Genomic DNA, 53,898 nt, shown 5'->3' on the forward strand with positions numbered 1-53,898 from the left:
GCGAATGGTTTCTCTGAGCTTAACGATGCACAAGACCAAGACGAGCGTTTCAAAGCGCAAGTTAACGCGAAAGACGCGGGTGACGACGAAGCAATGTACTACGATGCAGACTACATTACTGCACTAGAGCACGGCCTACCGCCAACAGCAGGTCAAGGTATCGGTATCGACCGTCTAGCAATGCTATTTACAAACACGCACACAATCCGTGACGTGATCTTGTTCCCGGCAATGCGTCCACAAGCGTAATTCTCGCTTATAGGGCGTAACAGCCTATGTAATTAAAAAGCCACCTTCGGGTGGCTTTTTCTGTTTTTGGGCTTCAAAACCTAGTCTGTACCGCACTCTTGATTCGAAAAATCGTTATTTCTGACATAGTCTTACTATTGAGACATAAAATCTAAGATAGTCTCACTACTATACGCCTCTGCGCTGAATACGATCTCGCGGCATTTTGTCGAACGATGAAGCAGTGATTCGTATTAGCCTGATTTAAATAAAAATAGAATAAGGAAGAAGGATGGGAACTCAATTTAAGATGGATTCCTTACCAGGTTCTCTTATCGTCGTTGGTGGTGCGTACGAACCCTGGTTATCAGTGTTAGAACAAGTGGGTTGGCAGTGTACCCAGTGTGCAGATTTACGAAAAGCCGATGCCTTGATTGCTGATATTGGCCCATGTATTGGTATTGTCGATCTTAGTCATGATGAGTTCAGTCTCAACGGTATTGCTAACCTTGTGAGCAATAACAAGCAGGTGAGATGGCTCGCCTTTATCCGTGAATCGCAATTAAGCTCTGATACTATCTGCCAGTTTATCGTTAACTTCTGTATCGACTTTTTCACGGCGCCAATCCCAGATGCTCAGTTGCTGAGTACCATTGGTCACCAACTGGGTATGCTGAAGCTTGAGCAGAAAGTATGGCCAAACTACGGCATTAACAACAATATGGGCCTGCTGGGCGACTCTGTGGCTGTGAAGCGCTTGAGAGACCAAGTGAAGCGTATTGGGCCGACTGATGTCAGTATCTTGATTTATGGCGAGAGCGGAGCTGGTAAAGAGACGATTGCACGCTCGATTCACCAAAACTCGTCGCGAGCACAGAAGCCATTTTTAACGGTTAACTGTCGTGCCTTGTCTGAAATGAGAATAGAGGCCGAGGTCTTTGGTATTTCAGCACAGCCAGCGACAGCGCCTTGTATGTTGGAAGAAGCCGATGGCGGAACCATCTTGCTTAATGATGTTTTAGCGATGCCACGCAATCAACAACTGAATCTGTTGCGCTTTTTACAAGAGGGTAAGATTGAAACCGCTAATGGACCTAAATCCGTTGATGTGCGTATTCTGGCCGCGAACTCCTCTGATATCGAGAAGGCGTTGATTGAGGGCGATTTTAATGAAGAGCTCTATCACTACATTAATGTTCTGCGTATTCATGTTCCGAGCTTAAAAGAACGTGTGAGTGATATTTCAGTACTGGCTAATCACTTTCTGCGTGAGTACTCGAAAGAGTTTAATGCTCAAGCGAAGAGCTTTTCAGACGATGCTATCCGTTCGATGAATCGCTACCATTGGCCTGGAAATGTGCGTGAGCTGATGAATCAGATTAAGCGTGTTGTGTTGATGTCTGATGCGGTGATCATTGAGGATCACCAACTCGATTTACCAAAACAGAATGATGAACGCCGAAGTTTGAAGAGTATTCGTGAGCGTTCAGAGCGCGATGCACTGCTGATTGTGTTGGAGTCTTACGGCGGTCAGGTTTCGTTGGCAGCTAAAGAACTTGGCGTATCACGAGCAACTATGTACCGATTGCTCAATAAACACAGCCTAATCTCTGAAGGGGTTGTTTAGACTCTTTTCTACATGACTTTATTCAGTCACTGTAAATGAAAGGCCACGTATCTACGTGGCTTTTTTGTTTCTGAAGGATAGCCAGTTCTTTTCTAGCTCAGCCGAAGATAGATATGCTGTGATTTTATATAATCATAGTGAATATGTTATATTTAAATGAATATGCAACTGATATTTTGGGTAAATGCATTGTTTTGAAAATGTTAACCAATTATCGGTTGAATAATATACTCACTTGGTTAGACTTTACCCGTGAAAGCAGAGATTTAACAAATACTTGTCTGCTTTTACTACCTCATTTCTTTTTGGATTTTTTAGTTAGCTTGGAGGCGCAAATGAAACATTTCGATTTTATACAGCATATTTGCGCGTCGTTTGATCCGTGTACTGACATGGTGACTGATATGTCACAAACACCAGCCATGGCCGATCGAAACACCCAAGATAAACCTAACTAATAGATCCGTATCCTTATTTGGCTGCGGAAAAATAGCAGCTAAATGAGAAGCCCTCACACTATCTAACACGCTATTTTTCCTCAGTTTATTCAACAACTGGAGAGTTATTATGCGTCACTCAGTATATTTAAAATTAGCAACAGTCCTTATCCGTGCCGATCTTCGTCGTGAAGAGCGTGAATGGCAACGAAAAGTTCGTCGTAGTTCATATGATCTACCATGGAACAATACTCACTTATTAAGAGATATTGGTCTTGAGGCTGACGGTCGACCTATTGGTTTTTCTGAACCAGAAGTTGTCACTATTGAACGTCGAGTACGTCACCTTCGTCGTGTCCTAAGTGCGCGAATACCGACGTAATCTGCGGGGTTGATAGCACCGTTCAACCCCTAAGATAAGTCACAGTGATAGTTATGGCGTCGAAAGTGCAAACTTTTGAACTAGAACTGGTCAAATAAGAGAAGCTCTTGCTTCTCTTTTTTGCTTTTTTAAGCCGTTATCTATGCTTTTTTAAGTTGTTATCTAGTAAAGGAAAAGAGTTCTACTAAGCTTTATAGAGCAAGGGAGGCTGGCTATGCAGAAGCATCAATTAGACATGTGGTTACATGGAGAGCATAAAGACTCTTATCAAACTCCAAAAGTGTACGTTATAGGCTGTTCTGATATCTCAGAATATCTACTGGCGGTGGAGTACAAACACAAGCTAGAACCGGTAAAGCAAGACGGCGAGCCGCTTCACTTTGGATCCTTGGATCAAGTGAAAGAGGAGTTACTCCGGCTCGGCTTTGAAAAGGCGTATCTTCGCCTACATAACGCGTATGATGAGTTTGGTAATGAGCCAAGCCAAAGCTACTGTGACATTGAACTGGCGCTTAAACCTCATTAAGAGAGCGTTTGTTGCTAGAGATTGATTCTAATTGCAGGCTCTTTTGTAACGCATTGAGAGTTTTCGCTACCGAGGCTCGATTAAACGATCTATGCGTAATGTGTTGTCAGCAATTTGTGGGTGAATTGAGTTCGTAGATAGAAACCACGTGGTTTAGTTTTGATAGGTTTTCCACTTGCACCGTAAGCTTCGGTTAACACTCGACTGTTGGCAGCTTTTGGACGTAAATGCAGTGCTTCACCGTGTCTTGCAGTTATTTGCTCCACATTGCCTAACACGATCAATTCCATTAGTTCTTCCCAATCTCTTTTCAAGAGTTCGTCTTCAGCTTGGCTAGGTGTCCATAATAAAGGGGATCCTACATGCCTCTCTGCTAACGGGATCTCTCTTTCTCCCTCGACAGGGATCCACAACACCTTAGACAGCTTGTTTCGAACGTGGCTGGTTTCCCAAGTTATGCCTTGCACACCCATCAAAGGCGCGACACACACAAAGGTGGTTTCGAGTGGCTTGCCAGAATAGCCAATCGGAATACTTTTTAGCTCGATCCCTAGCTTGGCAAAATCTTGTTCTGGCTTGCTGCCTGCAGGTGCACCCAAGTGCCATTCCAATAACTGCCCAACCCAGCCTTTATCACGCTTAAGGTCGTTTGGCATCCGCATCTCGGCTTCGTCGGCGAGTTCTTTAAAGGTCATTCCGGCGATGGCATACGCGCGCTCTAACAGCTCTTGTTGTGTTTGTGGTTCTGGTTTCATAATAAAAGGTATGATCAAAAAAACGATTTTATCAGAAGTTATCACCAAATGACGACTGGTTAAGAAATGATCTCCTTGCGAGAAAAGGGATCAAACTCAGGGTTATCCACAGGACATAAAGGTAATTAATTGAAATATTAATTTAGTGGATAAATAAACAGGGGTTTATGGTGGATAAAATGCTTGCCAAATGGGGTTCAAAATGAATCTTTCACTTGGTAGTGTGGATAAACATCGGAGTGGTTGATCTTTAACCATGTCGAATTTCTGAAAGATCTTTTACATTTCCAATGTTTTTTAAAACTAAGATATTATTTTAATTGGTTGATTTGTATGAATATAAATTAAGTTTTATTGATTTGTCGTTTTTTGTGTTGATGAATCTATGGATTAAAAAAAACGATTGCGGGTAATTCTTCACATAGTTATTCACAGAAAAGGTGAATAAATGTGGTCTATGTCTCACTATTGTGTGGGTAACTAGAATTTGAGCAAAACTTATCCATATCTTTAGTTATTATTCATAAATATAGCGCTTATCACGTCACTAAGTTTGCTCCGATTGGGGATATGTGGAAAAATCAGAGTAATTAAAAATTTAGATAGAGGTTGGCCAGTGATAGATGGCGATGGTTACCGATTAAATGTTGGTATTGTAATCTGTAACAACCATGGTCAGGTCTTCTGGGCTAAACGATACGGGCAACATTCATGGCAATTTCCTCAAGGGGGAATAGATGAAGGTGAGACTCCGGAACAGGCAATGTACCGCGAGTTGTATGAAGAGGTTGGCCTTACTAAAAAGGATGTAAAGATCGTCGCGACAAGTCGTCATTGGTTACGCTATAAGCTACCCAAACGACTGGTTCGGTGGGATTCTAAACCTGTCTGTATTGGACAAAAACAGAAGTGGTTTCTTTTGCGCTTAGATTGCGATGAATCGCATATCAATATGCAGCGTGGAAGTACACCTGAGTTTGATGGTTGGCGTTGGGTGAGTTACTGGTACCCAGTTCGACAAGTTGTTTCTTTCAAGCGAGATGTTTACCGTCGAGCGATGAAAGAGTTCGCATCTTTAGCAATGCCGTTTAAAGAGCGAAAAATAAAAGGAAAGCGCAAATTGCGTAGAGGTTAAGCATGCTCAGTCAACTAAGGGAAATAGTTGAACACGTATCAAGAGTTGAAGATGTGTCGACGGCTCTTGATATTTTGGTGAAAGAGACATGCAGTGCGATGCAGACGGAATGTTGCACCGTGTATTTGGCAAATAATGATATGCAGCGCCTTGAGTTGATGGCAACTCAAGGCCTGATCTTCAAAGGCAATAGCATTCACATTGGTTTTGACGAAGGTCTGGTTGGCCTTGTTAAAAGAAGTGCTGAACCTATCAACCTTGCACAAGCATCTGCTCACCCTGCTTATAAGTTTTTTCCAGAGCTTGGAGAAAACGTCTATCACTCTTTTCTCGGTACTCCGATTATCCACCGCAAGCAAGTACTCGGTGTATTGGTCATTCAACAGAAGACTCCGCGTTTATTCAGTGAGATGGAAGAATCTTTCCTTGTCACGCTCTCAGCACAACTTGCCGTTATTGTGGCGCACGCCCAAACTCAAGGTCATTGGCTGTTAGAGCAACAGAAGCTACCTGCGACTAAAGGTATTGCAGCTTCATCGGGCGTGGCGATTGGTGATTTATGGTGGGACAACACCCAGCCTGAACTTACCGATGTTTATCCTGCTTCGACGCTCAATGTAGAGAGAGAGCATGAGTTGTTGGCGGTAGCGGTTGAAAATGCCCTCAATGACTTTAAGCGCATGCGAAAGCGCTTAGATAGCGAAATCAATAAAGACGCATTAGCGATCTTTGACCTGTTTACTCACTTACTCAACGATCCTATGTTGCGTAAGGATCTAAAGAGTCAAATTCAGAAAGGCGATAAAGCCGATTGGGCATTAAGACAAGTGGTTGAGAGCTATTCGAACCGCTTTGCTCGTATGTCTGATGTGTACCTTCGTGAGAGAGCACAAGACATCCGAGAGCTCGGACAAAGGTTGCTCTATTTCCTCCATAACTCTGAACATGAACTCCGCACATTAGATAAGCCGATTATTCTAGTGGTTCGTGAGTTAACCGCTTCGGTATTAGCGTCTATTCCAAAAGAAAAGCTATTAGCTGTTATTTCCTTGGAAGGGGCGGCGAACTCGCATGCAGCGATTTTGTCTCGAGCGCTTGGCATACCTTCAGTCATGGGGGTAAATCTCAATCTAGCTCAAGCTAATGGCAAGCGAGCGATTGTGGATGGGTATAGCGGTGAGATCTTTATTGAGCCGACTAAAAACCTGCTTAAAGAGTATCGAGGGCTGATTCTAGAAGAGAGTGAGCTCTCCTCTATGGTCAATCGCGAGCTGTACCTACCGGCAAAAACGCAAGACGACAAGCAAGTAGAGATTCTACTTAATGCGGGTTTGAGTGCAGACACTAACATCGCCATCAACCAAGGTGTTGATGGAGTAGGGCTGTATCGAACTGAAATCTCTTTCTTGTTACAGCAAAGATTCCCGTCAGAGGATGAACAATTCAAGCAGTATCGTTCTGTGCTGGCAAGTTACCCTGAGAAACAAGTGGTGATGCGTACACTCGATATCGGTGGTGATAAGGCCTTACCTTATTTTCCTATCGAAGAGGACAATCCATTCCTTGGTTGGCGTGGTATTCGTTTTACGCTCGATCATCCAGATATCTTCATTATTCAACTGCGTGCCATGCTACGTGCGAGTTGTGAAAGCCATAACTTGAGCATTTTGCTGCCGATGATCTCTGGTGCTCAGGAATTGGATGACGCGCTACAACTGATTGAACAAGCGTATGACGAAGTGCATGAGCTTGATAACCGAGTGCGTATGCCTCGCGTTGGTATCATGATTGAAGTGCCATCCATGCTGTACATACTGCCGCTGATTGCGGATAAGGTCGACTTCGTTTCAGTCGGTACCAACGACTTAACCCAATATTTATTAGCGGTTGATCGGAACAATTCACGAGTATCCGATGTCTATGAATCAATGCACCCTGCGGTGATCATGGCATTAAAACAAATTCATGATACTTGTAAGCAATATCAATTACCTGTGTGTATTTGTGGCGAGTTAGCCGGTGACCCGATGGGCGCGCTGCTATTGATTGGATTGGGGTATGAGACGCTAAGTATGAATACCTCGAATGTCGCAAGAACCAAATATTTGATTCGTCAATCGAACTTGGCTGAATTACAGGATTTGGCAAATAAGGCACTTTCAAAACCGTATGGTAGTGACATCTATAGTATGATGCTGAACTATTTCGAAGAGCGTGAATTTACAGGCTTCATTCGAGCAGGTAAAAAATAGGATTTAACGTGTCATATGAACTAATAGGCTTGTTAGCAGGCCTTGGTGCTATTGTTGGTGTTTTAGCAGGCTTGCTAGGCATTGGTGGTGGTTTGCTGGTGGTTCCTGCCTTACTGTTTTTGCTTCCTAAAGCGGGTATCCCCCAAGAGTTTGCGATGCAAATGGCATTGGCTACTTCGCTATCAACCATCATTGTTACGTCGGGATCGTCTGCGATTAACCATTTAAAATTAGGTAACGTAGAGATATTTGTCGTTAAGTGGTTGATGCCGGGTGTCGTTATAGGCGGCTTCCTCGGTTCTTTCGTGGCCGATGTCATTCCAGCTCAATACTTACCAAAAGTCTTTGGTGTGATTGTTTTGGTATTGGCGTTGCAAATGCTGTTGTCGATTCGCTCTAAGAGCCAAAAGTCGATGCCGGGTTCAGCTAAAACCGTATTGTGTGGTGGCGGTATTGGTTTGGTATCAAGCTTGGCGGGCATTGGCGGTGGGTCTTTATCGGTGCCTTTCCTTAACCATCATGGTGTGGAAATGCGCAAAGCTGTGGGCTCATCTTCGGTATGCGGTTGTGTTATCGCGATTTCGGGAATGCTCGGTTTCATTTGGCATGGATCTTCTGTTGATGATCTTCCTGCGTATAGCTTAGGTTACGTTTATCTGCCGGCTTTGATCGCGATATCTTGTACCTCAGTTTTGACCACTCGAGTGGAGGCGAAACTGGCCACTCAATTGCCAACCTCTGTGCTGAAGAAATTCTTTGCGGTATTTTTAATGTTTATAGCAGCCACAATGCTGCTGTAGTGTCTTTTCTGTTAGCCATTGAGCTAACCGTTAATCAATTTAGATAGAGAGCCAAGTATGTCTCAGGGTTTTATCGAATTCCCAAATATCGATCCTGTTCTTATTGAACTAGGACCAATCTCAGTTCGTTGGTACGGCTTAATGTACCTTGTTGGTTTTATGTTTGCTCTTTGGTTAGCAAATCGTCGAGCTGATCAACCGGGCAGCGGTTGGACTCGAGAGCAAGTATCAGACTTACTGTTTGCTGGCTTTCTAGGTGTGGTGCTGGGTGGTCGTATTGGCTACGTACTTTTCTACAACTTTGACCTTTTCCTAGCAGATCCTCTTTATCTATTTAAGGTATGGACTGGCGGTATGTCTTTCCACGGTGGTTTGCTTGGTGTTATTACTGCCATGTTTTGGTATGCCAAAAAGAACGGTCGAACCTTCTTTGGTGTGGCAGACATGATTGCACCATTGGTGCCATTTGGTTTAGGCATGGGACGCTTAGGTAACTTCATGAACAGCGAGCTTTGGGGCCGTGTGACTGATGTGCCATGGGCTATTGTGTTCCCTAACGGTGGCCCACTTCCTCGTCACCCATCTCAACTTTACGAGATGGCGCTTGAAGGTATTGTGCTGTTCTTCATCTTGAACTGGTTTATCAAAAAGCCGCGTCCTCTTGGTTCTGTATCAGGGTTATTCCTAGCAGGATATGGTACATTCCGCTTCTTAGTAGAATACGTACGTGAACCTGACGCTCACCTAGGTTTGTTCGGTGGATTTATCTCTATGGGACAAATTTTGTCACTGCCAATGGTTATCATCGGTGTGCTGATGATGGTGTGGGCATACAAGCGTGGTCACTACAAAGACGAATTACCACAACAAACGAAGTAAGGAATTGGTGTGAAACAGTATTTAGATCTCTGTCAGCGTATCGTTGATGACGGTACTTGGATTGAAAATGAACGCACGGGCAAGCGCTGCCTAACCGTGATCAATGCTGACCTGGAATATGATGTTGGTAATAACCAGTTCCCTCTAGTAACAACGCGTAAGAGCTTTTGGAAGGCCGCGGTTGCTGAACTGCTTGGCTACATCCGTGGTTACGATAATGCTGAAGACTTCCGCAAACTAGGTACTAAGACTTGGGATGCGAATTCGAACTTGAACGAGGCATGGCTAAATAACCCTTACCGCAAGGGCGAAGACGATATGGGCCGTGTTTACGGCGTTCAAGGACGTGCATGGGCAAAACCTGATGGCGGTCATATCGACCAACTGAAGAAGATTGTTGATGATCTAACGAACGGTATTGATGACCGTGGTGAGATCTTAAACTTCTATAACCCAGGTGAGTTCCACATGGGATGTTTGCGTCCGTGTATGTACAGCCATCACTTCTCTCTACTTGGTGACACTCTGTACCTAAACAGTACTCAACGTTCTTGTGACGTGCCTTTAGGCCTGAACTTCAACATGGTTCAAGTGTATGTCTTCCTAGCTATTATGGCGCAAATCACGGGTAAGAAAGCTGGCGTGGCTTACCACAAGCTTGTGAATGCTCATATCTACGAAGATCAGCTGGCGCCAATGCGTGACATTCAGCTAAAGCGTGAGCCGTTAGCTGGCCCAACATTCCATATCAATCCTGAGATTAAGTCTCTAGAAGATTTGGAAACATGGGTAACGATGGATGACTTCTGGGTTGAAGGTTACGAATGCCACGAAGCGATTAAGTACCCGTTCTCGGTTTAATCTAATCTGCTTTGTTTGATTGAAAGGCTGCCATTGTGCAGCCTTTTTTATTTGTGATACTTGGCTTGCTTACTATTTATAAAACCAATAATCTTGTGGGGTCTTTTCTAACCACAGAACTGCTATGACTCGTTCGCATTGCTTCGTGTTGCAACATGACTTTCCTATTGCTTTCTACCCTGATAAAAATCAGTTGGTGATTGATGATGAGGCGATTCATCTAGAGCCATTACAAGCAAAGCTACTCAGCTATTTCATCGAAAATCGCGGGCAAGTGGTTAGCACTCAGCAGATAGCCTCTGATGTGTGGCAAAGAACTCAAGTGTCTGACAATCTGGTTAGGCAAGTCATCAGTTTATTGCGCAGTCAACTTCAGGATAAGTCACGTCCGTATCGCATTATTCAGACGATCCCTAAACAAGGTTACCAGTTCGATGTTGAGGTGACTCAGTCGAGCGTTAAACCAACTCCCGTTGAGGACGCCTCTCAACTTGAGCCTATTGTTGCTAAGTCGAAAAAGAAAACCATCGCCCTGATTACAACCGCAGTATTCTCTATTGGCTTAATAGCAGCTTGGGCATGGCAAACCGATGTCCCAGCTAATGACACTGCTGTTATTTCTGCTCATCAAAGTGATGTAATTCCTGTTTATATTCATGACATAACACTCGATTCTGCGAACGATTATGAGATGTCAGAAAGCGTTTATAACTATCTTTTCTACGGGCTGAATTCGGCAAAAAACTTATCGGGTTACCACTTTTCTCAGCTATCGCATCAGGGCAAGCAATCACTGACCAACAATGGTGTTGAACTCAAAGGTTGGCTCAAACAAAAGGACAGTGATTATGTGTTGAGCGTGCTTGTACAAAACAATCGCCAACCGAATCAAAGTCAGAAAGTGGAAAAACGCTTTAGCCAAGATAATTTCTTTGATGCAATTGGGGATGTGATTCTCGAGGTCAAAGCCATTATTGCTCCAATGAGCTCCGAATACGGCGTGGCAAGTCATCGAGTGACCTCTATTGATAACTACGATGATTGGAGTGTTATCTCCGAGGGGATATCGTTGTTCTACCAAGGAAAAGGTGGTCAGCCAATTGAGGAAATAGCACTTCAGTTGGATACGATTCAACAACAAGGGCGAGATAATTATCTGGTCAATGCCTTGCTGTCGTATTCGGAATCTTTGGCTTATTTACAAAATCATGAACAAGAAGACCGCGAACATGCACTGCAACTGGCAAAGCAAGCCTTCGAGATGAACCCACGTTGTGACATCGCTAATCTTACCTTGGGGCTAGCCTTGTTAATCAATCAACATGCTAATCAAGCGTTCCCTTATCTATCCTATGCTGCCGAAAGTACGCCGAGCCCAATCAGCTTTTATCTACTGAGTGTGGCTGACAAGCTGTCGGACAACCCAAAAGGTTCGCAATACAACTATCAACGTTATACCGAAGTAAAAAAAGAGAATGACGGTCAACTGTTTGATCTTATTGAATCTTTATAAAAAACAAACCTTTCCTAAACCACGAAATACGTTTTTAAGCGAAGGTGTTTCGTGAGAGACAATAGCAACGGTATATCCGCAAGACTTTCTTGTCTCAATATGTTTGATTATTGTTTGGACTCAGGCTCGATTGCCTTGCATCAAGCGTAAAAACATCGACTTCCAGATACTGGTACCAAATCATTCATTATTGGGGCTACACACATGTTGAAGAAGTTTGCTTTTCAGATCATTCCAATTCAGATCTTCTTATTCGTCTTTTGGTTTAAAAATGGCTTTATCGATAAAGTGATGGGCGTGCTACTTGGCTACATTACACCCGATACCGCTTATGCGGGAGACACTTGGGTGGGTTGGAAAGGCTATATTGTCGGCACTTGGGATAAGAGCCAAATCGGTCATGCTTTATTGAGTCCAACGTTCGATTTTATGTTCCCAATTTTGATTGCTTTGCAATGTGTGCCGTTTTTATTGGTTCTTCGTTCGGTACTTGCTGGTGAGTTCATGGTTGGCAAAGAACGTCCGTGGTTGCTCTATGCCGCCTTTGCTTCTCTGTTTGTGACTGCTTGTATGGCTTTCACTCAAACCATCACAGGTGCAAGCGACGGGCAGTATCTATGGCAATTTATCGGCTTTGGTATGGTTGCCATTATGTACCTGCGTAATGAGCAAGGTAAGTAAGCGTTTTTTAGATGCGAGTAAACGGGATTCGAGATGCGAAGAGCGTGTTTAGATTTGAGTCAGTTAGATATGAAATATTAAAACGCAGATAATTAGAGATAGTCGCTTTTCGTTACTCGTTTACACGAATCTCGTATCTGGTTTTGGTCTTCGTTACTCGCTTACTCAAATCCCGCATCTTCTTTTTGTTTCCTGCATCCGTTCCTAAAAAGAAAAAGCCCGCAACCTAGGAGGTTGCGGGCTTTGCTATAAGCGATGTTTGTTTTGCTATTAAGCAGTCAAAGCTAACACGGTACCAGGCAGTACAAGGAATACCGCAACAAGGTAACCAGCGACTACTGATTTGTTCTTCACAGCCATGTCTGAAATCATGTCTGCCGCTTTAACTGGTAGCTCACGTAGGAACGGAATACCGAAGATGAATACCGTTGCCATGATGTTGAACACCAAGTGTACTAGAGCAATTTGTAGTGCGAATACTGCGAACTCACCAGATACTGCTGTAGCTGCAAGTAGAGCCGTAATACATGTACCGATGTTTGCACCAAGAGTGAATGGGTAAACGTCACGTACTTTAAGAACACCTGAGCCTACTAGTGGAACCATCAAGCTTGTTGTCGTAGAAGAAGACTGAACAAGGATAGTAACGATAGAGCCAGAAGCGATACCGTGGATAGGACCACGACCAATTGCATTCTTTAGAATCTCACGAGCACGGCCAACCATCAGGCTCTTCATTAGCTTACCCATTACCGTGATAGCTACGAAAATAGTCGCAATACCTAGAACGATAAGCATGATGCCACCAACAGTGTCGCCAAATGTTGATAGAGGCTCTTTAATAGCACTAACTACTGGCTTAGTGATTGGCTTGATGAAGTTAAGACCACCCATGCTCATATCACCTGTTGCTAGCATTGGTGATACCAACCAGTGAGAAATCTTTTCTAGAATACCAAACGCCATCTCTAGTGGTAGGAAGATAGCAACGGCTAATAGGTTAAAGAAGTCGTGAATAGTCGCACTTGCGAATGCACGTTTGAACTCTTCTTTACAACGAACGTGACCAAGGCTAACTAGCGTATTGGTTACCGTAGTACCAATGTTAGCACCCATGATCATTGGGATTGCTAGCTCAACAGGTAAACCACCTGCCACAAGGCCAACGATAATTGAAGTAACTGTGCTTGATGATTGAATAAGTGCTGTTGCCACTAAACCAATCATTAAGCCTGCAACTGGGTGTGAAGCAAATTCGAAAAGAACCTTTGCTTGCTCGCCTGTTGCCCATTTGAAGCCTGTACCAACCATTGAAACTGAAAGTAATAGTAGGTAAAGCATGAATGCCAAGTTAGCCCAGCGTAGCCAACGAGTAGTGCTCGAGATAGGCGCTGCTGCAGTAGTAGCTTGGTTCATAATGTTTTCTCCATTGGACCGTTTAAGTCTGTGTTTGGTCTGTTTGTTTAATCTGAGCGTGATGTTAGAGAACAAATATTTCAGTAATATTACATTTTGGTTTAGGTTGGTTTTTTTTGTGATGATTTGCTGTTTAAATATTTTGACAGTAAATGTTGTTAATTTAACCTTTTGTTTTAATTGGTGTTTTTGTGATTTTCAACTTGGGTGATATAGATCTTAAAAGTTAGAGAAAAATTGAAAATAATCGCTGAAATATTACATTATGAAATCAGACACTTCGTAAAAACAGGTGATAATGGTTAGTTAGGTTTGGTTTTTCCGAGTTTGTTGAGTGGGAGTGTCATATTTGATATAAAAGGGTATCTACTCTTTTATTACGGCACATCTATGTCGCACCTCAACTATAACCACCTTTATTACTTTTGGATGGTTTGCAAACAAGGCTCTGTTACTAAAGCGGCAGAAGCTCTATTCCTAACACCACAAACAGTAACTGGTCAGATAAAAGCGTTAGAAGAGCGTATGGATGGCAAGTTAACTAAGCGTAATGGTCGCAGTGTTGAGCCGACAGAGCTTGGGCAGCTAGTCTTTAAGTACGCTGACCGTATGTTTGGCCTGAGTTATGAGATGCTGGATATCGTAAATTATAGCCAGCACTCTAATATTCTGTTTGATGTTGGTGTTGCGGATGCACTGTCTAAAAGACTCGTAAGCAAGATACTGATGTCGACGATTCCCCCAGATAACAGCATTCATTTACGTTGCTTTGAATCGACCCATGAAATGCTACTTGAGCAACTTTCTCAGCATAAGCTCGATATGATCTTGTCTGATTGCCCGGTGGATTCGAGTCAAAGCCCTGGCCTGTTTAGTAAAAAGCTTGGCGAAAGTGGAATGAGCTTTTTCAGTTCCGGCAAGGTTGAAGGTGTGAACTTCCCCGCGGTATTAGAACAAAGAAAGCTTTTGATACCTGGTAGTCGAACCTCAATGGGGCGCAAAGTGCTGCAGTGGTTTGATAGACAAGGACTTAAACCTGATGTTTTGGGTGAGTTTGATGATGCGGCATTGATGAAGGCTTTTGCTCGCTACCACGATGACGCAATATTCTTAGCGCCAACCCTTTATATGTCTGAGGTTGAGGAAGATACATCACTGCAATTATTAGGTGGCATTGAAGAGTTAAAAGAGGAGTACTACGTCATATTTGCTGAGAGGATGATCCAACATCCAGCAGTAAAAAACGTATGCGACGCAGATTTTAGCAAATTGTTCGAGTGAGGCGGTTTGTTAATGAATTGATATCGATTATCATAACTCCACCATATGCCGGAAATACTGATAGCCCGTAGTTGGCGTAAAGGTTGTAGGGAGCCAAACTATGAACTTAAAAGAGATGGAGAAGAACTCAGCACAAGCTGTGATTCTACTCAAAGCCATGGCCAACGAGCGTCGCTTACAGATCTTGTGCCTATTACATGGTACTGAGCTGTCGGTTGGGGAGTTGTGTGGCAAGTTGGAACTGAGTCAGTCTGCTTTATCTCAACATCTTGCTTGGTTGAGAAGAGATGGTTTGGTCGAAACTCGCAAAGAAGCTCAAACTGTGTATTACACATTGAGTAGTGAAGAAGTAAAAGCGATGATTAACCTACTGCATGGTATTTACTGCAAGTAGCTTATTGCTGGTGGGAGGTGGATTTCTTATCAGGAATAAGACCGACACAAGGAAGTGTCAGTATTTCACGTCAAACGTGAGTGCCTATCTATATTACCGACCTATCTATCTGCTTGTCTGTTTTTTTCTCGTTGTTTTTTAGCTGCTTAGCTATTTATCGGTAAGCAAATTAGCGGTTTTTCAGTTAAATAATCACCGGAAAATAATAGCATTTCTCAAATTTTAGATATAAAAAAACCGGCCAAGGCCGGTTTTTTTCGTTTTGCGTTGTAATCAAATTTCTATTAAAGAGCTTTGATTGCAGCAGCGAAACGAGACTTATGACGTGCAGCTTTATTCTTATGAATAAGGCCTTTAGTCGCCATACGGTCTAGAAGAGGTGTAACTTCTACAAGAGCAGCAGTTGCAGCTTCTTTATTGCCAGCTTCAATAGCTGCAATAGTTTTTTTCATGTAAGTGCGCATCATAGAACGACGGCTAGCATTGTGCTGGCGACGTTTCTCAGCTTGGATAGCGCGCTTCTTAGCAGATTTACTGTTTGCCAAGGGTCTAACTCCCAAAAACTTAGTTCGGTGACAATTTAAGGGCGAGGACTATCCCTCATTAGCGCTTAATTGTCAAATGATTTGTGCAAAAACCAATCGTAGCCAAACAAACTTTGGTATGGAAAGGTCATCGCGGTTAAGATGGCGGGGATTCTAACAGCATTTTTAGACCAATGCTAATAAATATGCTTCTTAGGATAGGATAGTATTTATCCTCGCTTGAAAGTAATCAACCAGTGTCAGAGGTTTCTGTGAGTAAACGACTATTAAAGTCAGGGCTGATTGTCAGTGTAATGACTTTTGTTTCCCGTGTCTTGGGGCTAGTACGTGATGTCGTAGTAGCAAACTTAATGGGGGCAGGAGCAAGTGCAGACGTATTTTTCTTCGCCAATAAAATTCCTAATTTTTTACGTCGGCTGTTTGCCGAAGGTGCTTTTTCTCAAGCCTTTGTACCAGTATTAACGGAATATCACGCCGCAGGTGATAAAGATAAAACTCGAGACTTGATAGCAAAGGTGTCCGGTACTCTTGGGGTGTTGGTTTCTATTGTTACGGTGCTTGGGGTATTAGGCTCTGGGGTTATCACCGCAATGTTCGGTGCGGGTTGGTTTATTGATTGGCTTAATGACGGCCCCTCGGCGCCTAAGTTTGAACTCGCCAGCCTAATGCTGAAAATTACTTTTCCTTATTTATGGTTCATTACGTTTGTCGCTTTATCAGGTGCAATCCTTAATACCATGGGCAAATTTGCGGTTTCGTCATTTACGCCTGTGTTCTTGAACGTAATGATCATTGCTTGTGCTTGGTTTCTTGCTCCTAATTTAGAACAACCTGAAATTGGTTTATCCATCGGCGTTTTTCTTGGAGGCTTAGTTCAATTCCTGTTCCAAATGCCTTTCTTGATTAAAGCGGGAGTACTGGTTAAGCCTAAGTGGGGTTGGAGAGATCCGGGCGTGGTTAAGATCCGCACGTTAATGATCCCTGCTTTGTTTGGTGTGTCAGTAAGTCAAATCAACTTGTTGTTCGATACTTTCATTGCCAGTTTTCTAGCGACGGGCTCGATCAGTTGGCTGTATTACTCGGATCGACTATTAGAATTTCCACTCGGTTTGTTTGGTATTGCCATTGCGACGGTTATTCTTCCTGCTTTATCTCGTAAGCACGTTGATGCTGAAGGAGAAGGGTTTGCTCACACCATGGATTGGGGTGTGCGCATGGTACTGCTGCTCGGTATTCCTGCGATGTTCGGTCTTATTGTGTTAGCAAAACCGATGTTGATGGTGCTGTTTATGCGTGGTGAGTTTTCTCCTCATGATGTTAATCAGGCTTCAATGTCTTTAGTGGCGTACGCTTCAGGCTTGCTGAATTTCATGCTTATTAAAGTATTGGCTCCCGGCTATTACTCTCGTCAAGACACCAAAACACCGGTTAAGTACGGCATCATTGCGATGGTGACTAACATGGTGTTCAACGCAATCTTCGCTTATTTCTATGGTTATGTTGGTTTGGCAATCGCAACGGCGTTGTCTGCGTTCGTGAACATGACTCTGCTTTATCGTGGTTTGCATCTAGCGGGTGTTTATCGTTTAACCAAGACTACATTGTTGTTTAGCCTTAAATTATTGATCTCAGGTACGGTAATGATTGGCGTGATTTTATGGCAGCTAGACAATATGCAATTGTGGCTTGATTGGGGCTTTAACCAAAGAGCGTTGACACTAACAGGGTTGATCGCACTTGGCGCCTTTGCTTATATTGTGTCGATACTGGTTTTAGGTATCCGAGTAAAACATTTAAAAGCAGCGACAGATTAATACTGATTAGTATATAATCCGTCGGTTTCACACAATAAATGATGTTAATAACAGGTTTTAGCTGATCACAATGGAACTGATCCGAGGTATACACAATATTAAAGCGCAGCATCATGGCTGTGTATTAACCATAGGTAACTTCGATGGTGTTCATTTAGGGCATCAAGAGGTTCTGAGTCAGGTTTCTAAACAAGCTGCAGCATTAGGGCTCCCTTCTGTTGTCATGACGTTTGAGCCGCAACCTATGGAGTTGTTTGCCAAAGGTAAAGCACCAGCACGTTTAACTCGCTTACGAGATAAATACGTGCAACTGAGTAAGCTAGATATCAGTCGTTTATTGTGTGTGAATTTTAATCAGTATTTTGCAAGCTTGTCGGCTGAAGCGTTCATTAAAGACCTTTTGGTTGATAAGCTTGGCGTGAAATTCTTGGTTGTCGGTGACGATTTTTGCTTCGGTAAGGGTCGTACTGGTAATTTCGCTATGCTCAAAGCGGCAGGCGAGAAGTATGGTTTTGAGGTGGTGAGCACCCAGAGCTATTGCTTAAACCAATTACGAGTAAGCAGTACTGAGATACGAAATGCGTTAGCGGCCAATGACTTGGCTTCTAGTGCTACCATGCTAGGGCGTGACTACAGTATCAGTGGTCGTGTTTCTCATGGTCGAAAACTAGGGAGAACTATCGGTTTCCCTACCGCTAATATTCCATTAAAGCGTTGTGTTTCTCCTGTATCGGGAGTGTATGTTGTTGAAGCTTTGGATATCGACGGTGTTCCTGTCGGTGGCGTTGCTAATATTGGACAACGACCAACAGTTAATGGGGTAAGGCAGCAATTAGAAGTGCACTTTTTTGACTTTAAAGCCAATTTATATGGTAAACAGTTAGAAGTACGACTTTTGCACAAACTGCGCGACGAGATAAAATTTGAATCGTTCGACGCACTAAAGAATCAAATAGAATTGGATGCTGAAGCCGCAAGGGTGTGGCTGCTTCAGCTAAAGAATTAATCGGATGATTCCACCGATTAACATAATGTCTAACTTCGCCCAATATAACGGAATTAAGAATCGATGAGTGATTATAAAGATACCCTGAACTTACCAGAAACAGGGTTCCCAATGCGCGGTAATCTGGCAAATCGTGAGCCAGAAATGCTGAAGCGTTGGTACAAAGAAGATCTTTACGGCGAAATCCGTAAGGCAAAGAAAGGTAAAAAATCTTTCGTACTGCATGATGGCCCTCCATACGCGAACGGCGACATTCACATTGGCCACGCGCTGAATAAGATTCTTAAAGACATTATTATCAAATCTAAGACCCTTTCTGGTTTTGATGCACCGTACATCCCAGGTTGGGACTGTCACGGTCTTCCAATCGAGCTAATGGTTGAGAAGAAGAAAGGTAAGCCTGGTCAGAAGATTTCGGCTGCTGAATTCCGCGAAGAGTGTCGTAAGTACGCTGCGGGCCAAGTTGAAGGTCAGAAAGAGAGCTTCAAACGTCTTGGTATCATGGGCGAGTGGGACAAACCTTACCGTACTATGGATTTCGGCACTGAAGCGAACATCATTCGTTCTCTAGGCAAAATCGCAGACAAAGGTCACCTTCTTAAAGGTTTCAAACCAGTTCACTGGTGTACTGACTGTGGTTCTGCTCTGGCTGAAGCTGAAGTTGAATATAAAGATAAAGTTTCTCCATCTATCGATGTGAAATTTACAGCAGCTGACGAAGCGGCGCTGCTAGAGAAATTTACTCTAGCTGAAGGTCATGCGGGTCAAGGCGAAATTTCTATCGTTATCTGGACGACAACACCATGGACTCTGCCGGCGAACCGCGCAGTATGTCTACGTGATGATCTTGAATACGTGCTTATCCAAGTTGAAGCGAATGGCGACCAACCAGCTCAACGTATCGTTGTTGCTTCTGATCTAGCAAAAGACGTAATGGACCGTGCAGGTATCGAGCATTTCCATAACCTTGGTTTTGCTACAGGTGCTGATCTTGAGCTTTCTCAGTTCAACCACCCGTTCTACGATTTTACTGTTCCTGCTGTTCTTGGCGACCACGTAACAACGGATTCAGGTACTGGTGTGGTTCACACTGCGCCTGGCCACGGTCAAGAGGATTTCGTGGTTGGTAAGAAGTACAACCTAGAAATCGCTAACCCAGTTGGTTCAAACGGCGTTTACCTGCCAGATACTGAGCTATTTGCTGGTCAGCACGTATTTAAAGCGAACGACTCTGTTTTAGAAGTTCTAAAAGATAAAGGTGCACTTCTGCATCACCACGCTTACGAGCACAGCTACCCACACTGTTGGAGACACAAAACTCCAATCATCTTCCGTGCAACACCACAATGGTTCATCTCTATGGATCAAGCTGGCCTACGTGCTAAAGCACTAGAGTCTATCAAGAGTGTTGAGTGGTTGCCTGAATGGGGTCAAAGCCGTATCGAAGGTATGGTTGAAGGTCGCCCTGAGTGGTGTATCTCTCGTCAACGTACTTGGGGTGTGCCAATTGCTCTGTTCGTTCATAAAGAAACAGCAGAACTTCACCCAGAAAGCCCAGCGCTTATTGAAAAAGTCGCGAAGTTAGTTGAAGAGAAAGGTATTCAAGCTTGGTGGGATGTAGACGCTGCTGAACTTATGGGCGCAGAAGACGCTGATAAGTACGAAAAAGTAATGGATACGCTAGACGTATGGTTCGACTCAGGTGTGACGCACTTCTCGGTTGTTGATTCTCGTGAAGAGTACAACTTCCCGAACGAAGAGCGTACTCACAGTGCTGATCTTTACCTTGAAGGTTCAGACCAACACCGTGGCTGGTTCCAGTCTTCTTTAATTTCATCTATTGCGATGAAAGACGAAGCACCATACAAGCAAGTACTAACTCACGGTTTCGTGGTTGACGGTAACGGCCGTAAGATGTCTAAATCTATCGGTAACGTTGTTGCACCTAAAGATGTAACCAACAAGCTAGGTGCAGATATCCTGCGTCTATGGGTTGCTTCTACAGACTACACGGGTGAAGTTGCGGTTTCTGATGAAATCCTGAAGCGTTCAGCTGATGCTTACCGTCGTATTCGTAACACAGCGCGTTTCTTCCTAGCGAACTTGAATGGTTTCAACCCTGAAACTGACCTAGTACCTGCTGAAGAGATGGTTGCACTTGATCGCTGGGCTGTTGGCCGTGCTCAAGCTGCACAAGAAGAGATTGTTAAAGCATACGGCGAGTACAACACTCACGGTGTGACTCAACGTCTAATGCAGTTCTGTTCTATCGAAATGGGTTCTTTCTACCTAGACGTAATTAAAGACCGTCAGTACACAGCGAAGCAGGGCAGCCATGCTCAACGTAGCTGTCAAACTGCGCTTTACTACATCGTAGAAGCTCTAGTTCGTTGGATGGCACCTATCATGTCGTTCACTGCAGATGAAATCTGGAACGAGATGCCGGGTGAGCGCGACAAGTTCGTGTTTACTGGCGAATGGTTCGAAGGCCTATTCGGTCTAGCTGAAGGCGAAGAGCTAAGCAACGAATTCTGGGCTGAAATCCAAACGGTTCGTGGCGCTGTGAACAAGCTTCTTGAAGATGCTCGTAAAGAGAAAACGATCGGTGGCGCACTGCAAGCTGAAGTGATTCTATACGCTGACGACGCACTAGCGGCGAAAATCAACAAGCTAGAAGATGAGCTACGTTTCGTACTTATCACTTCTGCAGCTGTTGTTAAGCCATTAAGCGAGAAGTCTGATGCAGCTCAAGAGACAGACGTTGCTGGTCTATTCGTTGAAGTTGCAGCTACTGAAGCTGAGAAGTGTGACCGTTGCTGGCACCACACTCCAGATGTAGGCACTATTGAAGGTCATGAGAAAGTTTGTGGTCGTTGTGTGTCGAACATCGACGGTGAAGGCGAAGTGCGTAAGTTCGCATAACAGCTCAGAGAAAGACTGAACTTTTTGTAAAAATCATAGCCCCAGTATCAACTGGGGTTATTTTTAATTATAGGAAATGTGTTTATACAAGTACGGTAATCAGGTCACTTAAATTGAGTAACAGTGAATACCAACTTCGTAAATACTAGGAATAGAAATGAGTGAAGTTTCGTTAAAACAATCTGGTGTGCGTTGGCTATGGTTGGCCCTAGTGGTCTTCCTTGCCGATATCGGCATTAAACTCTTTGTTATGGATAACATGGGTTATGGCTGGGCAAACCGTATTGAGGTTCTGCCATTCTTTAACTTTTTGTACGTGCATAACTATGGTGCAGCGTTTAGCTTCTTGAGTGATCAAAGTGGTTGGCAGCGTTGGTTATTTACCGGTATCGCATTTGCGGTAACAGGTATGCTGACGTACTGGATGAGCAAACTACCAGCTGCAGAGAAGTGGAATAACATTGCTTATGCGATCATCATTGGTGGCGCAGTAGGAAATGTGTTTGACCGAGTCGTACATGGCTTTGTTGTCGATTACTTAGACTTCTACTGGGGCACTTACCATTGGCCCGCATTTAACTTAGCCGATATGGGAATCTGTATCGGTGCTGCGATGATCATCCTAGATGGTTTCCGTAAGAAAGACGAAAGCAAATAGCTTGCCTCAAAGTCAGTCTATGACTCACAGAATAGAATAGCCCTAAGCGCTGTCGGTTGATTCCGACGGCGCTTTTTTTTATGCTTCAGTCAACAAGGAAGCAAAGCACAATGCATCCTCAAATAATAAAGAAATCTAAGGAAAGTAACGTGGCAGCAATTAAAAATGATTCAGCAGTAACTCTACATTTTACGATTAAAATGAAGGATGGTTCAGTTGCCGATAGCACCGAAAATATGGGCAAACCTGCAAAGTTCGTCATGGGCGATGGCAGCCTAAGTGAGAACTTTGAAGCGTGCTTACTTGGACTTGAAGCTGGAACTGAAAAGTCTATCGAACTGAAAGCGGAAGATGCGTTTGGTATGCCAAACCCTGATCATATTCATTATATGGATCGTGCTAAGTTTGTTGGTGATTCTGAAGTTGAAGTGGGTACTATCATGGCATTCTCTGGTCCTGATGGGATGGAAATTCCAGGTATTATTACTGAGATCGCAGGTGATTCAGTGACGGTTGATTTTAATCACCCACTCGCAGGTCAAGACGTTACGTTTGACGTCAATATCTTAACGGTAGAATAACTCTCTTAACGTTAGAATAAGATAGCCTTACTGCGGTGATGTCACCTAGAGCTTCACTGTCTAGACGCTTCACTGTAGAATGCGAACCTCGCTGACGGCGAACTCTATAGAAACAACCTTAGTACCGCGGTAAATGATGAGCAATGAAATGAAAATAATGTTAGCTAACCCTCGTGGCTTTTGTGCCGGTGTCGATCGTGCGATTAGCATCGTAGAGCGCGCACTTGAAATGTATCAGCCACCGATCTATGTTCGCCATGAAGTGGTACACAACCGCTTTGTTGTTGAGGGGCTCAAGCAACGTGGTGCTATTTTTGTCGAAGAACTGAGTGAAGTGCCTGACGACAATATCGTGATTTTCTCTGCTCACGGTGTTTCTCAAGCGGTTCGTAAAGAAGCGAAGGAGCGCGAGCTAACGGTATTCGATGCAACCTGTCCTTTGGTGACTAAAGTTCATATGGAGGTTGCTCGTGCGAGCCGTAAACATATGGAAGTAGTACTGATCGGTCACGCGGGTCACCCGGAAGTTGAAGGCACTATGGGTCAGTACGCGAGTCAAACAGGTGGTATGTACTTGGTTGAAAGACCAGAAGACGTACAAAAACTAGTGGTTAATGATCCAAGTAACTTACACTACGTGAGCCAAACTACGCTGTCTGTTGATGAAACGGCAGATGTAATTGAAGAGTTACGTCGTGTATTCCCTGAGATTCAAGGCCCTCGTAAAGACGACATCTGTTATGCGACTCAAAACCGTCAAGACGCGGTGCGTGAGATGGCGAATGACGTTGATGTGGTGATAGTGGTTGGTTCTAAGAACTCATCGAACTCTACACGCCTAAAAGAGCTAGCTGAGAAGCTAGGCACACCAGGCTACCTAACGGATTGCCCAGAAGATATTCAGACTGAATGGGTTGAAGGCAAGAAGAAAATCGGCGTAACGGCTGGTGCTTCTGCTCCTGAAGAGTTAGTTAACCAAATCTTAGATCGTATCCGCGAACTAGGTGCGACTGGCGTTGAAGAGATTCAAGGTCGCGAAGAGAACATGTTCTTCGAAGTACCTAAAGAGCTGCAGATCAAGCAAGTAGATTAATCTCTATTGATTCGAGACACTAGCGATTCGCAAACAGTTGATTCGCAAATACTATCGATTTGTAAACAGTAGGAAGCCAACGTTGATGCGTTGGCTTTTTTGATCGTGCTGTATGTCCCGTCCGAGATGTGTTTACTGAAGACCGAGCTGCTCTTTTAAAGTCTTGAGGTAACGACGGCTAACAGGGACTTCAAAGCCAGTCAGGGTAATGATCTCCGCTAATCCATTCTCTAACAGTTTGATCTCTTGGATCGACTTTATGTTGATCAAATACTGGCGATGACAGCGGATCAAATCGGTTTTTTCTTCCAAGATCTTTAGCGTTAACTGTGAAGTCGCGGTTTGCGATGAGCTACGTACATGCACCCCACTGATATCGGAATAGGCGCACTCGACCGTTTGGCTTGCCATGATCACAATGCGGTTATGACCAATACATGGAATCTGCTCTAAGTGACAGGGAGCAATCGCAGAGATGTCTTGTGCTGGCGCTTTCTGATTTTGTTTGATGACCTTATTCAGGCGACAAACGCTCTTGTTTAATCGACAAGGCTCGACTGGCTTAAGTAGGTAATCAAAAGCATTATCTTCAAAGGCTTGAATAGCATATTGGTCGTAGGCGGTGACGAATACCACGTAGGGCATGGTTTCCGGGTCAAGCATACTCAACAATTCAATACCGGTGACCTGAGGCATTTGAATGTCCAAATACACCACATCAGGCTTGAGAAGGTTGATCTGCTTAAGTCCTTCAATTGCGTTACTCGCTTGACCAATGACTTCGACTTCTCCGGTTTCGGTCAGAAGTTCAATCAGTTCTTCGCGAGCAAAAAGCTCATCATCGATAACTAATGCTTTTAACATCCTACAATCTTCATTTTTGTGCCATCCCTGCTTGATTCACGCTTATCTTTTTAATGTCTGCTAAATGTTACTACTGGGGGAGCTAACATCTATGAAAACATCATTATTTTAGTATAGGTATGATAAAGCTCATTCGAGTAAATTGCTGTGGTTGAGATTCTATTTTTAGTGCTGAATCTTGTCCAAAGAAATTAGTGAGTCGTTTATCAACAATCTCCATCCCTAATCCTACATGATCTTGAGATGGCTTCTGATAATTACCCGCGTTGTCTTCAACGGTTAACTTGAACCCACTCTCGAAAGCCTCGCTATAGATCTTCACTGTGCCACCTTCTAGCATGTTCGAAATGCCATGCTTGATGGCGTTCTCAACCAATGGTTGCAGGGTAAAGCTTGGTAGTTGTGACTCGTATAACTGTGGATCTATGTCCCATTCCACTTCTAACCGGTCGGTAAAACGTGCCTTTTCAATGGTGAGATACGCATTGACGTGTGCAAGCTCATCTTTGAGTTTCACAGTGTTGATGTTCTGCTTAAGGTTGCTTCTAAAGAAGTGAGATAGGTGCTGAATAAGCTCTCGCGCTTTATCAGGGTCACGGCGAGTAACGGCGCTAATCGTATTAAGCGCATTAAACAAGAAGTGTGGGTTCACTTGAGCGTGCAGTAGTTTGATTTCAGCTTGGGTAAGCAGGGTTTGTTGTTGCTGATAGTTGCTGAACAGGATCTGACTCGACAATAGTTGAGCAATACCTTCAGCCATCGACATGTTGATGGTTGAAAATAGCTTTAGCTTAGGCTCATACAGTTTGATGGTACCGACGACTTCGTTACCGGCACGCAGTGGGATAATCAGCGCAGAACCTAACTTACAATCTTGCGAAAGAGAACATTGGTATGGGTTCTCTTTGCCATCAAGGTAGATGATGTCGTTCTGTTCCATCGAAGTGAGCGTGCTTTGCGATGAAATAGGGGTATTTGGAATATGGTGTTCATCGCCAATGCCAACGAACGCGAGGATTTTTTCTCGGTCGGTGATCGCTACCGCCCCAACATTGGTCTCTTCGTAAACGATACGTACGATTTTTTGCGCGTTATCTGAATTAAACCCGCCATGCAAAATACCTACCGAACGCTCGGCAATAGTAAGTGCGCGGCGCGAGAAGGTTGCGGAGTATTTCTCGAAGATGGTTTTTCTGTCTTGGATGATGCTCATGAACAGTGCAGCGCCCACTGAGTTAGCAATGATCATTGGCGCGGCAATATCAGAAACTAGAGCGTAGGACTGCTCAAACGGTTTAGCGACTGCGAGCAGAATTAACATCTGAATGATCTCTGCAAATAGCGTCACAGAGAACACCACCATCGGGTTAAACAACTGGCTGGCTTTGTTCTTTCGGACTAAGTATACATGCAGCAAGCCACCAATCAGGCCCTCTGCAGTGGTTGAAATCGCACAAGCTAAGTCAGTAAAGCCACCTAATGAGTAGCGATGAATCCCGCCGGTAAAGCCTACGGCAAAGCCAACGACAGGGCCGCCAAACAGGCCTCCCATTACCGCCCCCATTGCACGAGTGTTGGCTATCGCGTCATTAATCTGCAGTCCGAAATAGGTGCCCATAATGCAGAACAGGGAAAACAGAACATAACAGCTGACTTTATGACTTAAGCGTGAAGAGATGCTTAACAGAGGGAGAATCAGCGGGGTTTTACTTAGCATGTAAGCAATCACTAAGTAGACACAAGTTTGTTGCAGAAGAGAGAGAATGAGTTCCATATTTTCACCTATTGAGACGCTTGTTAAGTGTAAAGCTCATTGCGTGGTAACGGTAGCTTTGCTTGTGTTTTCGTTGGTTATATCGAGTGACGATTGCTTCTCAATGCTGAGATACAGTAAAGCCCATCACAGAGGACGGGCTTTAGTCTTAATTTCCACGAATCACTGGGTGATTACGGGAGCAAGCGAAGTGTGTTTGGCTGTTGTTTTGTCTCTCAATGAAGACGTGTCTCTTTTATTCAAAGTCTGAAAGAACTAGGCAGTTTTGGTTACGCCTTTTGCTTCTTTCTCTTCTTCATCAGCAAGGTCGATATCACCTTTGCCTTTTGATATCTTGATAACGTAAGCCGCAATACCAAGTGCACTCACCACACCAATGATGGTCGAGATTTGCATTGGTAGACCGAAGCCTAGTTGGCTGTTGTTCAGGATGAATGTGATACATACAGATGTCATGAACACAGCTGGAACCGTAGTTACCCAGTGCAGTTTATTGTGACGAAGTAGGTAAGCCGAAGCTGTCCATAACATCATTACAGCTGTTGATTGGTTAGCAAAACCGAAGTAGCGCCAGATGATACCGAAATCAACTTGAGTCAAGATGCCACCGATAACGAACAGTGGCAGAGCCATCAGTAGGCGGTTACGCAGTGTTTTCTGTTCCATGTTGAAGTATTCAGCAAGGATAAGACGGCTTGAACGGAATGCTGTGTCACCAGAAGTGATTGGTAGGATAACCACGCCAAGGAAAGCAAGGATACCGCCGAATACACCCAGTAGACCAAATGAAGCGCTGTATACCACGTTACCTGGGCCGCCGTTTGCAATTGCGTCTGATAGAGACTCAACTGAACCGAAGAATGAAAGAGCAAGTGCACACCAGATTAGAGCGATGATGCCTTCACCAATCATTGCACCATAGAATACGAAGCGACCGTTCTTCTCGTTTTCCATACAACGCGCCATCAGTGGTGACTGAGTTGCGTGGAAGCCAGAGATTGCACCACAAGCGATAGTGATGAATAGAGCAGGCCAAAGTGGTAGGTCATTCGGGTTCATGTTGGTGAACATGTCTTTCATCTCGAAGCCACCCATGATTTGGTGCTCGTCAGATAGACCAATCGCAGTGATTAGGCCAACAGACATGAAGATAAGTAGTGCACCGAACAGTGGGTAGAAACGACCAATGATTTTATCGACAGGGACAATCGTTGCGATGATGTAGTAAGCAAAGATGATAACAACCATGGTTGTTGCAGACATCGCGAAATCAGTTTGGTCGTTCACTAGGTTAGTGATCATGCCTGCAGGAGCAGAAACAAATACCACACCAACAAGAAGCAGTAGAACAATGGCAAAGATGTTCATAAAGTGTTTTGCGCCATTGCCTAGGTAACGTCCAGTGATGGTTGGAACCGAAGCACCACCATTACGGATAGATAACATACCTGAGAAGTAGTCGTGTACTGCACCTGCGAAGATACAACCTAGCACGATCCAAAGCATCGCTGCTGGGCCGTAAAGGGCACCCATGATAGGTCCGAAGATTGGACCTACACCTGCAATGTTAAGCAGTTGAACTAGGTAAACCTTTGGTGTCGACATTGGAACGTAGTCCACGCCATCTTGCTTAGTGTGAGCGGGTGTTTGACGCTTTTCATTGATACCGAAAATCTTCTCGATAAAGGCACCGTAAATAAAGTAGCCACCAATGAGTGCTGCAACACAGGTAAGAAACCACATCATAATTTGTTATCCCTGAATGTATTAATTAAGTCAGGGTGTATATTAAAGAAGAGTATGAAAAGAAACTTCCGCTATGAGAGTGAGTGGTCGAATAGTCAATTAAGTGGTGTTATAACTGATTGAGTGGTTTGCTACGTTTGTAGAGCGGTTGGTTATTCGTGTTGAGAAGGCTCTTGCTTCTGGCAAGTTGTGATTTATCAGCTTTAAGCGGTAACCAATAGATATCAGTGGCAGATAACAGACATAAGTGGACATCAGCCAGTGTTCAGCGGAGAATCACCATAAAGGTAACGCTTCGTCAGGAAGTGGCTAGGTAAATATAAAGGACTGAAATGAAAAAAATAATCGCACTATTCGCCGTGGCATTTAGCCTTGCAGGATGCAGCGCCAATGTTCAAGATTTAGCCGCTGAGGGCAATTGGCAAGAGATTGGCTATCGTGATGGCATCAAAGGTCACACTCAGCGTTCGTATTCAGAGATGACTGAGCTTGGCGCAGTCGATCAAGCGAGTTACACAGAAGGTTACCATCTAGGTGTGACTGAATATTGTAATCCGAACCATGCTTATCAGATTGGTTTATCTGGTCAGGTGTATGAAGGCGTGTGCTCTGGTACGGAAGACGCTCAACGTTTCCGCATGGAATGGCAACGTGGCTGGGATGAGTTCTCAAACGACTATTAAGCCCAAGCTAGCGATAAAAAATTAAAACTAAAAAGACCAGTACCGCATGTGTACTGGTCTTTTTGTTTGTAGTGAGAGTAACAGAAGCAGATTACTGATTATTCTCGACTGCTTTTCTCAAGAAACCATTTTGCTTATCAAGCTGAGCCTTGGCCAATTCTAAATCTAGCCCGGTTAGAATCATCAAAATAGACAACTTCACATCGTAATCAGTCGTTTTAAGTGTCGAGACTGCCAGCGCTTTGTCGCATTCAGTTGCTTGGATAACGATACGAGCAGCGCGGGCAACCAACTTTTCATTGGTCGCTTTTACGTCGACCATCAGATTTTGGTAGCTCTTACCGATACGAATCATGCTGGCAGTCGTTAGCATATTAAGCACCAGCTTTTGTGCTGTACCTGATTTGAGTCGTGTTGAACCAGTCAATGCTTCTGGGCCAACCACCGGGCTAATTGCGATTTGAGCGATTTCAGCAATTGGAGAATCAGGGTTACAAGACAATGCAACGGTCACCGCGCCAAGCTGATTGGCATAGTTGAGTGCACCAATCACGTAAGGTGTGCGACCACTGGCAGCTATACCCACCACGACATCATTTTCTGAAAATTGAATCGCTTTCAGATCTTCAATACCGAGAGTCAGCGAGTCTTCTGCGCCTTCTTTGGCTTTTAAAATCGCCTCTGGTCCACCTGCAATTAGGCCGATAACCATTTTGTCTGAAACACCGAAAGTCGGTGGGCATTCTGATGCGTCCAACACACCTAATCGACCACTGGTGCCTGCGCCCATATAAATCAGTCGACCACCGTTTTGAAAGGCATGAGCAATTTTATCAACCGCTTTCGCGATCTGCGGCAGTTCCGCTTCAATCGCCAGTGGGACTTGTTTGTCTTGTTGGTTAATCTTTTCAACCACTTCGAGAGAGGTGAGCAGATCAATATCCATAGTATCAGGGTTTCTCCCCTCCGAAACGAGGTGCGAGAGCGCTGATATGAGAGCGTCGTTACTCATAATGATCCTTAAATGGTGATTCTAAAATGATGGTTCTAAAATGGTTTAGTCAGCACGATAGAGAACGCCTAGAGAGGCAGCTCTACTTGCGCCAGTCACTTCTGGTAAATTGCTTGGCAGTTGATGAACATGGCGTTGGGCAAGCCACGCAAAGGCCATAGCTTCCATATAATCGGCATCAACGCCTTTACTGGTGGTCGATTCCACTTCCCAACTCGGAAGCAATTCAGCCAACCTTTTCATCAACAATGGGTTTCTCGTACCGCCACCACACACATAGAGTGCAGGTTGGTTACCCAAGCGATAAGTTTCCACTTCATTGGCTATCGTCAATGCCGTGTATTCACAAAGCGTGCGTTGCACATCTTCTGCTGCAAGGTCTTTAAATTCTGTAAGCTGTTGTTCTAGCCACGGTAGGTTAAACAACTCTCTACCGGTACTTTTGGGTGGTAATTGAGATAGATAAGATTCATTCAACAGCTGTTCGAGTAAAGCTTGATTAAGTTGGCCTTTAAGTGCGAATTGCGCATCACGGTCAAACTTCTTACCCGTATGTTTATCAACCCAAGCGTCCATCAACATATTGCCCGGGCCAGTATCATAACCAAGCGTTGGCTGATTCGGGCGCAGTACTGAAATATTCGAGATACCACCAATATTCAACACTACAACTGAGCTGTCTTGCGGGTGAAAAATAGTGTGGTGGAAGGCGGGGACTAACGGTGCACCTTGTCCGCCTAATGCCATGTCTTTACGTCTAAAATCAGCGACGGTTTGAATCTGTGTTTTAGCGGCAATGATGTTGGCATCACCCAGCTGCATGGTAAATGGAGATTCGCCTGTTGGCTGATGAAACACCGTTTGGCCATGATTACCAATCGCAGTCACAGAAGATGCAGGTGTGTCTGACTTGTCGAGAAGTTGCAGAACCGCATCAGCAAATAGATGGCCAAGCTGGTGGTCGAGTTCGCCAATAGCAATCAAATCCGTTTTCTGACCAATACACACCTCAAGCAGACGCGCTTTGAGATCATCAGGCATTGGGAACTCATCATGAGCGAGTAATGTGATACGCGTATCTTCAATCGAAACTAAAGCAGTATCAACGCCGTCCATACTCGTCCCCGACATCACGCCGATATACAGTTCTTTATGATCCATTCCTAAGCTCTTGCACTGCATTCCTAAAGTCTTCCACAGATTGGTTTAAAAACATTGTAAAGCAAATTTAAAGAGAATAATCTCGGGAAGTTTATGAAATTAGGTTTAATAAGGGATAAATATGGGACCGTTGTGGGTTGATGTTGCAGGCTACGAGCTGACAGCTGAAGACAGAGAGATTTTGGAGCACCCAACTGTTGGTGGTCTCATCTTATTTGCTCGAAACTACCACGATAGCAAACAGTTATCGGCGTTAAATAAAGAGATTCGCAAAGTTGCAAAACGTCCTATTTTAATCGGCGTTGACCAAGAAGGCGGACGAGTACAGCGTTTCCGTGATGGCTTTTCAATTATCCCAGCAGCTCAAGAATTCGCGACTAAGAATAATGGCGAACAGTTAGCAGAACAAGCGGGTTGGCTGATGGCGGCGGAATTGATTGCCCATGATATCGACCTGAGCTTTGCGCCAGTATTAGATAAAGGCCACGACTGTAAAGCAATTGGTAGCCGAGCGTTTGGTGAAGATATTGAGACCATCGTTCGTCATAGCAGCGCGTTCATCAAAGGCATGAAGTCGGTTGGCATGGCGACAACAGGAAAACACTTCCCTGGACACGGTGGCGTAATTGCTGACTCACACTTAGAGACGCCATATGACCCTAGAGACGACATCTTTGAAACCGACATGGCAATCTTCAAGGCGCAAATTGAAGCCGGAATATTGGATGCCATGATGCCTGCACATGTGGTGTTCTCTCATTATGATGATCAACCAGCAAGTGGCTCTCAGTATTGGCTACAGAAAGTATTGAGACAAAAACTTGGCTTTAAAGGCCTAATATTCTCGGACGACTTAACCATGGAAGGTGCTGCTATTATGGGCGGACCAGCCGACAGAGCGAAAGCGGCCTTGAATGCGGGGTGTGACATGGTGTTGATGTGTAATAAACGAGATGCACAAATTGAGGCTCTTGATCACTTAGCGATTCAAGAAGTGCCTTTAGCCAACTCATTGTTTAAAAAGCACAGCTTTGATTTACCGACGCTTCACTCGGATAGCCGATGGAAAGAGGCCTCAGAGCAAATTAAGCGGATGTTAAACGCTGGGTGATAAATAAACACTCTATAAGTTTTAAGAAGGCGATATTAAAGATATCGCCTTTTTTGTATGTGCTTGGTGTGGTTAAGGCCTATTTGTGCCTCAGAACGAGCTAAAGATGGGATGTAAATTTATATTTACATTAAATGTTTTTTATTGTTTACACTTGCAATCGTTTTTGTAGCTGTTATTGTGTTTTTAAAGATTGTTAGCCCAAATGGAAATGTTGGGTGTAAAAATAAATATACAGGTTGAGTTATGCAGAAAAGTGAATTAAGCAATGTCAATATCATCGACGAACAGGTACTGATTACTCCTGAGGAGTTAAAAGCAAAACTGCCTTTGAGTGATAATGCTCGTCGTTTCATTCAAGAGTCTCGTCAAACTATCGCAAACATCATTCATAAGAAAGATCATCGTATGCTTGTTGTATGTGGTCCATGTTCTATCCATGACATTGAAGCTGCGAAAGAGTATGCGAAACGCCTAAAAGCACTTTCTGAAGAACTGAGCGATCAACTGTATATTGTAATGCGTGTTTACTTTGAAAAGCCTCGTACTACTGTTGGTTGGAAAGGTTTGATTAATGACCCTCATCTAGATGGCACTTTCGATATTGAGCACGGTCTGCATGTTGGTCGTGAGCTGCTGGTTGAACTTGCTGAGATGGAAATTCCACTCGCAACAGAAGCACTAGATCCAATCAGCCCGCAATACCTAGCAGATACCTTCAGTTGGGCGGCGATTGGCGCTCGTACTACTGAATCGCAAACTCACCGTGAGATGGCAAGTGGTCTTTCAATGCCAATCGGTTTTAAAAACGGCACCGATGGCAACTTAGGTACAGCAATCAATGCAATGCAGGCGGCTTCTTCTAGCCACCGTTTCATGGGTATTAGTCGCGAAGGTCAAGTTGCACTACTAACAACGCAAGGTAACCCAAACGGTCACGTGATTTTACGTGGCGGTAAGCAGACGAACTACGATTCAGTATCGGTACACGAATGTGAGCAAGAGCTGGGTAAATCTGGCTTAGAGGCTGCGCTAATGGTCGACTGTAGCCACGCGAACTCTCGCAAAGATTTCCGCCGCCAACCTCTAGTTGCAGAAGATGTGATTCACCAAATTCGTGAAGGCAACAAGTCGATTATCGGCCTTATGATTGAAAGCCATATTAACGAAGGAAACCAATCTTCGGATATACCTCTCAATGAGATGAAATACGGCGTATCTATTACCGACGCGTGTATCAATTGGGATTCAACTGAGGCACTATTGAAGCATGCACATACGGAATTAGTCCCGTTCTTAGAGAACCGTTTGAAAGGTTAGTCAGAGTTTTAAATTTAAGTGCCTCATCTAATGGGGCATTTTAAGATCTGTTACTAGCGAACTCAGCGTTAGTAGGGGCTTATAGATTAGTAAGGAATAAAATGGCCGTTGAACTGAACGAATTACGCGACCAAATCGATGCTGTCGATAAACAAATGTTGGATTTACTTGCTCAGCGATTGGCTCTAGTAGAGAAAGTCGGTGAAGTAAAAAGTGAACATGGTTTACCTATTTATGTACCAGAGCGTGAGGCTGCAATGCTGGCATCTCGTCGTCAAGAAGCCGAGAAAATAGGGGTTCCACCACAGCTAATCGAAGATATTTTGCGTCGTACTATGCGTGAGTCTTATGCCAGTGAGAAAGATTCTGGTTTTAAGTGTCTAAACCCAGAGTTACGTTCAGTGGTTATCGTTGGTGGTAATGGTCAACTTGGTGGCTTGTTTGGTCGTATGTTCAAACTGTCTGGCTACGAAGTGAAAATCCTCGGCAGCCAAGATTGGGATAAGGCCGACGAAATCTTAGATAATGCTGGCCTTGTTGTTGTTACGGTTCCAATTCACCTAACGGAAGGTGTGATTGCAAAACTAGGTAACCTACCAAGCGATTGTATTCTTTGTGATTTAACATCGATTAAGTCAAAACCGCTACAAGCAATGATGGACATGCACCAAGGCCCAGTGGTTGGATTGCACCCAATGTTTGGTCCTGATGTTCCTAGCCTTGCTAAGCAGGTGATTGTCTACAGTGATGGTCGTGGTTCTGAAAGCTACCAATGGCTACTGAATCAATTTGGTATCTGGGGTGCGAGCCTATGTCAGATGGATGCAGCTGAACACGATCACGGTATGACCTTGATTCAAGCACTTCGTCACTTCACCTCTTTTGCTTACGGCTTGCACCTGAGTAAAGAGAACCCGAACATTGATCAACTTCTGAAGCTAAGCTCGCCAATCTACCGACTTGAGATTGCGATGGTTGGTCGTTTGTTTGCTCAAGACCCGAACCTGTACGGTGACATCATTCTCTCTTCAGATGAGAACATTGAAATGATTCGACGCTTCCATAGCTGTTTCGGAGAGGCGTTAGAAATCCTAGATGGCAAAGATAAAGCCAAGTTTGTTGAGAGCTTCAACCAAGTGAGTGATTGGTTTGGTGACTACTCACAACAATTTTTGCAAGAGAGCCAAAGTCTTCTAAAACAAGCACATGACTCGATTCATCGTGGTTAATACGATTTGAAATCATAAAAAAGAGCGACCTGATGGTCGCTCTTTTTGTTTGTGTTGAACGCTATGAAAGCATTTGGCCTACTGTAGGCTAAATGCAATTAGATCATCATAGGCCAAATCAACAGGTTCTAGTTAGCTGTGTCTAGTTAGTCGTAATAGGTTTCTTACTATCTTCACTCGATACGGTGTCGATGGTTGAGCTAATGTAAGGCACGTTAGTCAGGTTGATCTGCAAACGAACCACATTATCAATCAGCTGAACCAGTGGGCCCCACTTAACCTTTTTCTCTTTTTCGAATACGTAGTTGAAGTTTTCCGGTGTCCAATCCATCAAGTATTGAGGGTTCAACGAACGGCCAAGGAAGCGTACTTCATAATGCAAGTGTGGGCCGGTTGAGTTACCTGAATTACCACAGCTCGCAATGACATCGCCTTTACTTACAAACTGACCGCTACGTACCTTGAACTTCTGTAGGTGCGCATAAGAACTCATGAAACCAAACGAGTGACGCATAGTGATAAAGTTGCCGAAGCCTTTTTTACTTGGGCGTACTGTTTCAATGACTCCATCTGCGGGCGCCACAATATCTTCACCACGCTTACACGTTAGATCGATACCAGTATGTACGTGGCGTTTACCTGAAATAGGGTTAGTGCGGCTACCATAAGAAGAAGAGATACGTTGATAAGCCATCGGGCTGTCGTTTGGAATCAAACGGAACATCGTGGCTCTTACTGCTGAATCGACTGCAGCCGCATCAATACGATCTTCTAAAGATGCATCATCGGTAAGCAGCTCTTCATCAGCAAGACCAAGTACTGATTCCACATCGAATACACGCTTACCAAGCAGTTGAATCGTGCCTTCTTTCTCAGTCAGTGTTTGCGATAGCGAATGGTTGGTTTCTACTTGCTCAGCATAAAGAAACTCAGTTTGCTCTTTTTCAACAATCAGAGTTTCAATCAACTCTTGTGCGTCACCTGCTTGCATCGCGAGTTCTTGTTTACTCTCGAAGTGCATGTACGCCGCTCCGCTAATCAGTAACGGTACTGAAAAAATGGCAGTGGTGCACATGAGCACGGCTTTTCGGCCGAAGTAAAACGTCTGTTCCCCCTGACTAGAGGGAATAGTGATGGAAATTTTTTTAGACATGGTTCTGTATTAACTAAATGCTTCTAATAGAAAAAGGGTAATGGAGATATCACTCTCTACCTAAATCGGTAAGGTGTTCAATCTCTCTATAAAGCAGTTCATCGTCACCAACGTTAAGCTCCACAAGGCGCTTAAGGTGGCTAATACTATCAATATCTAAATGCTCTATGCGTAAACGCATTGAGGTATTGATGGTAGAGACTATCGTTGCTTCTAACTGAATATTGATATCACTGCTTTCGAGCTTAAAGCTCACTTGAACAGGGATATCATGGCTAAGTTGTTTTGATTCATTGCATTGAATGAGTAAACCATGGAGTGATAAGTCTTGCACTGAGCCTGATACATTTACTTGCCCTTGTGAGATCTCAGTCGGGACTTGATAAATAACTCGTGAAAATTGACGTCTTTCAACCATAAGTGATCTCTCTATATCGATGCATAACACGTAAGCCAGATATATCAAAGGCCGCTATTATCGCGGCCTTTGTTCAAAATACAAGCTTATTTACTTAGCGATACGCTTGTACTTGATGCGGTGCGGTTCTGCCGCTTGAGCGCCCAGAGTCTGCTTAAGCCACTCAGTGTACTCAGTATAGTTACCTTCGTAGAAGTTAACTTGACCTTCATCACGGTAGTCTAAGATATGGGTCGCAATACGGTCAAGGAACCAACGGTCATGCGAGATAACCATTGCACAGCCAGGGAATTCAAGCAGTGCTTCTTCAAGAGCACGTAGCGTTTCAACGTCAAGGTCGTTGGTCGGTTCATCGAGTAACAGTACGTTACCGCCCGCTTTTAGCAGTTTAGCTAAGTGAACACGGTTACGTTCACCACCAGAAAGCTCACCGATGATCTTCTGTTGGTCGTTGCCTTTAAAGTTGAAACGAGAACAGTAAGCACGCGCAGGGATTTCGAAGTTGTTGATCTTAATGATATCAGCGCCTTCAGAGATCTCTTGGAATACTGTCTTAGTGTCGTCCATGCTGTCACGGAACTGATCAACAGAAGCAAGCTTAACAGTCTCACCTAATACAACTGAACCTGAATCTGGTTGTTCTGCACCGCTTAGCATCTTGAATAGTGTTGATTTACCTGCACCGTTGGCACCAACGATACCGACGATAGCGCCCTTAGGCATGCTGAACGATAGGTCATCGATAAGAACGCGGTCACCAAACGACTTAGTCAGGTTGTTCACTTCAAGAACTTTGTCACCTAAACGCTCACCTGGCGGGATGAACAGTTCGTTGGTTTCGTTACGCTTTTGGTATTGGCCAGTAGTCAGTTCTTCAAAACGAGCCATACGAGCTTTAGACTTAGCTTGACGGCCTTTAGGGTTTTGACGAACCCATTCAAGTTCTTTCTCGATTGTCTTTTGACGTGCGCTTTCGCCCGCTTTTTCTTGCTTAAGACGCTCGTCTTTTTGCTCTAGCCAAGACGTGTAGTTACCTTCCCATGGGATACCTTCACCACGGTCAAGTTCTAGAATCCAGCCTGCAGCGTTGTCTAGGAAGTAACGGTCGTGGGTAATCGCCACAACAGTACCGCTGTAATCGACTAGGAAGTGCTCAAGCCATGCTACTGATTCGGCATCCAAGTGGTTGGTTGGTTCATCAAGAAGCAGCATGTCTGGCTTTTCAAGAAGTAGACGACAGATAGCAACACGACGACGCTCACCACCTGATAGGAATTCAATTTTCGCATCCCACTCAGGAAGACGAAGTGCGTCAGCAGCACGCTCTAGAGCTGTTTCTAGGTTGTGGCCGTCTTTTGCTTGAATCAGTGCTTCTAGTTCGCCTTGCTCTTTTGCTAGTGCATCGAAGTCTGCATCCGGTTCTGCGTAAGCTGCGTAGACTGCATCGATACGCTTAAGTGCGTCAGCAACGTCAGAAACCGCTTCTTCTACGATCTCACGAACGGTTTTTGATTCGTCTAGTACAGGTTCTTGCGGTAGGTAACCTACTTTAAGGCCTTGCTGTGCACGAGCTTCACCATCAATATCAGTATCAATACCAGCCATGATACGTAGTAGGGTAGATTTACCTGAACCATTTAGACCCAAAACACCGATTTTAGCGCCAGGAAAAAAGCTAAGAGAAATGTCTTTAAGAATTTGACGCTTAGGTGGAACAGTTTTGCTCACCCGAGACATGGTATATACGTATTCAGCCATTGCCGATCGATCCTAATTATTGTTCAAAATTGTCTGCTATTTTATACCAATATCCCTAAAGATGTTACTCCTAGGTCAGAAAAGCCATTCTTGAACTAATCCTTACCTATTATTGTCACATTGGTCATTAAAACTATATTTAATAAGCTTCTGAGGCGAAGTGTTAAATATTAATAGTATTTACACTCAAATCCTTTACATTTGATGTGATGTCGGGCGTAAATAGACTTCACGTATTCATACACGCACTAAGGAAAGAGCGAATGTTTTTCCGCATTGGTAATACGAAAATTGCTGTGGCTGCATCAGCAATTTTGTCTTCATTTTCACTGGCTCCGATGGCTATGGCTAGCAACGCCTCTGAGCTTGAAATGCAGCGTGATGTTTATGATAGAGCGCAAGAGGTTTTAGACAACCGTGATCTAAAAGCTTACTCCGCGCTGCGCAACAAAATTCAAACATATCCTTTAACACCTTACACCGATTATCGAGCCTTTCTGATTGGCTTAGGTGATCGCACACCTGCTGAGGTGGATGCTTTCATTGAAGAGAATAAGGCACTGCCATTTTCTAATCGAATGCGCGCACCTTACCTGGATTCATTGGCTTCTCAAAAACAGTGGAAGACCATCCTTGAATTTCAAACTAAAGAGCCTGTCGGTGAAAAATATCAATGCATCTATTATCGAGCGCATTACGAGCAAGGTAACAAAGAGCTCGCCTTTAAAGGGGCGAAACAGCTTTGGTTGAGTGGCAGTGGTGTTGATGATGCCTGTGACCCTTTATTTAAAAGTTGGGATCAAGCCGGTTTAAGAACGGATGAACTCATCCTAGATAGAATGTTATTAGCGTTTGAAGGCCGTAACGGCAAGCTGATGAGCTACCTGATCAAGCAATTGGATCATGATGATTCAATTGCTCAAGCTAAGCAGATGAAGGCGTTGTACAACAAGCCTGAAAACGTGCTCGAATTTGCTAACAAGCACCCAGCAAATGAATTCTACCAAGCGCAAACCGAGTTTGCTTTCGAGAAGTTAGCAAGGAAGTCATCAAGCAGCGCTCAAGAGGTGTTTGATGACGTCATCAAGGCTCAAAAGTTCTCGAAAGAGAAGTCTCAAGAGCTTGCTGATTACCTAACGTTTCGTTTGATTAACACCGATTCTGAAGAGTTGATGGCGTGGCGAGACCAGATGCTCGCGAGTTCATCAAAGCAAGTTCTGCTCGAACGACGTGCTCGCTTAGCGATTCAACATGCCGATTGGACGGGTTTGAAAGAGTGGATAGCGCGCTTGGATGACAAGCATCAGGCTTCGCTTCGTTGGCAATATTGGCAGGGCAGAGCTGAAATCGCGACGGGCGATACTGACAAAGGAAATAAGCGATTGTCAGATATCTTGGGTCAGCGTAATTTCTACAGTGTAGCTGCGGCTAAGCAGTTAGGTAAGTCTGTCGAATACCCAACATCGACACTTAAATACAATGCTGAAACAGTCAAGCCATTCGACACCTCTTTGGTGCGTATTGGTGAGCTGATTGACCGAGATAAAATTGCGGCAGCGAAGAGTGAGTGGAGTTGGTTACTAAGCAACGTAGACAAAGACCAAAAAGCGATGCTTGCGGCTCATGCTGCGACGCAACGTTGGAATCACTTTACCGTGACGGCGAGTATCTCAGCGAAGATGTGGGACAACATTGCATTACGTTTCCCTGTTGCTCATAAGTGGTGGTTTAACTTCTATGCAGAAAAACATGATATTGACCCAATCACCTTGATGTCTTTAGCAAGACAAGAGAGTGCGATGGATTCAGAGGCTCGCTCCCCTGTTGGCGCGCGTGGAATCATGCAAATTATGCCGAAGACGGCGCAATACACGGCTAACAAACATAAAATTAAGTATCAGGGCAGCGATGATCTTTATGATGTCGGCAAGAACATTGAGATTGGTAGCCACTACTTAGATGGCTTATTAGCTCAATATGATGACAACCGTATCTTTGCTTTTGCCGCTTATAATGCAGGTCCTAGCCGTGTTAAACAGTGGCGTTCACGCAGCGATGAAAAACTCGATGCTTTTGCATTTATTGAAATGATCCCATTCAAAGAGACTCGGGGCTACGTTCAGAATATCTTGATGTTTGAGACCTACTATCGAGATATCTTGGGTGAGAAAGGGACATTTTTAGCTCCCCATGAAGCAAAAATGAAATACTAAGGCTTCGGCATTTGGCCCGAAACTGAGTAAGAATAAAGGCAGTGAGTGCGAACCATTTCCACTTACTGCCTTTTTACATTGGATCGCATCAAGTGTTTCGGTATAAAGTGTTAAACGCTTTCAATTGTTAAGCGACTCTTTAAAGTCAGAATTTAAAAGTAAGTGTAGAGATATGGCATCACAACCTGAATATGATAATTGGCAACAACTGATGGACTTGGTAAAGACGGCTGTCGAAAAAGATCAGCACGAACTGTTGTTGACCATGATGATGACACCAGACGAGCGAGATGCTCTGGTTGCTCGAATTAATATCTTCTGTGAGTTGATGAAAGGCGATCTGTCTCAACGACAGGTGAGTCAAATGCTGGGAGTAGGCGTAGCGACGATAACCAGAGGTTCGAATGAGCTAAAGGCAAAATCGGAACAAGAGAAAGCCGTGATTGCGGATCTACTACTCAAATAGTCACTAAGTTGTTAAAGTAAGAGTTCGATAAAAAACGCTAACTAACTGTTAGCGTTTTTTGTTTCTGAAGATTGTTTTCAGAACCTTTCTAAGTTTAACGAAGCACTAAACAGGAAAGTGCTCAGGGTTCACAAATGGGATCAGCGCTAAAATTAAAGCCTGATGATACACTGAACTGCGAGACAGTTGATTATGTGTCAGTAGGCCAATTGCTCCACCTTTCTGTTTGATATTATCGGTACCAAACACTTCATCCATTACATCTCCGAGCTCGTTTGCATACTCTAACTTATCAAGCACGGCTGGTGGCAACATAAGGCTAGCTGAACGAGACTCTCCACGTTGACCATTCGCTTCGATAACCATCCAAGCAAAGGTGACGTTTTTTTCTATTCCTGCTTCTAGGCCAACATAAAAGTCAGCATAGGGCTGCGCTTGCGTTGCGTTGTGCACGCGGTTCACCGCCCCTTGATAGGTTTCATCATTACTCATCGGTTGATCGGCAACGCCACTAGGGACGCTGATGCCTTTGAAATCAAATTCAGTATCAGGAAAAGCAGATAAGAACGCACTTTTAACGGCGTTAATTTTAGCTGGGTTCAGCGATGCGATGATTACAGATTTCATGTGTCGGATTCTTTTTGTTGTCGAGTAGATTGAGTTGATGTTGTTGGTACCAGTCACTCAACTCTTCTAATGGCATAGGTTTACCAAAGTAATAGCCTTGCAGCATATCGCACTGCGCATCCTGTAACCACTGGTGCATGCCTTGAGTTTCAATCCCTTCGGCGGTGACCTTTTTCCCCTGAGCATGACATAGTCCAATCACAGGTTTTACGATGTTCTGGTTATCGGTCTCAATCAAGGTATCCAAAAACGCTTTATCTAATTTAATTTTTTGAGTTGGATACTGCACCAGTTGAGTGATAGAGGTATAACCGGAACCAAAGTCATCAATTGCTAATCGATAGCCCATCCCCGCCAATTCGTTGAGCAACGGAAAGCCTTCCGAATTCGAATAAAAGGTCTCGGTAATTTCAAAATCAATCAAACTTGGTGGAATATGATTGATTTTTGCGTGTGTTTTAATGAAATCGGCAAGGTGTGTGGTTTCAATCCCAGCAGAAGATAAGTTAATCGACAGCTGAATTGAGTGGTCAAATTGAGCCTGAAGTCGGTAAAAAGAAGCAAACGCATTCTGAATTACCCAACGATCAACTTGCTCGAATAACCCAGTTTGCTCGGCAATTGGAATGAATTCATCGGGCGGAACTACTCCCAACAGTTTCGAGTCCCAGCGTAATAGTACCTCAACCCCAATAATATGCGCGCCGGTTGAATCCATATAGGGCATATAAACGAGTCTAAACTCTTCATCAAAATTTTTGTCTCTAAGCGCACGTTCAATGTTTGCTTGGCGTTGAATCGCTTTGTCTAAATCCCGTGAATAGTCAGCAAATTGGTTTTTGCCTGCACGCTTTGCTTGATACATTGCGGTATCCGCGTTCGACAGTAGCTTCTCGATTGAATCGCCATCATTAGGGTAGGTCGCAATACCAATACTGACCGTGATCGGAAAGCTTCCTGATTCGGTTATAAACCCTTTTTGTAAGGGAGTCAGTAAATCACTCGAAAATCGATGCGCGACATTTCCTCGGTGACTAGGAGCGTTAATGTACACCACGAATTCGTCACCAGAAAGTCGGGCTGGCATGCAATGAGCATCGAACTCCGTTTGATAGTGGCGACAAATATCTGAAATACGCTGAGCAAAAGAGACCAGAATCGAGTCGCCGATTTGATGCCCATATTTATCGTTCACAAACTTGAAGTTATCCAAATCAAAGTAGAGAACCCAAGTTTCGGTATTTGAACTCGGTTTTGGCAACGATTGCTGAACGAAGGTTTGAAACTGATGCCTGTTGGCGATTTGGGTTAACTGATCATTCTCGGCCAAGAGCTTGGTTTGTTGGTAGGTGTTATCTAGCTCTTGGTACATGTCATAAAAACGCTGTGATAGTCGGCCAAGCTCATCTCGAGTGCCTAAGCGTTCAATGTTCTTCCGTTGTTTTTTTTCTACTTGCTGTAGTTGTCGATCAAGCCGTGTTATCGGAGTAATCACAGTGCGAGACAGAAGTATGAGTAGTAAAGCGACAGTCACAAAAGCAGACAGTGCAAACGACAAACTCAGCTTGTTCCATATGGAATCGAGCTTGTTTTCCAACAGGAATTGCGCCGGATCGACCGTGGCGTATAGTTCTGGAGCCAGCTTGACTGAATGGGTGACATCATTTTCCAAAGAAATCGCTATGGATGTGAAAAACAAGCTGGTTTGGTAGTCGAACTCTATCTGTTTTCTAAGCGCATTAAACTTGTCGAGAGAAACAGATACAACAACAAAGAATACATCGCTTGGTTGATTACTTTCGGTTGGAAAAATCGCTTTTCTATCTACCTTTTCATAGTGAACCAACATCCCTTCGCCTTGGGAGTTTTGAATATAGTTGGTACTCGATGTTGCTAGGGTGTCTTGATAGTGCTGGTCAACATACTCCAATATCTTACTGTCAATTTGAGTGCGTGAGTCGTTGCTATTATCTGCGTAGTAACGCAGTTTTCGGTCAGCATTAAGAAGTGCTAAACCCGTATAGCTCTCATCGTCATCTTGCAGGAAATCTATAGCTGCTCGAAGGTTACTAACCAGTTCAAGATCGCGAGATAGATTTTGGTCAGTGAGAAAATAACCTTTCACCATATCGCTTTGGGTCAAGGTGTAAGAGTAGCTATTGAGAAAAGAACGAGATTGACGAAAGTATCCGGCTAGTTTTTCCATGTTGAGCTGAAGTGCGTTGTCTTCGCGTTTGATGAAGCTGCTTTTTTGCGTCGAATAAATAATATAGCTAGAAGCCGCGGTACTGATCAGTATCACAGGGGTTATCAGTAGTAAGATTTTAGTACTTAGCTTCATAGTTAATGACAACACTATTTATAATTTAAGCGCGTAAGTTTATGTTACTTAATGCTTACTCGCTATTAATTACACGTAGTTCGATGATTTCCTGTGAAGGGTGTAAGGTTTTGTCTTTATTGATAAAAAAGCCACTAATGGGTTTTTTGTTAGAAATACTTAAGCAGTGGAGGGGAGAAGCGTGCCGAATGTGCGAAACAAGTGAATTGTGTTTTAGGCATGCTAGGGTAAGTGTTCTTAGACCGAATAGTATTCGACTAAATGGTGATTTAAGTATTTGGCCTACTGTAGGCCAAATACTTATGTTAGCTAAAAGCTGATACTCCCTCTCAGCTATGACAACTTAACTTGAGTCGCTTTGATATTCTCACTTGGGTAGCAACCTAACACTTTCAGGTGACGAGTTATGGCTGTTAATTCAGTGATTGCTTGCTGCATATTATCTGAATCCAGATGTGCTTCTAAATCGACATAGAACATCTCTTCCCAAGGGTTACCCATAATAGGACGAGACTCTAGCTTGGTCATGTTGATACCCAAGCGTTGCAGAATCAGTAGTGTCTCGACCAAAGAACCTGCTTCTTGAGAAGTCGACATGATGAGCGTCGTTTTTGCAGGTATTTGAGTTGACACTTCAACAGGCTTACGAGCTACCACGATGAAACGTGTGTGGTTCTCTGTTTGGTTTGCAATGTTGCCTTGAATTGGCTGAAGTCCATAAAGCTTGCCGCTAGACGCATTACCAATTGCAGCAACATCATCACCGTCCAGATCTTTCACCTTCTTCATGGCGTCAGCTGTGCTGGCACAAGACTCAAGGGTTACATCTTTAAGACGGCTCAAGAACTCGCTGCACTGCTGATGTGGTTGTGGGTGCGAGTAAAGCGTTTTGATGTCTTCTAAACGGATATCACTTTTCGCCACTAGGCAGTGTTCGATTGGTTGAGAAAGCTCACCAACAATGTAAAGCGTTGTGTGTTGAAGTAGGTCATACACTTCGTTAATCGAACCTGAACTGGTGTTTTCAATAGGTAGTACACCGTAGTCGGCATGGCCAGATTCTACCGTAGAGGCTACTTCTTTGAAGTGATTACAGTTTAACTCAATCAACTCCATATTCTTACGGCTGAAGTATTCGCGACTCGCAAGGTGAGAGTACGATCCCTTAGAACCCAAGAATGCAACGCGAGCCAATGGTTTACGACTTTGCGGGTTCGCTAGATTTTGTAAGTATGACTGCTGCAGTAAAACGGAGTCTTCGATGATGGTGTGAAACAGCTTGGTAATGTACTGCGCATCAAGTTCGTATTTATCTTTGCCATTGTTGATCAGCTTAACTAATAGTTGTTGCTCTCGTACTGCATCACGAACTGGTTTTGATGTCTCTACCTTGCTTTTAGCAACTTCGATACTTAGCTTGCGACGCTCCGAAAGTAACTTCAGGAGTTCGTCGTCTAAATCATTAAGACGAAGGCGGATATCATCCAGTGAAATTGAGCTGTCAGTCATAAATGTGTCCTTATAAAAAAGCCTCCCTAGTGTGGGAGGCTTCTTGTTCGTTTTTGACTTGTTTTTCTAAAACGACTTAGCCTCCGATTTACGGAAGAAAAAAGAAGTCAAAAATAAACAAAGATTGAGTGTGCATAAAAAGTGATTGTTTTATGAATGTTTAAACACAATAAGCAAGCGAGCTACGAGCGTCAAGCAAAAAAATAGCGCCCTGAGGCGCTATTTTTTAATCTGTTCTCTTTCCTTATTCTACTTCAGCTTCTAGCTCTTCGATTTCAGGCTTTTCAGCGCGGCGCGCTTCTGGTTTATGGCGTAGCTTGTTGAGTTGACGCTCTAGTTTTTGTTCTACTTCGTTGATAGCTACGTAGAGGTCATCATGGATTGATGAAGCAACAAGTTGGCCTTTTGGTACGGTTAGTACCGCTTCAAACTTCTTCTTCTTGTTTGGTTCTTCGCTAAAGCTCGCTTGGCAGCCAATGATGTCTACTTGCCATTTATCCAGCTTTTTAAATTTGCTTTCTATGTGATCACGGATTGCAGAGGTAATGTCGATGTTTTTACCAGTGATGTTCATTTTCATAGAAGTTTTCCTCTGTTGTATCCCTCATGGGTTAACTTCAGATTACGACTTTTAGGAATAAAGAATGTGATATAGATCTTTTTTTGGTTGGATGGAGTGAGCATTAAAATCAAATGTGATCTCACGCAAGTCTTAGTATCTTTTTGGCGGAAAATGCTTGTTATCCTTATGGAAAACGATAACTTGGAGGCAAGGCTTCGCTAAAAATTAAACCAGTTTTTAGGGGCGTCCTACAGCTTATAGAAAGTGCTTGATTGAAATTTGCTCAATAGTATTTTGTGATGTAGCTCTCGTGACATAGATAGCTACGCAAGCTTCTTCTGAATTAGATAAGCAAAAGCCGCATAAGTCTTCTTATGCGGCTTTTGTGTTTTTAGACTTACCTAATCCCCTTTAGCTCTCCAGCTGGGGATTGATTGAGGCGATCCTAATCGTTAGTGTTCAGTAATCTCGCTGTGCCGTCTTCTCGGATGGCATTGATAGCTTGTAATTGTTTATAGATTACGAAGTAGCGATTGATGTTGGCAACATAGGTTACGGGTTCTTTACTCACGTACTTGCGAGTGATGATTTCTACGTTTTTAAACCAGATGTTTGGGTTGTAGCCTTTCTGCTTAGCAAGGCGCCTCATCTTTCTGATCTTAGCGGGACCTGCGTTGTAAGAAGCCAAGGTAAAGTAGATTTGATTGTCGGGTGATATTGCCGGGTCGTCAAAATATCGGTCTTTGATAAAACGCATGTATTTCACACCCGCATGGATATTGTTATCCACCTTATGGATGTTCTTTATGTTGACGTTTTTATCTTTGGCGGTACTTGGTAATACCTGCATCACACCAATAGCCCCACGATGAGAAACTCTGCTTTGATCCAACCCAGACTCTTGGAAACCTTGTGCAGACATCATCAAAGGGTCGAATTCGTATTTACTCGAATACTTTTCAAAGACATCTGACAGCTTAGCCACTCGGTCTATTTTATTTGGGTTGAGTGCTCGACCTAACCAGCGAGTGTTGTCGATGTATTTCTGATAGATAACATTTCCAAGTAGGGTACCTGTTCGTGCAGTCTTGACGTATTTGTTTATCTCTTTCTTTAACTGAGGGCTGTTTTTTCTCAATGCCCATGCTATTTGGCCATTTTCACGTAAGGGCAAATCATGATGCACTTGAATGTTTTCCATTACATCTATCCAGAGCTTTGCTTTGTGGCTGTCCAGAATTGTGCCCTGAATATAACCTTGGTTAACCAACTCTATCAGCTCGTAGTCTTGCAGTGATTCTTCAATGAAGTGGACATGCAGTGGTGGTAAACCTAATTTGTTAAGCTCTTTATTGATTCTTTGTACACTCTCGAAGTAACTCGAGCTTGCACGTATCCACACCTCTTTGCCGCTCAATTGCTTGATTTCGGTGATAGGTTCGGCCTTTTTCCCTGTGATAATGAGTTCTTTACCATCTTTAATCATCGGATCTGAAAAATCGATGGTTCGTAATCGTTTGTCGGTGATCGTTAGGTTCGCGACAGCGACATCACCATAGCCAGATTCTAAAGAGGGAAGTAGATCATCTCGTTGTACGGGGATGATTTGAACATTGAGGTAGGGGTGTTTTTTACGAAGACTTTTTTCAAAGTGGTAGAGCATTTCTGCCACGATGCCTTTTGGCTTACCATCCTCGATGTAATAGAAACCAAGATCGGCAGATACGAGCACTCTAACCGTTCCTTTGGTTTTGAGCACATCCAAATCACCCATGTAAGGCTTATTGCTTAATGGGGACAGTTCTAATGCGTAGGATAATTGGCTAAATAGCGATATCCAGATAAATAATAACAACCTACTCACATCCACACTCCATGTTGATGTTTTGTTAAAAGTTATCTTTTGAAGATACCGTGTATTATGCGATTCATCAAGTTTGCGATATGTGGTCAAAAAAAACGCGCTAGTAAACTAGCGCGCTTTTTGGGTTGAGATGTAAGAAGTTGATTAAGGTAGTGGGTTTAACTCAATCAACTTTTCAGTTCTTAACACAGCATCATCTAGGCCTAGTTGTTTATAAGCTTCTAGCTGAATCTCTAAAGATTTACGCGCAGCAACGGTATCTGGGTAAGTCTTTTGCAACTCTTGTGTTCTGTTAATAGCAGCAATCCACGCTTCGCGACGTAGGTAGAAGTCCGCAGTTGCTAAGTCATATTCTGCTAGGCGGTTCTTAAGTGCGAACATGCGTTTTTGTGCATCTTCAGCATAAGGGCTGCTAGGGAAACGTTCGAGTAGTCGCTTGAAATCTGCAAAAGCGAGTTTCACTGGCTCAGGGTCTCGGTCACTACGGTCGATATTGAAAATATCGTGCATGAAGTTTCGGTCTTGCGCCATGTGCGTTAAGCCGCGCATGTAAAGAACCCAGTCTTGTTTCTCATGAGTTGGGTTCAAACGTAGGAAACGTGAAATGGTAGCAAGGCCAAGTGCCAAGTCATCATTTTTGTAGTAAGCGTAAATCAGATCGAGCTGTACTTGCTCAGAATAGGCGCCGAATGGGTAACGTGAGTCTAGGGCTTCTAGCTTTTCTATTGCTGAAAGCCAGCTACCGCTCTGTAGTGATTCTTGAGCGTCAGAGTAGAGAACCGATGGCGGTACATCTGGCACTATCTCTTCACTACTTGAACAACCAACCAAGAGTGATACGGCTAATAGACCCGATAAAGTAAGGTGTTTCATGTCAGGCGTCGATTCCTTGAATTAAATATTTCGTAAGCTTCCGTTACTTTCTAACCAGTAACAGATACAATGATGCAATTATTCTATTTTATCCATACTAATGGGTATTAGTCTCACGGTTTTTAAAAAAGTTCGATATGGCTCAGCAGATCACATTAACAGACACAGTAAAAAGCAGCCAGTTAGGTCAACGTTTAGACCAAGCTGTCGCTGAACTATTTACCGATTTTTCTCGCTCTCGCATTAAAGAGTGGCTTCTTGACGGCAAAATCCAAGTGGATGGCGAAGTTATTACTAAGCCGCGCGTTAAGGTTTTGGGCGGTGAAGAGATCATCTTGCAAGCTGAACTTGCAGATGAAGAACGCTGGGAAGCACAAGATATTCCTCTAGACATTGTCTACGAAGATGATGACTTATTGGTTATCAATAAGCCTCGCGATCTGGTTGTACACCCAGGCGCAGGCACACCGGATGGAACCATACTAAACGCATTGCTTTTCCATTACCCACAGATTGCAGAAGTGCCTCGTGCAGGTATTGTGCACCGTCTTGATAAAGACACAACAGGCCTTATGGTTGTGGCTAAAACGGTTCCAGCTCAAACTCGTCTTGTGCGTGCTCTTGCTAAGCGTCGTATTACTCGTGAATATGAAGCAATTGCAATTGGTAAAATGACCGCTGGTGGTGTTGTAGAGAAAGGCATTAGCCGTCATGCAACTAAGCGTACCTTAATGGACGTAAATGAATTAGGAAAGCCAGCGGTAACTCACTACCGTGTTGCTGAGCACTTCCGCGAGCATACTCGTATTCGTCTACGCCTAGAAACGGGTCGTACTCACCAAATCCGTGTTCACATGTCATACCTTCAGCACCCGCTGCTAGGTGATGTTGCATACGGTGGCCGTGCTCGTATTCCAAAAGGTGCATCTGAAGAACTAACAACAATGATTCGTTCTTTTGACCGCCAAGCACTGCACGCAGTCATGCTTAAATTTGTTCACCCAATTACAGGTGAAGAAGTTGAGTTCCACGCTCCTGTGCCAAATGACATGGTTGTGATGGCTGAAGCGTTACGTGTTGATGCTCGCGAAAATAAAGAAGAAGACATTTAATATGTCGTTGATCATCCCTAACTGGAATGCACCCAATAACGTGAAGGCATTTGCGTCGACACGTTTAGGTGGCTTTTCTACTGGTGCGTATCAAGGATTAAACCTAGGTACGCATGTTGGGGATGATGCTTCGCTTGTTGAAAACAATAGAACTTGGCTTAAGCAGCAAGCGAACATGCCGGCAACTCCGGTATGGCTAAATCAAACCCATTCAACAGATGTTGTTACGGTTTTACAACCTACGGCGGATATTCTTGATGCTGACGGTGCATTTACCACTGCTAAAGGTGTTGTTTGTTCTGCGATGACAGCTGATTGTTTACCTGTAATCCTTACTGATACGAAAGGCACTCAAGTTGCTGCCGTTCATGCTGGTTGGCGTGGTCTTGCTGGTGGAATTCTTGAAAATGCCGTCGCAAAGTTTTCGAAACTAGATTCAGAGAATAAGATCATTGCTTGGCTTGGGCCTGCAATAGGCAAACAAGCCTTTGAAGTCGGCGATGATGTGTTGGAAGCGTTTGTTAGCTTTGACCCTCAAGCTAAGCTTGCATTTAAAGCCAAGCCTGAACAGGGTAAATGGCTAGCGAATATGTCTCAGCTTGCAACGCAACGACTGAACAAAGTTGATGTAACTTCTGTGATAGACTCCAATCTATGCACCTTCGCTGATGCGGATGCGTTCTATTCTTATCGTCGTGATGGCATTACGGGACGCCAAGCTACTTTTATTTGGTTAGAGTAATCTTTAGCTAGTGCAACTAGCCATCCAGCCCATTTATATTTTCATATAAACTCTATTCTTCATTCTTATCCCTTGAAAATCCGCGTTACCGTATCCATCTTCTAAGCATAAGATAAACATATCTAAGAGTAGGAAGGTTGGCATGCGTCTCGATCGATTCACTAGTAAATTCCAAATTGCGATATCTGATGCTCAGTCACTCGCATTAGGTCGTGATCACCAATATATAGAACCTGTACACCTAATGGTGTCTTTGCTGAATCAAGATGGTAGTGCAATTCGTCCATTGCTCACCATGCTGAATATTGATGTGGTTCAATTACGTTCTAAATTGAGCGAAATATTAGACCGAGTGCCTAAAGTCAGTGGCATTGGTGGTGACGTTCAGCTATCGAATGCGATGGGAACGCTGTTTAATCTATGTGATAAGGTCGCGCAAAAGCGTCAAGACAGTTACATATCTTCAGAAGTATTCCTACTTGCTGCCATTGAAGACAAAGGCCCTTTAGGAAACCTACTTAAAGAGCTAGGTCTTACCGAGCAAAAATTATCTCAAGCAATTGAACAAGTTCGTGGCGGCCAAAAGGTCGATGATCCGAATGCGGAAGACAGACGTCAAGCGCTAGAGAAGTTCACCATTGATCTGACGGAAAGAGCAGAGCAAGGCAAGCTTGATCCGGTAATTGGCCGAGATGACGAAATTCGTCGCACTATCCAAGTACTTCAACGCCGTACTAAGAATAACCCTGTCATTATCGGTGAACCTGGTGTCGGTAAAACAGCGATAGTCGAAGGTTTAGCGCAGCGTATTATCAACAATGAAGTGCCGGAAGGTTTGAGAGGCCGACGTGTACTTTCGTTAGATATGGGCTCTTTGATTGCCGGTGCTAAATATCGTGGTGAATTTGAAGAACGTTTGAAATCAGTTCTTAACGAATTATCAAAAGAAGAGGGCAACATCATTCTCTTCATCGATGAAATTCACACCATGGTAGGTGCGGGCAAGGGTGAAGGCTCTATGGATGCGGGTAATATGCTGAAACCAGCATTGGCTCGTGGTGAACTTCACTGTGTAGGTGCAACGACACTCGATGAATATCGCCAGTATATAGAGAAAGATCCCGCGTTAGAGCGTCGATTCCAAAAAGTGATAGTCGATGAGCCAACCGTGGAAGACACAGTCGCAATTCTCCGCGGTTTGAAAGAGCGCTATGAACTTCACCATCATGTAGAAATTACCGACCCAGCGATTGTCGCAGCGGCAACCTTATCTCATCGATACGTTTCTGACCGTCAGTTGCCAGATAAGGCGATTGATCTAATTGATGAAGCGGCTTCGAGTATTCGTATGCAGATCGACTCAAAACCTGAGTCACTAGATAAGCTCGAGCGTAAGATCATTCAGTTAAAGATCGAGCAGCAAGCTCTTACTAATGAGAATGACGAAGCCAGTGAAAAACGCCTTCGAACATTACAAGAAGAGCTTTCTGATAAAGAACGAGATTTCGCAGAGCTCGAAGAAGTGTGGAATGCAGAGAAAGCCGCACTTTCTGGCACACAACACATCAAGTCCGAGTTAGAACAAGCTCGCATGGATATGGATTTTGCAAGACGTGCTGGTGATCTTAACCGAATGTCTGAATTGCAATATGGTCGAATCCCAGAATTAGAGAAGCAGTTAGATCTTGCGACTCAAGCTGAGATGCAAGAGATGACCTTACTACGTAATAAGGTCACGGATGCAGAAATTGCAGACGTACTATCGAAGCAAACAGGTATCCCTGTTTCTAAAATGCTAGAGGCTGAGAAAGAGAAGCTTCTTAAAATGGAAGGTGTTCTGCACAAGCGTGTTATTGGTCAAGCGGAAGCAGTAGAAGTGGTATCGAACGCGATTCGTCGTAGCCGTGCTGGTTTATCTGATCCGAACAAGCCGATTGGATCCTTCTTATTCCTTGGCCCAACTGGTGTTGGTAAAACCGAGTTATGTAAAACACTCGCAAACTTCATGTTTGATAGTGACGATGCAATGGTGCGCATCGATATGTCTGAGTTTATGGAGAAACACTCTGTTGCTCGTTTGGTTGGTGCTCCTCCAGGTTACGTTGGATATGAAGAAGGTGGCTACTTAACAGAAGCGGTACGCCGCAAGCCCTATTCGGTGATTTTGCTAGATGAAGTAGAGAAAGCGCATCCTGATGTATTCAATATATTATTGCAGGTGCTTGATGATGGACGCTTAACTGATGGACAAGGTCGGACCGTCGACTTTAGAAACACGGTAGTGATCATGACTTCGAACCTTGGCTCTTCGAGAATTCAAGAGAACTTCAATACGCTCGATTACCAAGGAATAAAGAATGAGGTGATGGAAGTAGTAGGCAAACATTTCCGTCCTGAGTTTTTGAATCGAGTTGATGAAAGCGTTGTGTTCCACCCATTAGGTCAAGATCACATTCAATCGATAGCCGCTATTCAGCTTGAGCACCTCAAGAAGCGAATGGAAGACAATGGCTATGAGCTTGAAGTCTGCGATAAAGCACTCAAGTTAATTTCTCAAGTCGGTTTTGACCCAGTATATGGTGCACGACCTTTGAAAAGAGCGATTCAACAAAGTGTCGAGAACCCTTTAGCGAAAGCAATATTGGCAGGAAAAATTAATCCAGATAAAAAAGTACAACTATTAGTAAACAACGACCGCATTATTGCTCACCAGTAGTTTAAGTAAGAATTGTAGGTACGATTGGCCAAAATTAAGGTGTAATCGTACCTATTTTGAACGCTTTGTGTGAATTGTGTTCGAACGGTTGCCGATGGCGGTTTTTTTTTGTTTTTGGCCTTGTGCAAAGGATTATTCTCTCTATAATGCGCCTCCGTTGCCAAGGATAACCAAGCGGTTTGAACTGAATAACGAGACGGTGATAAGCATTTAAGATGCTTTGAAAAATTAGCTGGAAAAAGTGTTTGACACTGGAATCCAATTCGCTAGAATGGCCGTCCACTTCGAGAGGCTCCTTATTAAAAGGAACGCTCAACAAGTAAAGCTCTTTAACAATTTAAACCTATCAATCTGTGTGGGCACTCGTTGATGAATATCAAAACGTTTTATCGTTAGATAAAACAGATTCTTCGGAATCAACTTTGGTTTCAATGAACTGAGTGACCAATACAAATAACTACTTTCTCTTGTAGAAAGAAGGTATTTGGCACAGTCAATTCATTATCTTTCTGTTGGAAAGATAATAGCTTTAGAATTACTGTTTGTAGTTTTGAAGTCAGTATTCATTGAGCCGACAAAATCTTAAATTGAAGAGTTTGATCATGGCTCAGATTGAACGCTGGCGGCAGGCCTAACACATGCAAGTCGAGCGGAAACGACACTAACAATCCTTCGGGTGCGTTAATGGGCGTCGAGCGGCGGACGGGTGAGTAATGCCTAGGAAATTGCCTTGATGTGGGGGATAACCATTGGAAACGATGGCTAATACCGCATAATGCCTACGGGCCAAAGAGGGGGACCTTCGGGCCTCTCGCGTCAAGATATGCCTAGGTGGGATTAGCTAGTTGGTGAGGTAAT

Annotated in this window: 46 protein-coding genes, 1 rRNA gene and 1 other annotated feature (1 of these 48 running past the window's edge); of the genes, 30 read left to right on the forward strand and 17 right to left on the reverse strand. The window is 43.8% G+C overall.

Annotation, left to right across the window (positions count from 1 at the left end; translation table 11 throughout):
* The 5 genes from lysS to CWO13_RS13950 form a co-directional block, all read left to right on the forward strand.
* A protein-coding gene (lysS, locus tag CWO13_RS13930) for a lysine--tRNA ligase (protein ID WP_017059330.1) crosses the window boundary here: on the forward strand, nucleotides 1-249 show its 3' end. It extends 1,284 nt beyond the left edge of the window; 249 of the gene's 1,533 nt are visible here — the last part of the coding sequence; the start codon falls outside the window, past its left edge; its stop codon occupies nucleotides 247-249.
* Nucleotides 250-520: 271 nt separating this feature from the next.
* On the forward strand, nucleotides 521-1,855 hold the full coding sequence (gene vpsR, locus CWO13_RS13935) for a cyclic-di-GMP-binding transcriptional regulator VpsR (RefSeq protein ID WP_050053118.1): 1,335 nt from the start codon (nucleotides 521-523) through the stop codon (nucleotides 1,853-1,855).
* Between the two features lie 335 nt (nucleotides 1,856-2,190).
* On the forward strand, nucleotides 2,191-2,313 hold the full coding sequence (locus CWO13_RS23715) for a hypothetical protein (protein ID WP_258186384.1): 123 nt from the start codon (nucleotides 2,191-2,193) through the stop codon (nucleotides 2,311-2,313).
* A gap of 109 nt (nucleotides 2,314-2,422) precedes the next feature.
* Nucleotides 2,423-2,674: a hypothetical protein gene (locus CWO13_RS13945; RefSeq protein WP_004735015.1), complete on the forward strand. Its 252-nt coding sequence runs from the start codon at nucleotides 2,423-2,425 to the stop codon at nucleotides 2,672-2,674.
* Nucleotides 2,675-2,888: 214 nt separating this feature from the next.
* Complete coding sequence (locus CWO13_RS13950; RefSeq protein WP_004735016.1) at nucleotides 2,889-3,200, forward strand: DUF6482 family protein; 312 nt, start codon at nucleotides 2,889-2,891, stop codon at nucleotides 3,198-3,200.
* Nucleotides 3,201-3,289: 89 nt separating this feature from the next.
* Here CWO13_RS13950 and mutH read toward each other — a convergent pair whose 3' ends face one another.
* The gene (gene mutH / locus CWO13_RS13955; protein WP_055319051.1) at nucleotides 3,290-3,955 is read right to left on the reverse strand and encodes a DNA mismatch repair endonuclease MutH; all 666 of its coding nucleotides are present in this window, start codon (nucleotides 3,953-3,955) and stop codon (nucleotides 3,290-3,292) included.
* Between the two features lie 616 nt (nucleotides 3,956-4,571).
* On the opposite strand from mutH, the gene rppH reads away from it, so the two are divergent.
* The 7 genes from rppH to CWO13_RS13990 all read left to right on the forward strand — a co-directional run bounded on the left by rppH (nucleotide 4,572) and on the right by CWO13_RS13990 (nucleotide 12,076).
* Nucleotides 4,572-5,090: an RNA pyrophosphohydrolase gene (gene rppH / locus CWO13_RS13960; protein ID WP_017059335.1), complete on the forward strand. Its 519-nt coding sequence runs from the start codon at nucleotides 4,572-4,574 to the stop codon at nucleotides 5,088-5,090.
* 2 nt (nucleotides 5,091-5,092) lie between these two features.
* Nucleotides 5,093-7,342 (forward strand): phosphoenolpyruvate--protein phosphotransferase, encoded by a 2,250-nt coding sequence (gene ptsP / locus CWO13_RS13965; RefSeq protein WP_019820560.1) that lies wholly within the window; start codon nucleotides 5,093-5,095, stop codon nucleotides 7,340-7,342.
* Nucleotides 7,343-7,350: 8 nt separating this feature from the next.
* The gene (locus CWO13_RS13970; protein WP_108083091.1) at nucleotides 7,351-8,142 is read left to right on the forward strand and encodes a sulfite exporter TauE/SafE family protein; all 792 of its coding nucleotides are present in this window, start codon (nucleotides 7,351-7,353) and stop codon (nucleotides 8,140-8,142) included.
* Between the two features lie 57 nt (nucleotides 8,143-8,199).
* Nucleotides 8,200-9,021, forward strand: coding sequence for a prolipoprotein diacylglyceryl transferase (gene lgt / locus CWO13_RS13975; protein WP_017059338.1), 822 nt, complete (start codon nucleotides 8,200-8,202; stop codon nucleotides 9,019-9,021).
* Between the two features lie 9 nt (nucleotides 9,022-9,030).
* The gene (locus tag CWO13_RS13980) at nucleotides 9,031-9,882 is read left to right on the forward strand and encodes a thymidylate synthase (RefSeq protein ID WP_017056122.1); all 852 of its coding nucleotides are present in this window, start codon (nucleotides 9,031-9,033) and stop codon (nucleotides 9,880-9,882) included.
* A gap of 124 nt (nucleotides 9,883-10,006) precedes the next feature.
* On the forward strand, nucleotides 10,007-11,395 hold the full coding sequence (locus tag CWO13_RS13985) for a winged helix-turn-helix domain-containing protein (protein ID WP_102432240.1): 1,389 nt from the start codon (nucleotides 10,007-10,009) through the stop codon (nucleotides 11,393-11,395).
* A gap of 204 nt (nucleotides 11,396-11,599) precedes the next feature.
* On the forward strand, nucleotides 11,600-12,076 hold the full coding sequence (locus CWO13_RS13990) for a hypothetical protein (RefSeq protein ID WP_102432239.1): 477 nt from the start codon (nucleotides 11,600-11,602) through the stop codon (nucleotides 12,074-12,076).
* Nucleotides 12,077-12,346: 270 nt separating this feature from the next.
* Here the strand turns inward: CWO13_RS13990 and CWO13_RS13995 are convergent, their stop codons facing one another.
* A complete protein-coding gene (locus CWO13_RS13995) occupies nucleotides 12,347-13,492 on the reverse strand; it encodes a Na/Pi symporter (RefSeq protein WP_048662115.1) in 1,146 nt (381 codons plus the stop codon).
* Nucleotides 13,493-13,882: 390 nt separating this feature from the next.
* Here CWO13_RS13995 and nhaR point away from each other — a divergent pair, with 390 nt between their 5' ends.
* Together nhaR and CWO13_RS14005 are read left to right on the forward strand one after the other, a co-directional pair.
* The gene (gene nhaR / locus CWO13_RS14000; RefSeq protein WP_048658065.1) at nucleotides 13,883-14,773 is read left to right on the forward strand and encodes a transcriptional activator NhaR; all 891 of its coding nucleotides are present in this window, start codon (nucleotides 13,883-13,885) and stop codon (nucleotides 14,771-14,773) included.
* Nucleotides 14,774-14,873: 100 nt separating this feature from the next.
* A complete protein-coding gene (locus CWO13_RS14005) occupies nucleotides 14,874-15,167 on the forward strand; it encodes an ArsR/SmtB family transcription factor (protein ID WP_004735028.1) in 294 nt (97 codons plus the stop codon).
* Between the two features lie 284 nt (nucleotides 15,168-15,451).
* Here CWO13_RS14005 and rpsT read toward each other — a convergent pair whose 3' ends face one another.
* On the reverse strand, nucleotides 15,452-15,712 hold the full coding sequence (rpsT, locus tag CWO13_RS14010; protein WP_012603273.1) for a 30S ribosomal protein S20: 261 nt from the start codon (nucleotides 15,710-15,712) through the stop codon (nucleotides 15,452-15,454).
* Between the two features lie 251 nt (nucleotides 15,713-15,963).
* On the opposite strand from rpsT, the gene murJ reads away from it, so the two are divergent.
* From murJ to ispH, 6 genes are all read left to right on the forward strand, one after another.
* Nucleotides 15,964-17,526, forward strand: coding sequence for a murein biosynthesis integral membrane protein MurJ (gene murJ, locus CWO13_RS14015; RefSeq protein ID WP_032501129.1), 1,563 nt, complete (start codon nucleotides 15,964-15,966; stop codon nucleotides 17,524-17,526).
* A gap of 70 nt (nucleotides 17,527-17,596) precedes the next feature.
* Nucleotides 17,597-18,532 (forward strand): bifunctional riboflavin kinase/FAD synthetase, encoded by a 936-nt coding sequence (ribF, locus tag CWO13_RS14020; RefSeq protein ID WP_102394040.1) that lies wholly within the window; start codon nucleotides 17,597-17,599, stop codon nucleotides 18,530-18,532.
* Nucleotides 18,533-18,595: 63 nt separating this feature from the next.
* Nucleotides 18,596-21,454 (forward strand): isoleucine--tRNA ligase, encoded by a 2,859-nt coding sequence (ileS, locus tag CWO13_RS14025; protein ID WP_102394039.1) that lies wholly within the window; start codon nucleotides 18,596-18,598, stop codon nucleotides 21,452-21,454.
* A gap of 157 nt (nucleotides 21,455-21,611) precedes the next feature.
* A complete protein-coding gene (gene lspA / locus CWO13_RS14030; RefSeq protein WP_102394038.1) occupies nucleotides 21,612-22,112 on the forward strand; it encodes a signal peptidase II in 501 nt (166 codons plus the stop codon).
* 149 nt (nucleotides 22,113-22,261) lie between these two features.
* Nucleotides 22,262-22,693: an FKBP-type peptidyl-prolyl cis-trans isomerase gene (fkpB, locus tag CWO13_RS14035; protein ID WP_017062866.1), complete on the forward strand. Its 432-nt coding sequence runs from the start codon at nucleotides 22,262-22,264 to the stop codon at nucleotides 22,691-22,693.
* A 136-nt stretch (nucleotides 22,694-22,829) separates the two neighbouring features.
* Nucleotides 22,830-23,786 (forward strand): 4-hydroxy-3-methylbut-2-enyl diphosphate reductase, encoded by a 957-nt coding sequence (gene ispH / locus CWO13_RS14040; RefSeq protein ID WP_102394042.1) that lies wholly within the window; start codon nucleotides 22,830-22,832, stop codon nucleotides 23,784-23,786.
* A 132-nt stretch (nucleotides 23,787-23,918) separates the two neighbouring features.
* Here ispH and btsR read toward each other — a convergent pair whose 3' ends face one another.
* The 3 genes from btsR to CWO13_RS14055 all read right to left on the reverse strand — a co-directional run bounded on the left by btsR (nucleotide 23,919) and on the right by CWO13_RS14055 (nucleotide 28,170).
* A complete protein-coding gene (gene btsR / locus CWO13_RS14045; protein WP_055319044.1) occupies nucleotides 23,919-24,650 on the reverse strand; it encodes a two-component system response regulator BtsR in 732 nt (243 codons plus the stop codon).
* A gap of 103 nt (nucleotides 24,651-24,753) precedes the next feature.
* Nucleotides 24,754-26,424 (reverse strand): sensor histidine kinase, encoded by a 1,671-nt coding sequence (locus tag CWO13_RS14050; RefSeq protein WP_102432237.1) that lies wholly within the window; start codon nucleotides 26,422-26,424, stop codon nucleotides 24,754-24,756.
* 255 nt (nucleotides 26,425-26,679) lie between these two features.
* Nucleotides 26,680-28,170: a carbon starvation CstA family protein gene (locus CWO13_RS14055; RefSeq protein WP_048669573.1), complete on the reverse strand. Its 1,491-nt coding sequence runs from the start codon at nucleotides 28,168-28,170 to the stop codon at nucleotides 26,680-26,682.
* 332 nt (nucleotides 28,171-28,502) lie between these two features.
* On the opposite strand from CWO13_RS14055, the gene CWO13_RS14060 reads away from it, so the two are divergent.
* Nucleotides 28,503-28,853, forward strand: a complete 351-nt coding sequence (locus CWO13_RS14060) for a DUF2799 domain-containing protein (RefSeq protein ID WP_017098352.1) — start codon at nucleotides 28,503-28,505, stop codon at nucleotides 28,851-28,853.
* A gap of 91 nt (nucleotides 28,854-28,944) precedes the next feature.
* Here the strand turns inward: CWO13_RS14060 and murQ are convergent, their stop codons facing one another.
* Together murQ and CWO13_RS14070 are read right to left on the reverse strand one after the other, a co-directional pair.
* Nucleotides 28,945-29,865 (reverse strand): N-acetylmuramic acid 6-phosphate etherase, encoded by a 921-nt coding sequence (murQ, locus tag CWO13_RS14065; protein ID WP_048658073.1) that lies wholly within the window; start codon nucleotides 29,863-29,865, stop codon nucleotides 28,945-28,947.
* Nucleotides 29,866-29,910: 45 nt separating this feature from the next.
* Nucleotides 29,911-31,026, reverse strand: coding sequence for an anhydro-N-acetylmuramic acid kinase (locus CWO13_RS14070; protein WP_102432236.1), 1,116 nt, complete (start codon nucleotides 31,024-31,026; stop codon nucleotides 29,911-29,913).
* 121 nt (nucleotides 31,027-31,147) lie between these two features.
* On the opposite strand from CWO13_RS14070, the gene nagZ reads away from it, so the two are divergent.
* The 3 genes from nagZ (at nucleotide 31,148) to tyrA (ending at nucleotide 34,686) form a co-directional block, all read left to right on the forward strand.
* Complete coding sequence (gene nagZ / locus CWO13_RS14075; RefSeq protein ID WP_102432235.1) at nucleotides 31,148-32,137, forward strand: beta-N-acetylhexosaminidase; 990 nt, start codon at nucleotides 31,148-31,150, stop codon at nucleotides 32,135-32,137.
* 246 nt (nucleotides 32,138-32,383) lie between these two features.
* Nucleotides 32,384-33,457 carry a 3-deoxy-7-phosphoheptulonate synthase gene (locus CWO13_RS14080; RefSeq protein WP_017629783.1) on the forward strand — a complete coding sequence of 358 codons (1,074 nt, stop codon included), beginning with the start codon at nucleotides 32,384-32,386 and terminating at the stop codon, nucleotides 33,455-33,457.
* Between the two features lie 101 nt (nucleotides 33,458-33,558).
* Nucleotides 33,559-34,686, forward strand: coding sequence for a bifunctional chorismate mutase/prephenate dehydrogenase (gene tyrA / locus CWO13_RS14085; protein WP_017071391.1), 1,128 nt, complete (start codon nucleotides 33,559-33,561; stop codon nucleotides 34,684-34,686).
* A 142-nt stretch (nucleotides 34,687-34,828) separates the two neighbouring features.
* Here tyrA and CWO13_RS14090 read toward each other — a convergent pair whose 3' ends face one another.
* From CWO13_RS14090 to ettA, 3 genes are all read right to left on the reverse strand, one after another.
* A complete protein-coding gene (locus tag CWO13_RS14090; protein ID WP_048669570.1) occupies nucleotides 34,829-35,839 on the reverse strand; it encodes a M23 family metallopeptidase in 1,011 nt (336 codons plus the stop codon).
* A gap of 49 nt (nucleotides 35,840-35,888) precedes the next feature.
* Nucleotides 35,889-36,257, reverse strand: a complete 369-nt coding sequence (locus CWO13_RS14095; protein WP_048658078.1) for a PilZ domain-containing protein — start codon at nucleotides 36,255-36,257, stop codon at nucleotides 35,889-35,891.
* A 90-nt stretch (nucleotides 36,258-36,347) separates the two neighbouring features.
* Nucleotides 36,348-38,015: an energy-dependent translational throttle protein EttA gene (gene ettA, locus CWO13_RS14100; RefSeq protein WP_017071393.1), complete on the reverse strand. Its 1,668-nt coding sequence runs from the start codon at nucleotides 38,013-38,015 to the stop codon at nucleotides 36,348-36,350.
* A gap of 263 nt (nucleotides 38,016-38,278) precedes the next feature.
* Between ettA and sltY the strand changes: the two genes are divergently transcribed.
* Together sltY and trpR are read left to right on the forward strand one after the other, a co-directional pair.
* On the forward strand, nucleotides 38,279-40,228 hold the full coding sequence (gene sltY / locus CWO13_RS14105) for a murein transglycosylase (protein WP_048662122.1): 1,950 nt from the start codon (nucleotides 38,279-38,281) through the stop codon (nucleotides 40,226-40,228).
* Between the two features lie 172 nt (nucleotides 40,229-40,400).
* Complete coding sequence (gene trpR / locus CWO13_RS14110; protein ID WP_048658080.1) at nucleotides 40,401-40,694, forward strand: trp operon repressor; 294 nt, start codon at nucleotides 40,401-40,403, stop codon at nucleotides 40,692-40,694.
* Nucleotides 40,695-40,799: 105 nt separating this feature from the next.
* On the opposite strand, the gene yjjX is transcribed toward trpR, so the two are convergent.
* The 6 genes from yjjX to CWO13_RS14140 all read right to left on the reverse strand — a co-directional run bounded on the left by yjjX (nucleotide 40,800) and on the right by CWO13_RS14140 (nucleotide 48,470).
* Complete coding sequence (gene yjjX, locus CWO13_RS14115) at nucleotides 40,800-41,321, reverse strand: inosine/xanthosine triphosphatase (protein ID WP_107898928.1); 522 nt, start codon at nucleotides 41,319-41,321, stop codon at nucleotides 40,800-40,802.
* Nucleotides 41,284-43,662 (reverse strand): EAL domain-containing protein, encoded by a 2,379-nt coding sequence (locus CWO13_RS14120; RefSeq protein ID WP_108083092.1) that lies wholly within the window; start codon nucleotides 43,660-43,662, stop codon nucleotides 41,284-41,286. Before CWO13_RS14120 ends, yjjX begins: the two co-directional genes overlap by 38 nt.
* A gap of 333 nt (nucleotides 43,663-43,995) precedes the next feature.
* Nucleotides 43,996-45,171 (reverse strand): prephenate dehydratase, encoded by a 1,176-nt coding sequence (pheA, locus tag CWO13_RS14125; RefSeq protein ID WP_019820950.1) that lies wholly within the window; start codon nucleotides 45,169-45,171, stop codon nucleotides 43,996-43,998.
* Nucleotides 45,172-45,183: 12 nt separating this feature from the next.
* Nucleotides 45,184-45,305, reverse strand: a sequence feature (Phe leader region).
* A 110-nt stretch (nucleotides 45,306-45,415) separates the two neighbouring features.
* Nucleotides 45,416-45,751 carry a ribosome hibernation-promoting factor, HPF/YfiA family gene (gene hpf, locus CWO13_RS14130; RefSeq protein WP_004735034.1) on the reverse strand — a complete coding sequence of 112 codons (336 nt, stop codon included), beginning with the start codon at nucleotides 45,749-45,751 and terminating at the stop codon, nucleotides 45,416-45,418.
* A 427-nt stretch (nucleotides 45,752-46,178) separates the two neighbouring features.
* Nucleotides 46,179-47,603 (reverse strand): lytic transglycosylase F, encoded by a 1,425-nt coding sequence (locus tag CWO13_RS14135; RefSeq protein WP_311195432.1) that lies wholly within the window; start codon nucleotides 47,601-47,603, stop codon nucleotides 46,179-46,181.
* Between the two features lie 138 nt (nucleotides 47,604-47,741).
* Complete coding sequence (locus CWO13_RS14140; RefSeq protein WP_102432231.1) at nucleotides 47,742-48,470, reverse strand: outer membrane protein assembly factor BamD; 729 nt, start codon at nucleotides 48,468-48,470, stop codon at nucleotides 47,742-47,744.
* A gap of 137 nt (nucleotides 48,471-48,607) precedes the next feature.
* On the opposite strand from CWO13_RS14140, the gene rluD reads away from it, so the two are divergent.
* The 4 genes from rluD to CWO13_RS14165 all read left to right on the forward strand — a co-directional run.
* Entirely contained in the window at nucleotides 48,608-49,582 is a 975-nt protein-coding gene (gene rluD, locus CWO13_RS14145; protein ID WP_019820953.1) for a 23S rRNA pseudouridine(1911/1915/1917) synthase RluD, read from the forward strand.
* 1 nt (nucleotide 49,583) lies between these two features.
* Nucleotides 49,584-50,324, forward strand: coding sequence for a peptidoglycan editing factor PgeF (pgeF, locus tag CWO13_RS14150; protein ID WP_108083093.1), 741 nt, complete (start codon nucleotides 49,584-49,586; stop codon nucleotides 50,322-50,324).
* A gap of 142 nt (nucleotides 50,325-50,466) precedes the next feature.
* Nucleotides 50,467-53,040, forward strand: a complete 2,574-nt coding sequence (gene clpB, locus CWO13_RS14155) for an ATP-dependent chaperone ClpB (RefSeq protein ID WP_108083094.1) — start codon at nucleotides 50,467-50,469, stop codon at nucleotides 53,038-53,040.
* Between the two features lie 584 nt (nucleotides 53,041-53,624).
* Nucleotides 53,625-53,898 (forward strand): 16S ribosomal RNA (locus CWO13_RS14165); the annotation flags it as partial.

Origin of the sequence: Vibrio sp. ZF 223, assembly GCF_003050585.1 — a bacterium.
In the GTDB taxonomy this organism is placed as follows: Bacteria; Pseudomonadota; Gammaproteobacteria; order Enterobacterales; family Vibrionaceae; genus Vibrio; species Vibrio crassostreae.

What these genes read in the sequence shown, in the direction of transcription:
- vpsR (WP_050053118.1), top strand. Translation starts at nt 521, where the DNA reads ATGGGAACTCAATTTAAGATGGATTCCTTACCAGGTTCTCTTATCGTC.
- CWO13_RS23715 (WP_258186384.1), top strand. Translation starts at nt 2,191, where the DNA reads ATGAAACATTTCGATTTTATACAGCATATTTGCGCGTCGTTTGATCCG.
- CWO13_RS13945 (WP_004735015.1), top strand. Translation starts at nt 2,423, where the DNA reads ATGCGTCACTCAGTATATTTAAAATTAGCAACAGTCCTTATCCGTGCC.
- CWO13_RS13950 (WP_004735016.1), top strand. Translation starts at nt 2,889, where the DNA reads ATGCAGAAGCATCAATTAGACATGTGGTTACATGGAGAGCATAAAGAC.
- mutH (WP_055319051.1), bottom strand. Translation starts at nt 3,955, where the DNA reads ATGAAACCAGAACCACAAACACAACAAGAGCTGTTAGAGCGCGCGTAT.
- ptsP (WP_019820560.1), top strand. Translation starts at nt 5,093, where the DNA reads ATGCTCAGTCAACTAAGGGAAATAGTTGAACACGTATCAAGAGTTGAA.
- lgt (WP_017059338.1), top strand. Translation starts at nt 8,200, where the DNA reads ATGTCTCAGGGTTTTATCGAATTCCCAAATATCGATCCTGTTCTTATT.
- CWO13_RS13985 (WP_102432240.1), top strand. Translation starts at nt 10,007, where the DNA reads ATGACTCGTTCGCATTGCTTCGTGTTGCAACATGACTTTCCTATTGCT.
- CWO13_RS13990 (WP_102432239.1), top strand. Translation starts at nt 11,600, where the DNA reads ATGTTGAAGAAGTTTGCTTTTCAGATCATTCCAATTCAGATCTTCTTA.
- CWO13_RS13995 (WP_048662115.1), bottom strand. Translation starts at nt 13,492, where the DNA reads ATGAACCAAGCTACTACTGCAGCAGCGCCTATCTCGAGCACTACTCGT.
- nhaR (WP_048658065.1), top strand. Translation starts at nt 13,883, where the DNA reads ATGTCGCACCTCAACTATAACCACCTTTATTACTTTTGGATGGTTTGC.
- CWO13_RS14005 (WP_004735028.1), top strand. Translation starts at nt 14,874, where the DNA reads ATGAACTTAAAAGAGATGGAGAAGAACTCAGCACAAGCTGTGATTCTA.
- ribF (WP_102394040.1), top strand. Translation starts at nt 17,597, where the DNA reads ATGGAACTGATCCGAGGTATACACAATATTAAAGCGCAGCATCATGGC.
- ileS (WP_102394039.1), top strand. Translation starts at nt 18,596, where the DNA reads ATGAGTGATTATAAAGATACCCTGAACTTACCAGAAACAGGGTTCCCA.
- lspA (WP_102394038.1), top strand. Translation starts at nt 21,612, where the DNA reads ATGAGTGAAGTTTCGTTAAAACAATCTGGTGTGCGTTGGCTATGGTTG.
- ispH (WP_102394042.1), top strand. Translation starts at nt 22,830, where the DNA reads ATGAGCAATGAAATGAAAATAATGTTAGCTAACCCTCGTGGCTTTTGT.
- btsR (WP_055319044.1), bottom strand. Translation starts at nt 24,650, where the DNA reads ATGTTAAAAGCATTAGTTATCGATGATGAGCTTTTTGCTCGCGAAGAA.
- CWO13_RS14050 (WP_102432237.1), bottom strand. Translation starts at nt 26,424, where the DNA reads ATGGAACTCATTCTCTCTCTTCTGCAACAAACTTGTGTCTACTTAGTG.
- CWO13_RS14055 (WP_048669573.1), bottom strand. Translation starts at nt 28,170, where the DNA reads ATGATGTGGTTTCTTACCTGTGTTGCAGCACTCATTGGTGGCTACTTT.
- CWO13_RS14060 (WP_017098352.1), top strand. Translation starts at nt 28,503, where the DNA reads ATGAAAAAAATAATCGCACTATTCGCCGTGGCATTTAGCCTTGCAGGA.
- murQ (WP_048658073.1), bottom strand. Translation starts at nt 29,865, where the DNA reads ATGAGTAACGACGCTCTCATATCAGCGCTCTCGCACCTCGTTTCGGAG.
- CWO13_RS14070 (WP_102432236.1), bottom strand. Translation starts at nt 31,026, where the DNA reads ATGGATCATAAAGAACTGTATATCGGCGTGATGTCGGGGACGAGTATG.
- nagZ (WP_102432235.1), top strand. Translation starts at nt 31,148, where the DNA reads ATGGGACCGTTGTGGGTTGATGTTGCAGGCTACGAGCTGACAGCTGAA.
- CWO13_RS14080 (WP_017629783.1), top strand. Translation starts at nt 32,384, where the DNA reads ATGCAGAAAAGTGAATTAAGCAATGTCAATATCATCGACGAACAGGTA.
- tyrA (WP_017071391.1), top strand. Translation starts at nt 33,559, where the DNA reads ATGGCCGTTGAACTGAACGAATTACGCGACCAAATCGATGCTGTCGAT.
- CWO13_RS14090 (WP_048669570.1), bottom strand. Translation starts at nt 35,839, where the DNA reads ATGTCTAAAAAAATTTCCATCACTATTCCCTCTAGTCAGGGGGAACAG.
- CWO13_RS14095 (WP_048658078.1), bottom strand. Translation starts at nt 36,257, where the DNA reads ATGGTTGAAAGACGTCAATTTTCACGAGTTATTTATCAAGTCCCGACT.
- ettA (WP_017071393.1), bottom strand. Translation starts at nt 38,015, where the DNA reads ATGGCTGAATACGTATATACCATGTCTCGGGTGAGCAAAACTGTTCCA.
- sltY (WP_048662122.1), top strand. Translation starts at nt 38,279, where the DNA reads ATGTTTTTCCGCATTGGTAATACGAAAATTGCTGTGGCTGCATCAGCA.
- trpR (WP_048658080.1), top strand. Translation starts at nt 40,401, where the DNA reads ATGGCATCACAACCTGAATATGATAATTGGCAACAACTGATGGACTTG.
- yjjX (WP_107898928.1), bottom strand. Translation starts at nt 41,321, where the DNA reads ATGAAATCTGTAATCATCGCATCGCTGAACCCAGCTAAAATTAACGCC.
- CWO13_RS14120 (WP_108083092.1), bottom strand. Translation starts at nt 43,662, where the DNA reads ATGAAGCTAAGTACTAAAATCTTACTACTGATAACCCCTGTGATACTG.
- pheA (WP_019820950.1), bottom strand. Translation starts at nt 45,171, where the DNA reads ATGACTGACAGCTCAATTTCACTGGATGATATCCGCCTTCGTCTTAAT.
- hpf (WP_004735034.1), bottom strand. Translation starts at nt 45,751, where the DNA reads ATGAAAATGAACATCACTGGTAAAAACATCGACATTACCTCTGCAATC.
- CWO13_RS14140 (WP_102432231.1), bottom strand. Translation starts at nt 48,470, where the DNA reads ATGAAACACCTTACTTTATCGGGTCTATTAGCCGTATCACTCTTGGTT.
- rluD (WP_019820953.1), top strand. Translation starts at nt 48,608, where the DNA reads ATGGCTCAGCAGATCACATTAACAGACACAGTAAAAAGCAGCCAGTTA.
- pgeF (WP_108083093.1), top strand. Translation starts at nt 49,584, where the DNA reads ATGTCGTTGATCATCCCTAACTGGAATGCACCCAATAACGTGAAGGCA.
- clpB (WP_108083094.1), top strand. Translation starts at nt 50,467, where the DNA reads ATGCGTCTCGATCGATTCACTAGTAAATTCCAAATTGCGATATCTGAT.